This window comes from Kitasatospora aureofaciens, assembly GCF_019192735.1.
In the GTDB taxonomy this organism is placed as follows: Bacteria; Actinomycetota; Actinomycetes; order Streptomycetales; family Streptomycetaceae; genus Kitasatospora; species Kitasatospora aureofaciens_A.
Map to the genome: position 1 here is coordinate 1 of NZ_JAHTKP010000059.1, position 48,851 is coordinate 48,851.

46 protein-coding genes and 2 pseudogenes are annotated in these 48,851 nt (G+C 72.3%); 39 read left to right on the forward strand and 9 right to left on the reverse strand.

Annotated features, from left to right (window positions below):
• The first annotated feature begins 548 nt into the window (after positions 1 to 548).
• The 5 genes from KV557_RS33840 (at position 549) to KV557_RS33860 (ending at position 6,191) form a co-directional block, all read left to right on the forward strand.
• Complete coding sequence (locus KV557_RS33840) at positions 549 to 1,853, forward strand: aminotransferase class I/II-fold pyridoxal phosphate-dependent enzyme (protein ID WP_218205401.1); 1,305 nt, start codon at positions 549 to 551, stop codon at positions 1,851 to 1,853.
• A 230-nt stretch (positions 1,854 to 2,083) separates the two neighbouring features.
• Positions 2,084 to 2,749: a response regulator transcription factor gene (locus KV557_RS33845; RefSeq protein WP_218205402.1), complete on the forward strand. Its 666-nt coding sequence runs from the start codon at positions 2,084 to 2,086 to the stop codon at positions 2,747 to 2,749.
• The gene (locus tag KV557_RS33850; protein WP_256178361.1) at positions 2,746 to 4,161 is read left to right on the forward strand and encodes a sensor histidine kinase; all 1,416 of its coding nucleotides are present in this window, start codon (positions 2,746 to 2,748) and stop codon (positions 4,159 to 4,161) included. The genes KV557_RS33845 and KV557_RS33850 overlap by 4 nt, the downstream gene beginning before the upstream one ends.
• Positions 4,162 to 4,705: 544 nt before the next feature.
• Positions 4,706 to 5,047: a hypothetical protein gene (locus KV557_RS33855; RefSeq protein ID WP_218205403.1), complete on the forward strand. Its 342-nt coding sequence runs from the start codon at positions 4,706 to 4,708 to the stop codon at positions 5,045 to 5,047.
• A 235-nt stretch (positions 5,048 to 5,282) separates the two neighbouring features.
• Positions 5,283 to 6,191, forward strand: a complete 909-nt coding sequence (locus KV557_RS33860; protein WP_218205404.1) for an alpha/beta hydrolase — start codon at positions 5,283 to 5,285, stop codon at positions 6,189 to 6,191.
• Between the two features lie 189 nt (positions 6,192 to 6,380).
• Here the strand turns inward: KV557_RS33860 and KV557_RS33865 are convergent, their stop codons facing one another.
• Positions 6,381 to 7,424: an Lrp/AsnC family transcriptional regulator gene (locus tag KV557_RS33865; protein ID WP_218205405.1), complete on the reverse strand. Its 1,044-nt coding sequence runs from the start codon at positions 7,422 to 7,424 to the stop codon at positions 6,381 to 6,383.
• 113 nt (positions 7,425 to 7,537) lie between these two features.
• Between KV557_RS33865 and KV557_RS33870 the strand changes: the two genes are divergently transcribed.
• From KV557_RS33870 to KV557_RS33885, 5 genes and pseudogenes are all read left to right on the forward strand, one after another.
• Complete coding sequence (locus KV557_RS33870) at positions 7,538 to 8,704, forward strand: alpha-hydroxy-acid oxidizing protein (RefSeq protein ID WP_218205406.1); 1,167 nt, start codon at positions 7,538 to 7,540, stop codon at positions 8,702 to 8,704.
• A 133-nt stretch (positions 8,705 to 8,837) separates the two neighbouring features.
• Positions 8,838 to 8,960: a hypothetical protein gene (locus tag KV557_RS43440; protein ID WP_256178362.1), complete on the forward strand. Its 123-nt coding sequence runs from the start codon at positions 8,838 to 8,840 to the stop codon at positions 8,958 to 8,960.
• A 124-nt stretch (positions 8,961 to 9,084) separates the two neighbouring features.
• Positions 9,085 to 9,885 (forward strand): DUF72 domain-containing protein, encoded by an 801-nt coding sequence (locus KV557_RS33875; RefSeq protein WP_218205407.1) that lies wholly within the window; start codon positions 9,085 to 9,087, stop codon positions 9,883 to 9,885.
• Positions 9,882 to 10,160, forward strand: a complete 279-nt coding sequence (locus tag KV557_RS33880; RefSeq protein ID WP_218205408.1) for an acylphosphatase — start codon at positions 9,882 to 9,884, stop codon at positions 10,158 to 10,160. The genes KV557_RS33875 and KV557_RS33880 overlap by 4 nt, the downstream gene beginning before the upstream one ends.
• Before the next feature lie 81 nt (positions 10,161 to 10,241).
• A pseudogene (locus tag KV557_RS33885) lies at positions 10,242 to 10,823 on the forward strand (M4 family metallopeptidase); the annotation flags it as partial.
• Positions 10,824 to 10,870: 47 nt separating this feature from the next.
• On the opposite strand, the gene KV557_RS44630 reads toward KV557_RS33885, so the two are convergent.
• Complete coding sequence (locus tag KV557_RS44630) at positions 10,871 to 11,824, reverse strand: LuxR C-terminal-related transcriptional regulator (protein WP_308130204.1); 954 nt, start codon at positions 11,822 to 11,824, stop codon at positions 10,871 to 10,873.
• Positions 11,825 to 12,018: 194 nt separating this feature from the next.
• Between KV557_RS44630 and KV557_RS33895 the strand changes: the two genes are divergently transcribed.
• Positions 12,019 to 12,744 (forward strand): G1 family glutamic endopeptidase, encoded by a 726-nt coding sequence (locus KV557_RS33895; RefSeq protein ID WP_218205410.1) that lies wholly within the window; start codon positions 12,019 to 12,021, stop codon positions 12,742 to 12,744.
• 55 nt (positions 12,745 to 12,799) lie between these two features.
• Here the strand turns inward: KV557_RS33895 and KV557_RS33900 are convergent, their stop codons facing one another.
• Positions 12,800 to 13,729, reverse strand: coding sequence for an AraC family transcriptional regulator (locus tag KV557_RS33900; protein ID WP_218205411.1), 930 nt, complete (start codon positions 13,727 to 13,729; stop codon positions 12,800 to 12,802).
• Positions 13,730 to 14,181: 452 nt separating this feature from the next.
• Positions 14,182 to 14,838: a GyrI-like domain-containing protein gene (locus KV557_RS33905; RefSeq protein WP_218205412.1), complete on the reverse strand. Its 657-nt coding sequence runs from the start codon at positions 14,836 to 14,838 to the stop codon at positions 14,182 to 14,184.
• 429 nt (positions 14,839 to 15,267) lie between these two features.
• Here KV557_RS33905 and KV557_RS33910 point away from each other — a divergent pair, with 429 nt between their 5' ends.
• The 25 genes from KV557_RS33910 to KV557_RS34030 all read left to right on the forward strand — a co-directional run bounded on the left by KV557_RS33910 (position 15,268) and on the right by KV557_RS34030 (position 40,760).
• Positions 15,268 to 16,563 (forward strand): TrpB-like pyridoxal phosphate-dependent enzyme, encoded by a 1,296-nt coding sequence (locus tag KV557_RS33910; protein ID WP_308130205.1) that lies wholly within the window; start codon positions 15,268 to 15,270, stop codon positions 16,561 to 16,563.
• Between the two features lie 111 nt (positions 16,564 to 16,674).
• Positions 16,675 to 17,784: a 2-deoxy-scyllo-inosose synthase gene (locus KV557_RS33915; RefSeq protein WP_218205413.1), complete on the forward strand. Its 1,110-nt coding sequence runs from the start codon at positions 16,675 to 16,677 to the stop codon at positions 17,782 to 17,784.
• Positions 17,785 to 17,823: 39 nt separating this feature from the next.
• Entirely contained in the window at positions 17,824 to 18,528 is a 705-nt protein-coding gene (locus KV557_RS33920; RefSeq protein ID WP_308130208.1) for a class I SAM-dependent methyltransferase, read from the forward strand.
• Between the two features lie 71 nt (positions 18,529 to 18,599).
• Positions 18,600 to 19,439 (forward strand): sugar phosphate isomerase/epimerase family protein, encoded by an 840-nt coding sequence (locus KV557_RS33925; RefSeq protein WP_218205414.1) that lies wholly within the window; start codon positions 18,600 to 18,602, stop codon positions 19,437 to 19,439.
• 7 nt (positions 19,440 to 19,446) lie between these two features.
• Positions 19,447 to 20,370, forward strand: coding sequence for a deoxyribonuclease (locus KV557_RS33930; protein WP_218205415.1), 924 nt, complete (start codon positions 19,447 to 19,449; stop codon positions 20,368 to 20,370).
• The gene (gene mfnA / locus KV557_RS33935; protein ID WP_218205416.1) at positions 20,318 to 21,598 is read left to right on the forward strand and encodes a tyrosine decarboxylase MfnA; all 1,281 of its coding nucleotides are present in this window, start codon (positions 20,318 to 20,320) and stop codon (positions 21,596 to 21,598) included. Before KV557_RS33930 ends, mfnA begins: the two co-directional genes overlap by 53 nt.
• Positions 21,595 to 23,076 carry a B12-binding domain-containing radical SAM protein gene (locus tag KV557_RS33940; protein WP_308130206.1) on the forward strand — a complete coding sequence of 494 codons (1,482 nt, stop codon included), beginning with the start codon at positions 21,595 to 21,597 and terminating at the stop codon, positions 23,074 to 23,076. Before mfnA ends, KV557_RS33940 begins: the two co-directional genes overlap by 4 nt.
• On the forward strand, positions 23,073 to 24,125 hold the full coding sequence (locus tag KV557_RS33945) for a zinc-dependent alcohol dehydrogenase (protein WP_218205417.1): 1,053 nt from the start codon (positions 23,073 to 23,075) through the stop codon (positions 24,123 to 24,125). The genes KV557_RS33940 and KV557_RS33945 overlap by 4 nt, the downstream gene beginning before the upstream one ends.
• Positions 24,122 to 25,456 (forward strand): phenylacetate--CoA ligase family protein, encoded by a 1,335-nt coding sequence (locus tag KV557_RS33950; RefSeq protein WP_218205418.1) that lies wholly within the window; start codon positions 24,122 to 24,124, stop codon positions 25,454 to 25,456. Before KV557_RS33945 ends, KV557_RS33950 begins: the two co-directional genes overlap by 4 nt.
• Positions 25,453 to 26,235, forward strand: a complete 783-nt coding sequence (locus KV557_RS33955) for an NAD(P)-binding domain-containing protein (protein WP_218205419.1) — start codon at positions 25,453 to 25,455, stop codon at positions 26,233 to 26,235. The genes KV557_RS33950 and KV557_RS33955 overlap by 4 nt, the downstream gene beginning before the upstream one ends.
• Positions 26,232 to 27,401 carry a BtrH N-terminal domain-containing protein gene (locus KV557_RS33960; protein WP_218205420.1) on the forward strand — a complete coding sequence of 390 codons (1,170 nt, stop codon included), beginning with the start codon at positions 26,232 to 26,234 and terminating at the stop codon, positions 27,399 to 27,401. Before KV557_RS33955 ends, KV557_RS33960 begins: the two co-directional genes overlap by 4 nt.
• On the forward strand, positions 27,398 to 28,108 hold the full coding sequence (locus KV557_RS33965; RefSeq protein WP_218205421.1) for a methyltransferase domain-containing protein: 711 nt from the start codon (positions 27,398 to 27,400) through the stop codon (positions 28,106 to 28,108). Before KV557_RS33960 ends, KV557_RS33965 begins: the two co-directional genes overlap by 4 nt.
• Positions 28,108 to 29,607: a coproporphyrinogen-III oxidase family protein gene (locus KV557_RS33970; RefSeq protein WP_218205422.1), complete on the forward strand. Its 1,500-nt coding sequence runs from the start codon at positions 28,108 to 28,110 to the stop codon at positions 29,605 to 29,607. Before KV557_RS33965 ends, KV557_RS33970 begins: the two co-directional genes overlap by 1 nt.
• A complete protein-coding gene (locus tag KV557_RS33975; protein ID WP_218205423.1) occupies positions 29,594 to 30,361 on the forward strand; it encodes a class I SAM-dependent methyltransferase in 768 nt (255 codons plus the stop codon). The genes KV557_RS33970 and KV557_RS33975 overlap by 14 nt, the downstream gene beginning before the upstream one ends.
• A gap of 115 nt (positions 30,362 to 30,476) precedes the next feature.
• A complete protein-coding gene (locus KV557_RS33980) occupies positions 30,477 to 31,400 on the forward strand; it encodes a carbon-nitrogen hydrolase family protein (RefSeq protein WP_218205424.1) in 924 nt (307 codons plus the stop codon).
• Positions 31,390 to 32,334: a carbon-nitrogen hydrolase family protein gene (locus KV557_RS33985; protein ID WP_218205425.1), complete on the forward strand. Its 945-nt coding sequence runs from the start codon at positions 31,390 to 31,392 to the stop codon at positions 32,332 to 32,334. The genes KV557_RS33980 and KV557_RS33985 overlap by 11 nt, the downstream gene beginning before the upstream one ends.
• Positions 32,335 to 32,340: 6 nt before the next feature.
• Positions 32,341 to 32,964: a hypothetical protein gene (locus KV557_RS33990; RefSeq protein ID WP_256178364.1), complete on the forward strand. Its 624-nt coding sequence runs from the start codon at positions 32,341 to 32,343 to the stop codon at positions 32,962 to 32,964.
• Positions 32,961 to 33,197, forward strand: coding sequence for a ferredoxin (locus tag KV557_RS33995; RefSeq protein WP_218205426.1), 237 nt, complete (start codon positions 32,961 to 32,963; stop codon positions 33,195 to 33,197). Before KV557_RS33990 ends, KV557_RS33995 begins: the two co-directional genes overlap by 4 nt.
• On the forward strand, positions 33,194 to 33,760 hold the full coding sequence (locus KV557_RS34000; protein ID WP_218205427.1) for an NADPH-dependent FMN reductase: 567 nt from the start codon (positions 33,194 to 33,196) through the stop codon (positions 33,758 to 33,760). The genes KV557_RS33995 and KV557_RS34000 overlap by 4 nt, the downstream gene beginning before the upstream one ends.
• Before the next feature lie 155 nt (positions 33,761 to 33,915).
• Positions 33,916 to 34,491 carry a GyrI-like domain-containing protein gene (locus tag KV557_RS34005; RefSeq protein ID WP_218205428.1) on the forward strand — a complete coding sequence of 192 codons (576 nt, stop codon included), beginning with the start codon at positions 33,916 to 33,918 and terminating at the stop codon, positions 34,489 to 34,491.
• Positions 34,488 to 35,087, forward strand: a complete 600-nt coding sequence (locus tag KV557_RS34010) for a class I SAM-dependent methyltransferase (protein ID WP_218205429.1) — start codon at positions 34,488 to 34,490, stop codon at positions 35,085 to 35,087. The genes KV557_RS34005 and KV557_RS34010 overlap by 4 nt, the downstream gene beginning before the upstream one ends.
• A gap of 209 nt (positions 35,088 to 35,296) precedes the next feature.
• Positions 35,297 to 36,937, forward strand: a complete 1,641-nt coding sequence (locus tag KV557_RS34015; protein WP_218205430.1) for an MFS transporter — start codon at positions 35,297 to 35,299, stop codon at positions 36,935 to 36,937.
• 75 nt (positions 36,938 to 37,012) lie between these two features.
• Positions 37,013 to 37,714 carry a hypothetical protein gene (locus KV557_RS34020; protein ID WP_218205431.1) on the forward strand — a complete coding sequence of 234 codons (702 nt, stop codon included), beginning with the start codon at positions 37,013 to 37,015 and terminating at the stop codon, positions 37,712 to 37,714.
• 91 nt (positions 37,715 to 37,805) lie between these two features.
• Entirely contained in the window at positions 37,806 to 38,591 is a 786-nt protein-coding gene (locus KV557_RS34025) for a DNA alkylation repair protein (protein WP_308130207.1), read from the forward strand.
• A gap of 51 nt (positions 38,592 to 38,642) precedes the next feature.
• Positions 38,643 to 40,760, forward strand: coding sequence for a molybdopterin-containing oxidoreductase family protein (locus tag KV557_RS34030; RefSeq protein ID WP_218205432.1), 2,118 nt, complete (start codon positions 38,643 to 38,645; stop codon positions 40,758 to 40,760).
• A 182-nt stretch (positions 40,761 to 40,942) separates the two neighbouring features.
• Here the strand turns inward: KV557_RS34030 and KV557_RS34035 are convergent, their stop codons facing one another.
• On the reverse strand, positions 40,943 to 41,887 hold the full coding sequence (locus tag KV557_RS34035) for an alpha/beta fold hydrolase (RefSeq protein WP_218205433.1): 945 nt from the start codon (positions 41,885 to 41,887) through the stop codon (positions 40,943 to 40,945).
• A gap of 392 nt (positions 41,888 to 42,279) precedes the next feature.
• Positions 42,280 to 43,239 carry an alpha/beta hydrolase family protein gene (locus KV557_RS34040; protein WP_218205434.1) on the reverse strand — a complete coding sequence of 320 codons (960 nt, stop codon included), beginning with the start codon at positions 43,237 to 43,239 and terminating at the stop codon, positions 42,280 to 42,282.
• A 172-nt stretch (positions 43,240 to 43,411) separates the two neighbouring features.
• Here KV557_RS34040 and KV557_RS34045 point away from each other — a divergent pair, with 172 nt between their 5' ends.
• A complete protein-coding gene (locus KV557_RS34045; protein WP_218205435.1) occupies positions 43,412 to 44,008 on the forward strand; it encodes a TetR/AcrR family transcriptional regulator in 597 nt (198 codons plus the stop codon).
• A gap of 103 nt (positions 44,009 to 44,111) precedes the next feature.
• Here KV557_RS34045 and KV557_RS34050 read toward each other — a convergent pair whose 3' ends face one another.
• Positions 44,112 to 44,855, reverse strand: coding sequence for a TetR/AcrR family transcriptional regulator (locus KV557_RS34050; protein ID WP_218205436.1), 744 nt, complete (start codon positions 44,853 to 44,855; stop codon positions 44,112 to 44,114).
• Positions 44,856 to 44,945: 90 nt separating this feature from the next.
• Here KV557_RS34050 and KV557_RS34055 point away from each other — a divergent pair, with 90 nt between their 5' ends.
• A complete protein-coding gene (locus tag KV557_RS34055; protein ID WP_218205437.1) occupies positions 44,946 to 45,818 on the forward strand; it encodes an NmrA family NAD(P)-binding protein in 873 nt (290 codons plus the stop codon).
• Between the two features lie 33 nt (positions 45,819 to 45,851).
• On the opposite strand, the gene KV557_RS34060 is transcribed toward KV557_RS34055, so the two are convergent.
• Positions 45,852 to 46,436, reverse strand: a complete 585-nt coding sequence (locus KV557_RS34060; protein WP_218205446.1) for a TetR/AcrR family transcriptional regulator — start codon at positions 46,434 to 46,436, stop codon at positions 45,852 to 45,854.
• 226 nt (positions 46,437 to 46,662) lie between these two features.
• On the opposite strand from KV557_RS34060, the gene KV557_RS34065 reads away from it, so the two are divergent.
• Positions 46,663 to 47,826: an FAD-dependent oxidoreductase gene (locus KV557_RS34065; RefSeq protein ID WP_218205438.1), complete on the forward strand. Its 1,164-nt coding sequence runs from the start codon at positions 46,663 to 46,665 to the stop codon at positions 47,824 to 47,826.
• A gap of 302 nt (positions 47,827 to 48,128) precedes the next feature.
• Here KV557_RS34065 and KV557_RS34070 read toward each other — a convergent pair.
• A pseudogene (locus KV557_RS34070) lies at positions 48,129 to 48,434 on the reverse strand (urease subunit alpha); the annotation flags it as partial.
• Positions 48,435 to 48,851 lie beyond the last annotated feature (417 nt).

Genomic DNA, 48,851 nt, shown 5'->3' on the forward strand with positions numbered 1-48,851 from the left:
CGCCCGACGGATGACCCGGCGCAAGTCGAGCACCGAACTGGTGCTCGCCCGACAGGCCGCCTGCTGATCACCCACCAGCCGACCCACCAGGCCAGCACACCCCGACGTCAATTTCTCCCAACGCCGTTAGCCCTACCCGGGGGCTGGGGGGGGGTAGCGGGATCGCCCCGGACGGCCGGCTCCGGGCACGCCGGGTCCAGCACATACCGCTGGATTCCCAACGATTCCACAGGAGTTGGCTCGTGCGTGAACAGGCACGGCAGAGGCTGCGTTCGTCCGGACGGCGACGGGATGGTCGGCGCAGGGCCCTGGCGGCCGCGGCCGCGGTGGCCGTCGGGGTCATGACGGCGGGTGCCCTGGCGCCGCCCGCGGCGTTCGCCTCCGCCAGGCCGGATTCCGTTCAGCAGAGCCTGGACGTGCTGGTGCGTGACGACGGCGTGCCCGCCGCGCCGGCGAGCGTCACGGGCCGCGACGGCCGGCGTAACCTCCGCGGACGTACGGCGTTTGTCCCATAGTCCGACCGACTTATGGTCTGAGGGGAAGCCGCTATGGCCACTGTGCCGTACCAGAGTTCTGCCGACACCGCCGAGAGGCTGATCGCCGAGGCGATGAGGCAGGGCACCAGCCATCTGGCGACCGGGCTCGACGCGCCTCCGGGGACGTACCTGCGGATCGGGGGCAGGGATCTGGTCAACTTCGGTACCTGCGGCTATCTCTCCCTCGAACAGGACGAGCGGATCCGGCGTGGAGCCGTCGACGCGACCGAGCGCTTCGGCGTTCAGTTCTCGATCTCCCGGTCGTACGTGGCTTCCGGACTGAACCTCGAACTCGAAGCGCTGCTGAGGGAGATGTACGCAGATCACCCCGTGCTGGTGTACTCCTCGACGTCGCTGTGCCACATCTCCGTGCTGCCGACGCTGATGGCGGCCGGCGACACGGCCGTGCTGGACCAGCAGGTCCACTTCAGTGTCCAGACGGCCGCCCAACTCGTCCGGCAGCAGGGGGTCGAGCTCGCGATGGTGCGGCACAACGACCTGGACGCGCTCGAGCGGCGACTCCGGCGTTCGCCGTCCACCGGCCGGAAGGTCTGGTACCTGATCGACGGCGTGTACTCGATGTTCGGTGACGTCGCACCGATCGAGGACCTCGCCCGGCTGCTGGAGACGTACCCTGCGCTGCACCTCTACGTCGACGATGCGCACGGCATGAGCTGGTTCGGGCGACACGGCGCGGGCTACGTCTTCGAGAAGCTCGGGCGACGTCTGAGCGAGCGCGTGGTACTCATCTCGACACTCGCCAAGGGCTTCGGGACCATCGGCGGCGTCGCCGTGTTTCCCACCGAGGAGCTGTGCGGCCGGGTCCGGATCAACGGGGGGCCACTGATGTACTCCCACCCGCTGCCACCTCCGATGCTGGGGGCGGCGATCGCCTCGGCGCGGATCCATCTCTCCGACCGCATCGAAGCCCTGCAGGCCGAACTGGCGGAGCGCCGGGAGTACTGCAACGAGCTCCTCACCGCATCCGGCCTGCCCGTCGTCTCCGACCCCGGGACACCGATCTACTTCATCGCACTCGGCGAGCCCGAGGTGAGTTACAGCATGGTGCGGCGCATGCTCGACGAGGGGTTCTACGTGAACCAGTCGTCCTTCCCCGTCGTTCCCCTCAAGAAGTCGGGCCTGCGCTTCACACTCACCCGGCACGTCGACCGCCACCACATCCGGGGCCTGATCGAGGCCGTGGCACGCCATTTCCCGCAGGCTCTCCAGGAAGCCGGCCGCACGATGACCGACGTCCGGGCCGCCTTCGGACGCATGCTGCCCGAGGCCGGTGCGAAACCGGCCCGGACGGGTTGACCGGCTAGATCGGCTGTCAGGGGGAGCCGGACGGATCGACGTCCGTGCAGTGCCGGGCGGCCGTCGGCGGGCCGTCCGGCAGGCGGGTCAGAGACCGGCAGGCGGTCAGAGACCGGCCGGCGCCGTGGTGGCGTCTGCCGCCTCGGCCTGTGTTCCGGTGTCCTCCGGCGGGAGCTCGTCCCGGCGGGTGATGGGGCGGACCCGGGTGGCGCGGTGGCGATACTGGAGCGGTGACTGTGTACCGGATCCTCGTGGTGGAGGACGATCCAGGGCTCCGCGGGGTCCTTGTGCGGGGCCTGCAGGAGGAAGCCTTCGACGTGCTGGTGGCTGCCGACGGCGCTGGGGCGCTGCGCGGCGCCGACCCGTCCGTGGACGCCGTCGTGCTCGACATCGGCCTGCCGGACTCCGACGGGCGTGATGTCTGCCAGGCCCTCAGGGCCCGGGGCGTCGATGCGCCTGTGATCTTCCTCACCGCCTACGACGGGCTGGTGGACCGCCTGTCCGGCTTCTCCGCCGGCGGGGACGACTACCTCTCCAAGCCCTTCCACGTCGCCGAGCTGGCCGCCCGGCTGCGGGCCGCGCTGCGGCGGGCGGGCAAGAACCCCACCGTCCAAGCGGCCGGGCTGCGCCTCGATCCCGCCCGGTTCGTGCTGGAAGGACCGGGCGGTGAGGTGGCCCTGACCCCGACGGAGTTCCGCCTGCTCGGCTGCCTGATGGCCGCGCCCGGCACCGTCGTGCGCCGCCGCGCCCTGCTGCGGGCCGGCTGGCCGGAGGGCGCGATCGTCACCGACAACACGCTCGACCAGTACCTGGCACGGCTGCGCCGCAAGCTCCGGGACGCCGGCGGGACGGCCGGTATCGGCACCGTCCGCGGCGTGGGATACCGGTACGCATGAGGATGTTCCGCCAGCTCACGGGGCTCCGGCCAACCACGCTGCGGCCCACGATCCTCCGGCCCACGATCCTCCGGCCCACGACTCTGCGCGGGCGGCTCGCGCTCGCCGCCCTGGCGACCAGCGTGCTGTGGGTCTCGGTGGCCACGGCCGCCTTCAACGCGCTGCTCGGCTCGCAGCTGCGCGCCCAGGCCGACGACGTGCTGCGCACCCGGGCCGACGCGGTCGTCGCCACCGTCGAACCCGGGGCCGGCGGCTTCGTGGTCAGGGATCCCACCGACGACACCGCCCTGGACGCCGGCGTGTGGATCTTCGAAGGTGCCAGGCCGATCGAGCAGCCGACGGCATCCCCCGCCCTGGACGCCGCAGCGCGCAAGCTTGCCGGCCGGGCGACGGCCGCAGTGGTCGAGGACCACGGCTCCTACCGACTGTGCGCCGTCCCCGTCCTCGACGCCGGCCGGAAGGTCGGGACCGTCGTGACCGCCCTGTCGGCCAGCCCCTACCGGGCGACCGCCCGTACCGCCCTGATCGGCTCCATCGCCCTGGCAGTGCTCCTGGTGGCGGGGATCTACCTGCTGTCGCGGCGCATGGTCGCCCGGGCACTGCGCCCCGTCACGGCGATGAGCGAGCAGGCGGCGGAATGGAGCGGGACGGACATCTCCCAACGCTTCGGATCCGCTCCCCGCCCCGTGGAACTCGCGGCACTGGCCAACCGCCTGGACGAGCTCCTCGACCGGCTGGCTGCCGTCGTCCGCCACGAGCAGCAGCTGTCCAACGAGCTGTCCCACGAACTGCGCACGCCGCTGGCCCGAGTCGTTGCCGAGGCGGAATGGCTGCTGCGCCGCAGCCGGGGCGCCGAGGACCGCGAGCGGTCGCAGCGCGCGATCGCGGCCGACGCGGCGGCCATGCAGGAGATCTGCCGGACGCTGCTGACCGAGGCGCGGGCCGGCTCGCCGCGGGCCTCGGGCCGGAGCGAGCTGCTGCCCATCGTCGAAGCCGTGGCCGAGGCCGCCGGACAGGGCCGACCCGCTCCGGTGATCACGGTCACCGCCGATGCGTCCCTTCCGGTCGTGGCGGTCGGCGTGCCGGCCGGCATCGTCGAACGCATCCTGGCCCCCTTGGTCGACAACGCCCGGCGCCACGGCCGCCACCGGATCGGCATCGCGGTGAGCGGCGGGCCGGCCAACGCGCGGGTGGTCGTGACCGACGACGGCGAGGGCGTGCCGGGGGAGGTCGCGGGCATCGGTGAGGCGGTCTTCGCCCCGGGCTTCCGCGGCGACCCCGAGGACGGGCACGACGGGGCAGGCCTCGGCCTGGCCCTGGCGCGGCGACTGGCCAGGCAGGTCGGCGGCGACGTGATCTGCGTCCCCGGCCCGGGCGGCGGGCGGTTCGAGGTCACCCTCCCGATGGGGTGAGCACACCCACCGGACCGGCGGGCCGGCCTCGGGTCGCGGCCGTCTCCCGTGCCCTGGCCATGCGCCCAGGGCGCGGGCGGCAGTATCCGATACTGACTGTCAGTGGGGGATGACAGAGTGTGTGTCGGGGCGCGGTCACCCTTAGGCCCCGCCTGACGCCGACGAGGCTGCGATGGCCAGTTCCAGGAAGAAGTCCCCCCGCATCACGGTCACTTGTGCGCAGGAGGGGTGCGGAAAGACCCAGGCGCTGCGCCCGTCGCGGCTCGCGCGCTGCGATGGGTACGTCTGCGGCCCGGCACACGGACCTGAGGTCCCTCCCGGCCCGGGGCTTGTGCGAGAACTCGTCATGGGCGCCGCGGGTGGCTTCTGGGGCTGGCGCGACGTCCCGGCGGACGGCGAGCTGCGGACCACTGCGCAACGGGCGCATCGACTGGGTCTTTTCGCCCTGGCCCAGGCCGTGCCCGCGGGCCAGGTGGAGGAGCTGGTCCACGGTCTTGTCGGGCCGTGCGGGCCCGGCAGCCGGAGCATTCTGACGGTCAATGAGATGAGTACCGGGGTCGGGGTGGACGAGACCGGCTGTCTGGAGATCGAGCTGCCGAACGTGGCTGCCGCCTTGCGCTTCATGCTGGACCAGGGCCACACCGCCGGAGTCCTGCTGCGCACCTTCACCGACCGCACCGCCTACACCACCGAGACGGGGTACCCGATTCCCGTGAAGGAGCTCCGAGGCTGGGCCCTGCGCGGAGGCCGGCTGCTCCCCCTCACCGCGGCCGAGGTCGTCGACGCGCACTGCACGGAGGCCGAAACCGGCGAGCCCCTGCCACCCGAGCGCGGCGTCACCTACCGGGACGCCTGGGAGGTGACCTGCCCGGCTCCGCCGACCTGAGGGATCGCATCAGGGGTCTGGCTGCGGGGTCAGGTCGGCGAGAGGGTGGTCCAGGACCAGTAGGACGGAGTAGCACGCGGTGAGACCGGCCCGCTTGGTGTGATCCTGCTTCTCCACCCGTCTGGCTGCGGGATTCCTGCAAATTCGCGCCCTGTCGTGAGCGACATCGGAGTGTGGTCGTAAGCGCCGGGTGTTCAGGTGCCCGGGTATCGCCGCCAAGGGAGTGTGCACAGACATGCCGATCGACCCGATCATCCAGAAGATGCTTGAAGGTGTGCCGGAGATCGACTTCGACACGGTCTCGCCGCAGGAGCTGCGCAAGTCCAATATCGCGAGCGCGGCGGCGCTGCCGCGTACCGTCGAGCTGCCGCGCATCGAGGACCGGATCGTGAACGGGGTGGACGTGCGGGTGTACTGGCCGCAGGCCGAGGCGGGCGGGCTGCCCGTGGTCGTCTACTACCACGGCGGCGGCTTCTTCATGGGCAACCTCGACACCCAGGACAACCTCGCGCGGTCCATCGCGGCCCAGGTCGGCGCCATCGTGGTCTCGGTGGACTACCGGCTCGCACCCGAGCACCCGTATCCCGCCGCAGTCGAGGACGCCTTCGCGGCGCTGAGCTGGGTCGGGCAGCACGCCGCCGAACTCGGCGGCGACCCGGCGCGGATCGCGGTCGCCGGGGACTCCGCCGGCGGCAACCTCGCCGCCATGGTGGCGATCCGCGCCCGCGACACCGGCGGCCCGGCGCTGCGGTTCCAACTGCTCTGGTACCCGGCGACCGCGCTCGACCTGTCGCTGCCGTCGGAGACGGAGAACGCCGACGCGCCCGTGCTGCCCAGGCGGGCAGCGGAGTTGAGCATGCAGTGGTACCTCGCGGGCCTGGATGCGAAGGCTCTGGGTGCTGCGCCGGTGGACGCCGCCAGTCTCGCGGGGCTGCCGCCCGCATACATCGCCACCGTGCAGGGCGACGCACTGCGCGACGAGGGCCTGCGCTACGTCGAGCTGCTGCGGGCGGCCGGCGTCCCGGTCGAACACCGCAACCACGACGACCTGGTCCACGCCTTCACCGGGCTCGCTCCGGTGGTCCCCTCCGCGGCCAAGGCGGTTGAGGTGTCGCTGGTCAGCCTCACGGCCGCGCTGCAGTAGCGGCCGAGCCCGAGGCGGGCTGATCCACGGCCGGGTGACGTTCAGGCCGAATCGTGAAGCTCCAGGTGGGTGTGGCGACTTGAAGTCGCTTGCCTCACCTGGAGCTTCGACGTGCTGCCGGCTGCTGGGAGTTGGCCGGATTGATCACCGACGTGCCATCCAGACCGCAGCACTGCTGTTGATGACCAGTCAGCCAGGGGTGCCTGTGGGCTCGCACCAGACGTCAGGGGCGACGACACCGAGGGAGCGGCCGTGCGGGTCGAGGGTGTGGCCGAGCAGCTTGTCGTGGCGCAGGGTGATCTCGCGCTGGACGACGTCGAGGGTGGGGTGGGCGGCGGCGAGGTGTGCCTCGAAGCGGACAACGTCGGCCACGGAGTGGAGGCTGGCCTGCAGGATGAGGTTGTGGGGGCCGCTGATGGCGGCGCAGTTGCGGGTCTCGGGGAGCCGGACGAGGGCGTGGCCGATGTCGGGCAGGTCGGCAGGTGGGACCTTGGCGCGGAAGGTGACGGCGACGGGCCAGCCGCCGAGGGGGCGGGCGAAGTCGCAGCGGAAGCGCAGCAGGCCGAGTCGGGTGAGCTGGTCGATGCGCCGCTTCACCGTGGAGGTGCTGGTGCCCACGGCGGCGGCCAGGGACTGGTAGGAGGCCCGGCCGTCGTGGGCGAGATGGCCCAGGAGTGTGCGGTCGAACGCGGTGATCTCCTGGGGTCCTTGTCCGGCGCTCAGGGGGCGGGCTGGCGTGGCGAGTTGGGCGCTCTGGGTGGGTGCGAGGGCGTCGATGCGCCAGTGGCCGCCCTCGGTGAACATGTGCGTGATGATCCGGGCGTGGACGGCGGTGACGCCGGGGATGGCCTGCAGGACGTCGAGGGTGTAGCGGGACAGGGCGCGCAGGTCGGCTGCGGCCACCGTGGCGAGGAGGGAGTGGTCGCCGGCCGAGCGCTCGATGGTGAGCATGTGCGGGTGAGCGCAGAGCGTGCGGACGACGCCGTCGGTGCTGCCCGAAAGACAGTCGATCTCGACGAAGGCGGCGCAGACCTGGTCGCAGATCCTCGGGCCGGGCGAGAGTCCGATCCATGCCTGGCCACGCTCGGCCAGGCGGCTCCAGCGCCTGGCCACCGTGACCGGATCCACGTCGAGAGCGCGGCCGAGATCGGTCCAGGAGCCACGCGGTTGCAGCTGCAAGGCGTGGATGAGCGCCAACTCGTCCTCGCTCAGCAGCCTGGCGTCATCCTGCATCTGGCCCCCGCATGTGCGAGATTCCTGCGTTTCCACAGCGTTCGCTGACCAGTCTTGCACGCTGAATCTCAGAGCACCGGTTCAGCCGGGCGCAGAGACGAAAGGACTGCAGTATGAGCGCGACGTTCGGTTCCTACCAGGACGAGATCTACTTCGACGGACTGCGGGGCATCGTGCCGCGGTTCCCGATCGGCTACGACGAACTGGAGGCCAAGGCCCAGGCGGCGCTGCCGGCCTCGGTGCGGTCCTATGTCGCCGGTGGCGCGGGGGACGAGCGCACCCAGCGGGCCAACGTAAGCGCGTTCGAGCGGTGGGGGCTGTATCCGAGGATGTTCGTCGGGGCCGCGCAGCGTGACCTCTCGGTCGAGCTGTTCGGGATGCGGCTGGCCTCGCCGCTGTTCATGGCGCCGATCGGCGTCATCGGCCTGTGCTCCCAGGACGGGCACGGGGATCTGGCCACGGCGCGGGCCGCCGCCCGCACCGGGGTGCCGATGATCGCCTCCACGCTCACGGTCGACCCGATGGAGGACGTCGCCGCCGAACTCGGTGACACCGCGGGCTTCTTCCAGCTCTACACCCCCACCGACCGGGCCCTGGCCGAGAGCCTGGTGCACCGCGCCGAGGCGGCCGGGTTCAAGGGCATCGTCGTCACCCTGGACACCTGGGTGACCGGCTGGCGGCCCCGTGACCTGAGTACCGGCAACTTCCCGCAGCTGCGCGGCCACTGCCTGGCCAACTACACCTCCGACCCGGTGTTCCGCTCCCAGCTGGACCCGGCGGCGCTGAACGACCCGCGCGCCGCCGCCGGGCACTGGGCGAGGATCTTCGGCAACCCGCTCACCTGGGACGACCTGCCCTGGCTGCGCTCGCTCACCAGCCTGCCACTGATCGTGAAGGGCATCTGCCACTCCGAGGACGTCCGCCGCGCGAAGGATGGCGGCGTGGACGCGATCTACTGCTCCAACCACGGCGGTCGCCAGGCCAACGGCGGGCTGCCGGCGCTGGACGCGCTGCCCGGCGTGGTGGAGGCCGCCGACGGGCTGCCCGTCCTGTTCGACTCCGGCATCCGCAGCGGCGCGGACGTGATCAAGGCCCTCGCCCTGGGCGCCACCGCCGTCGGCATCGGCCGCCCCTACGCCTACGGCCTGGCCCTGGGCGGCACCGACGGCATCGTCCACGTCCTCCGCTCGCTCCTGGCGGAAGCCGACCTGATCATGGCTGTGGACGGCTACCCCACGCTCGCGCACCTGACGCCCGACGCTCTCCGCAGCCTCGCCTGACACCACACGACGCAGCCAGCCCCCTCACGCCCAGCCCTCCCACGCGGCTGCCGACCCGAACAATCCACCCGATCCCGAACAATTCCACCCGATCGAAAGGCGCCACCCATGGAAGGCCGGGGTCGAGGTGTTCGTGCGCAACTACGACGGCCTGATCCACGGCTTCCTGAACATGTTCCCCGTCTCGCCCACCGCCGACGCCGCCCTCGGCGAGCTGTACACCCAGCTCAAGCACCGGCTCAACGCCACGACCTGAGGGGTGGGACCTCGCCGACCCTGTGCGACCACGTCCACCCACTGCGGCGTCCTACGATCGAAGGAGGGGCCGCGCCGGCGGCGACCCGCCGGGCGGCCCGGGCACCGCGAGAGCGGACGGAGCGATGGTCCTGTTCGTCGGCACGTCGGGCTGGCAGTACGACGACTGGCGCGGCGTCCTCTATGAACCGGGGACGCCGCGCCATGAGTGGCTTGCGCGGTATGCCGACCGCTTCAGCACCGTGGAGAACAACAACGCGTTCTACCGCCTGCCGTCGTCCGACGCCTTCGCGGGCTGGCGCGACCGCACGCCGCCCGGCTTCCTGATGGCGGTCAAGGCGAGCCGCTACCTCACCCACATCAAGCGGCTGCACGATCCGGAGGAGCCGGTGCGGCGGCTCTGCACCGCCGCGGCGGGCCTGGGGGACCGCCTCGGCCCGGTGCTGCTCCAACTGCCGCCCACCCTGCGGGCCGACCTTGGGCTGCTCGACGCCTGCCTGGGCTGCTTCCCGCCCGGCGTCCGGGTGGCTGTCGAGCCGCGGCACGACTCCTGGTGGACCTCGCAGGTCCGCGCAGTGCTGGCCCGGCACAATGCGGCGCTGTGCTGGGCCGACCGTCGGTCCCGCCCGGTCACCCCGCTGTGGCGTACCGCCGACTGGGGCTACCTGCGCTTCCACGCCGGTCTGGCGCACCCGTTCCCCCGGTACGGTAAGCAAGCGCTCGGACACTGGGCGGCGCGGCTCTCCGAGACCTGGCCCGACACCGCCGATGTCCACGTCTACTTCAACAACGACCTCGGCGGCGCCGCCGTCCTCGACGCCATCGCCTTCGGCGCGGTCGCCGCACGCGCCGGCCGCAGCGTCGCCCATCCCCAGGCCGTTCCCGAAGCCACAGCCGCCCCCGCTACCCCGGTGAGGTACCCGTGATCCGCAACCGAGTGATCGTCTCCGGCCTGGTGCAGGGGGTGTTCTTCCGCGACAGCTGCCGCCTGGTCGCCGAGCAGCACGGCGTGAACGGCTGGGTGCGCAACCTGCCCGACGGCACCGTGGAGGCCGTCTTCGAGGGGGCGCCCGCCGCCGTCGCCCAGCTGCTCCGCTGGAGCCACCACGGTCCGGGGTCCGCGGTCGTGGAGCACGTCAGCCGGCACGAGGAGACGCCCGAGGGGCTGACCGGCTTCGAGGTCCGGCCGACCCCGCGCTGACGGTGCCGAGAGCGCGGCGCTCTGGCGAGGATGCTCGGAGCAGGACCTGTTCGGGCAGGGCTCGACGGCTGTGCGGACGAACTGGACGTGGCCGGCCACGAGATGGCCCACGGCGTCACCTTCGCGACGGCCGGACTGAAGTATGCGGGCGAGTCCGGCGGCCTCAACGAGGCCACCAGCGACATCTTCGGCACCGGTGTCGCGTTCTACGCCAACAACGCCAACGACGTGCCCAGCTATCTGATGGGCAAGCGCCTCGACCTGAACGGCAACGGCACCCCGCTGCGCTACCTGGACCGGCCTTCGAGGGACGGGCACTCGCGGGACTACTGGTACGACGGGATCGCCGGTATCGACGTCCACTACTCCTCCGGCCCCGCCAACCACTTCTTCTATCTGCTCGCCGAGGGCAGCGGGCCCAAGACGATCAACGGCATCGCGTACAACAGTCCCACCGTGGACGGCAGGGCCGTGCCGGGCATCGGCCGCGTGAACGCCGAGCGGATCTGGTACCGGGCGCTCACCACCTACATGACCACCACCACCGACTACTCCGGCGTCCGCGCGGCCACCCTCCAGGCGGCCGCCGACCTCTTCGGCCGCAACAGCAGCACGGTCGCCACCGTCGCCGCCACCTGGTCCGCCGTGAACGTCACCGGCTGACGCCGGCCGCCGGGCGCACTCCGCGCCCGGCGGCACCCAGGAATGGCTCAGAGGAGCTCCGCCCGGGCGGCCTGGATGCCGGCCTGGAATCTGGTCCTGGCGCCGAAGCGGTCCATCAGTTCCCGGACCCAGCGCTGGACGGTCCGGGTGGACACGCCCAGCTGGCGGCCGATGGACTCGTCGGTGAGTCCGGCCGCGAGCAGGGTGAGCAGCTGGCGGTGCCGGTCCTCGGGGGTCTCCTCGGGGTCGGCGGGCAGCCGCATCGCGTGTGACCAGTAGAGCTCGAACAGGCCGGCCAGCGCGTCCAGGAGGGTGGAGGGGCGGATCAGCAGGACGCTCTGCAGCTCGGTGCCGGCGCTGACCGGGAGCAGTGCCCAGCGGTCGTCCAACAGGGCCAGCTTCAGGGGGAGTTCGGTGTGCACCCGGGCCTGTTCGCCCGCCGCCGTGAAGGTGCGGATCTCGGCGAGCCGCTCGGGGTCGCGCAGCACCCGGCTGTGGTACACCACCCGGGTCGTCACCCCCCGTCCCAGCAGGGCGAGTTCGGTCTGCGGATCGGCCCGTCGGATGTAGGGGGGTTTGTCCAGGACCCGCAGCCGCTCGCGCACCCCCAGCTGCAGGGTGCGCCAGAGTTCGGCGATGGACCCGCGGCCGCTGATCACCTCGACCGGGTCGCCCGCTTCGGTGCCGGGTCTGCCCTGGCGGTAGGTGCGCATGAGTTCGCCGATCCGGCCTCTGACCCGCCGCAGTTCGACCTCGCGCCGCAGCAGCAGTTCTTCGAGGGCGACGTCCGGCGGGACGGCCGCCCAGGTGCCGGTGACGGAGCTTTCGACCAGCCCCTGATCGGCCAGCGAGGTCAGCGCGGCGGTGACGCTGGCCACCCGGAGGTTCAGCCGGGTGGCAAGCCACTGGGGGTCGGCTGCCGGAATGCCGAGGAGCCGGAGGTAGAGCTCCTCCTCGACCGCACCGAGGCCGAGTCCGGCGAACCTGCCCGCACCCGGCACGGCATCCTCCTCGCATCCTCCTCCACCAGCGGACGAGTCCCGACTGTGCGCCACTCGTCGCCGGAAAACAAGGGATTGATTGAATGGCATGTTTCCGCCATGTCGGGTTCCTGTCCCATCGGCTCCCTTCCCGGCCGTCCTGACGGCCCCCAAGCTGGGCGACACCCCACAACCCCCAGCGAAGGAGCCCCCCCATGGCCCTTTCCCGCACCGGCCGGCTCGTGCTCGCGGCCGTCCTGGCCCTTCCGGCCGCGGCGGTCGCCGCCCCCGCGGCCACCGCCGCGCCCCCCGCCCAAGGCACTGTGCACGGATACGGCACTGCACACGGCTACGGTCACGGCCACCGTGACGCCCACCGCTACGACGGCGGCGTCTGGGGCGGCTACGTCGCGCAGGGCAGCGGATTCCAGAGCATCTCCGGCTCCTGGACCATGCCCACCGTGCAGTGCAACACCTCCAACGACCTCTTCGCGCCCTGGGTCGGCATCGACGGCTACGGCTCGCAGACCGTCGAGCAGACCGGCGTCCAGGTCGACTGCTCCAGCGGCTCCCCGGTCTACTCCGCCTGGTACGAGATGTACCCGGCGCCGCCCCAGTACTTCAGCGACCCGGTGGACGCGGGCGACAGCTTCACCGCCTCGGTCGTCAACGACGGCGGCTCCGGCTACACCCTGCAGATCACCGACACCACCAAGGGCTGGACGGAGAGCACCCGCCAGCAGCTCAACGGCCAGAACGTCAGCGCCGAGGCCGTGATCGAATCCCCGACGCAGAGCTACCCGTCCTTCAGCCGCCTGGACTTCTCCGGTGTCACGGTGAACGGCCAGGTCTTCGACGCCTATGCCCCGCAGGCCATCAACAGCGGGCAATACACCGAGACCGCGCTCGGCAACGGCTCCTTCGCCATCGTCCCCGCGTAGGACCGGCCCGCCGCCCCGGCCCGTGCCCGCACTCGGGCGGGCCGGGGCGCACCGGTCAGACGCGTTCCTGGGCGCGGGCGGCGCGCCAACTGCCCCAGGCGGACTCGGAGGAGGCGGTCGTCCGTCGGGCGTTCGGCATCAGGTAGACGTCCACCGCGACCTGGCGCTCGGGGTGTACGGAGGGGAAGGACGAGAACTCCAGGTAGTACGGCAGCGGCGGGCGCTCGGTGCGCTCCATGCCCTTGGCGGCCGCGCTGACCGCCAGGTGCATGTAGGTGAACGGGATCAGCTCCGGCGGGCCGACGTGGCGCATCGCGAGCCCGGTGGACGCCGGGACCAGCTGCACACCCATGCCGTCGCGCCCCTGCGCGTCGAAGCGGTCCGGCACCGGCACGCAGATGTCGTGCCGGGTCCGGGCGCCGATGAAGAAGTCGGGGTCGTCGTAGGAGACGCCGAGCGCCTTGGAGCGGGCCGGGCAGTGGCCGTGCGTGGTGAGCCAGCCGCGCAGGCGCTCCCACGCGGTGTCGGCGCTGTCGATCGGGCCGAGGTGCGAGCAGAACGCGACCCGCCGCTGCGGGATCGCGGCCGGGCGCACGTCGGTGCCGGCCGGGCCGACCGTGGGCCAGTCGGTGTTCTGCGGGTTGGTCCGCAGGTCGGTGGGACAGACGCCGTACGCGGAACGGAAGGCGCGGGTGAACGCCGCGTGCGAGTTGTAGCCGGCGCTCACCGCGATGTCGATGATGGTGCGGTCGCCGTACACCAGCCGGTAGGCGGCCAGGGACAGTCTGAGCCTGCGCACGTAGCGGTGGATCGGCTCGCCGACGTGGTGGCGGAACACCCGCCGCAGGTAGTCGGGCGACGTGTTGGTCGCCATGGCGAGCTCCTCCAGGGAGACGGCGGCCTCGCCGTCCCTGACCTGGGCGACGATGCGCGGGATGGCGCGCCGCAGGCGCTCGTCGTGGCTGCTGAGCGTGTCGATCTTCATGGAAGCTGAAGTCCCCCTCCGGTTCTCGGGTGCGTCGAGCGGCCCGGCCGCCGGAATGCGTCGTCCGACACGCTGAACCGCCCTGCTCTGATGACGGATCGATCGATGGCACGTCAGTTGCTAACCTGCGCGGTCACCCCCATGCGCGCCAGGGCCGGACGTCCCGGTTCTCGATGCCAAGGGCGGACGGTTGCGCCCCGACAGCCCGGCCCCGTGAGAACAGGCGGGGACGGGTCCCCGGACCGGGCACATGCCCGGCGGGGACCTTAGATGCTATGAGGGGCGTCCGGACCTGTCCAGCGGGCCGGGGGCGGCCGGGGCCGGGTGGCGCGCCACGGCGGGCGATCCGGCGCGCACCGGCGCCACCAGCGTTGCATGACGCTCCGTCAGGCGCCGACGGGTGCACGAGCGCGCACCCGTACCCGGCCGCCCCGTACCCGAACCCGACTGCTTCAGGACACCGGCTGGCGCAGGATGGTGCGACGGCGTTCCGGGGCGGTCCTGGTCGGGTCCGACAGGTAGATCTCGTGGTGCCGGCCCGCCTCCTTGAGGCCCTCGGCTTCCAGGTAGTCGTGCAGCAGCTTCACCGAGCGCGGCTCGGTCTCGTACGGGCCCTTGTGCAGCACCTGGACACACGGGCCCTCGGTGAAGACCTCCCGGCGGATCCGCCCGGCCTCCTCCGCGCCCGCCTTGGCCGCGGCCTTGGCGAGGGCGGCGGCCAACTGGGCGTCGGTGTACGGGACGGGCTGGCGGATCAGCAGGGTCCACTCCCAGCCGGCCCGGTCGCCCGGGCCGTAGGTGTCCAGCGCGGCGGCGTCGAAGTCCGGGTCGGTGCTGTGCCAGAGCCCCTCCAGCGGCATGACCGCGTAGTCCAGGCCGGTGTCGGCGCGGACGGCGAACTTGAGGGCGTACGAGGCGGCGTACAGCGCCGCGATGGCGGAGCCGAACTCGGGGCTCTGGCCCGGGTCGCCGGAGCCGTCGACGGCGAGGAAGGCGAACTCGGGCACGTCGAGGGTGTGCGGCACGGCCTTCGCGCCGTACAGCGCTCCGCCGAGCTTCCGATGGTCGGTCTTCCCTTGTGCGGGGCCGGACTTGGGGGTGGTGCTCACGGTGGGTGACTCCTCTGTGGTGCTGCGGATCTGCGGTGCTGTGGGTCTGCGGTGCTGTGGGTCTGTGGTGCTGTGGTGCTGTGGATCTGTCCTGCTGTGGGTCTGTGCTCGTGCGGGTCGAGACGCCCGGCGGAGGTCGCGGTCGGCGGCCCCCGACGGGCGAACGAGGCGGCGCGGCGGCGGTCACGGCGCCCGCAGGCGCGGACGTCGGCCGCCCGACCGGGCCGCAAAAGGGGGTCCGGGGCCGCTTTCTCCACCGTTCCGGTCAAGTGATCGGGGGGCAACCGATCGAAGGTTTGACCGATGCGGTCAACAACGCTCGACCCGCTTCTCACTCGGTCGTTCGGCTGCCGACACTGACGCTCACGGTTCCCCCATTCGGATGACGAGAGGGATTGCATCGTGACGCCAGCCGCCCCTTGGACCCCCGTGTCAGTACCGGCCGCAGCGGACCCCCGTTCGGTCCCCTCGCACTGGTTCAACCTCGTCCCGAGCCTGCCCGGCCCGGTGCCCCCGCCGCGTGAGCCCGACGGCGCGCAGCAGGACGCCTGGGGCTCCCGGACCGCCCTGCAGCAGCGGATCCGGCTGGACGCCGTCCGCGCCCAGGACGCCGCGACCGAGCCCTTCCTGGCGATCCCCGAGCGCGTCCGCGAGGAGCTGGCCGAGATCGGGCGGCCCACCCCGCTGCTGCGAGCGCGGGCCCTGGAGCGCTACCTGGACACCCCGGCCCGGATCTACCTCAAGCGCGAGGACGTGCTGCCGACCGGCAGCTTCAAGCTCAACTCCGCGATCGCCCAGGCGTACTTCGCCGCCGAGCAGGGCGTCGGCACGCTGGTCACCGAGACCGGCGCCGGCCAGTGGGGCCACGCGGTCGCCTGGGCCACGCGCCGCTTCGGCCTCGGCGCGGTCATCTACTGGGCCGGGGTGTCCGCCCGCCAGAAGCCGGGCCGGCACGCCGTGATCGAGATGCTCGGCGCCCAGGTGCACCCGTCCCCGAGCGAGCGCACGCCGGTGGGCAAGGCTCTGCTGCGCGACGGCCGGCACCTGCTCGGCTCGCTCGGCACCGCGATCGGCGAGGCGATCAACCACGCCGCGCTGCACCCGGAGACCCGCTACATCTCGGGCAGCAACCTGCCGCACGTGCTGATCCACCAGACCGTCATCGGCCAGGAGACCAAGGCCCAGCTGGCCGCCCTCGGGGAGCGGCCGGACGCGCTGATCGCCTGCGTCGGCGGCGGCAGCAACCTCGGCGGGTTCATGGGCCCCTACCTGGCCGAGAAGGCGGAGCGCGGCGACGGCCTGCTGCTGCTCGGCGCGGAGTCCGCCAGCGCCCCCCGCCTCACCCAGGGCACGCTCCGTTACGACCACGCCGACCCGGAGGGCATCACCCCGCTCAGCAAGTCCTACACCCTGGGCCGGGACTACGAGCTGCCCGAGACCCACGTCGGCGGACTGCGCCAGCACAGCGGCTCGCCGGTGATCGGCGTGCTGCGCGGCACCGGGCTGCTGGACGCGGTGGCGTACGAGGAGGCGGGCGTCTTCGAGAGCGGCCGGCTGCTGCTGTCCACCGAGGGGATGCTGGTCGCCCCCGAGTCCTGCCACGCCGTGCGCGCCGCGGTGGAACGGGCCGTGCTGGCCCGCGAGACCGGGCGGCCGGAGGTGATCGTGGCCTGCATCAGCGGAAACGGGCTGCTCGACCTGGACGGCTACCTCGCCAACCGCTGACCCCGGCCGCACCCGACCAAGTCCACGCGACGTACTCCGCACGGCCTTTCGGCCCCCGCGCGACTCCCCGGCCGCTGCCCGACCTCCCGACACCTGTGCGAAAGGACCGACGTGTCCGACGGAAGCATCATCGAACTGTCCAGCGGGACCAGCCCCGCTTGCCCGTTCTACCTGGGCGACTCGATCGGCGACCGGCTGCCCGAGTACCTGGGCCGGTACGACTTCGACGAGTTCTACCTGGTCACCAGCGAGTCGCTGTACGAGATGTTCGGGCGCGACCTGGCGAGCCGGCTCTGCCGGGCCGGCATCGCCGTGAACCTGATCACCGTGGCCGAGGGCGAGGCCGCCAAGGGCTGGCCCCAGCTGACCGCGCTGTGCGAACGGCTGGTCGCTTCCGGCGCCACCAAGGACTCGATCGTCGGCGCGCTCGGCGGCGGCATGATCAGCAATCTGGCCGGGCTGGCCGCCGCCATGGTCTACCGGGGGCTGCGGTTCGTCGAGATCCCGACCACCATGCTGAACCTCACCGACGGCACGCTCAGCAACAAGCAGGCGATCAACGGAGCGCTCGGCAAGAACCAGTTCGGCGTCTACCACGCGCCGCTGTTCATATGGGCGGACGTCGCGATGCTGCGCGGCGAACCGGTCCGCCAGCACCGCAGCGCCCTCGTGGAGGCGCTGAAGAACGGTCTGGTCAACGATGCCGCCTGGGTCGACCGGCTGGAGTTCCTGCTGGCCGACGGCGTGGCCCGGATCCGCGACAACCTGCTCGGCCTCTGCCACGAGGTGGTGCGGAGCAAGCTGGAGATCCTCGCGCTGGACCCGGGGGAGCGGCAGGCCGGGATCATCCTTGAGTACGGGCACACCGTGGGCCACGCCGTGGAGTTCCTGTCCGGCGGTGCGCTGCTGCACGGCGAGGCGGTCGGCATCGGGATGTGCGCGGCCGCGCGGGTCGGCGTCCGGCTCGGGATCACCGCCCCGGAGGTGCTGGAGCGGCAGGAGCACGTGCTCGGCACGCTGATGGGCGGGCCGACCACGGTGCCGGCGGAGTTCTCGCCGGAGCGGATCGTCGAGGTCATCCTGAGCGACAACAAGCGCCGCTCGGGCAGTGCGGTGCGGTTCGTCCTGGTGCCCGAGATCGGCCGCGTGCACCTGGTGGACGGCGACCACGAGACGCCGGTGCCCGAGCCGCTGCTGAAAAGCGTCCTGGCCGACGCGTAGCCCGTCCATCCTCCCGAACGGAGTCACGCCTTGAACACCGTGCACCCGAACACCATGCACTCGGAGACCGGGCACCAGACCACAATGCAGCAGAGCACCGTGCAGCAGAGCACCGGGCATTCGCCGGAGATCGCCGAGACGGTCTACCGCCTCGACGGGCCGCTGCGCTGGGCGCTCGGCGAGGTGCAGGACCTGCTGCGCGCCGTCGGCGCCGGCCCCGGCCAGCAGGTGGTCGACGTGGGCGCGGGCACCGGCTACGCCGCTGTGCCGGCCGCCCGGGCCGTCGGACCGCAGGGCTCGGTGCACTGCGTGGACGGCAGCCCGGAACTGCTGGACGTCCTCGCCGCCCGGGCCGCCCGCGAGGGCGTCGCCGACCGGCTGACCCGGACGGTCGGCCCGGTGGTGCCGCTGCCCGTCGACGACGGCCGCGCCGACCTGGTGATCTCCACCTACGTGCTGCACGAGCTGGCCGACGACGCGCCGGCCGCGATCGCCGAGATGCACCGGGTGCTGCGCCCGGGCGGCCGGGTCGCCCTGGCCGACTACCGCAAGACCTCGGACCGCGAGCGGAACCGGGAGATCGAGGCCTGGTACGCCCGCCAGCCCGACGGGGCCGGTCCGGATGAGGTCCATCTGCGCTTCTCGCTGGGGGAGTTGGAGGAGATGCTGCGCGCCGCCGGCTTCCAGCGGATCGAGCTGCGCACCTGGCACGACTTCCACGTGCACGCCACTGCGGAGAAGTGACGATTCGTCAGATTCGTCGTCAGGTTCGTTCGTCTGGTTCGTCATCTGTCTTTATCGGAAGGAGAATTGCCGTGGTCAAGCTCGCCTACAACGCCAACGGCCTGCGGACGCTCTCGCTGGAGCGGGCGATCGAGGTGGTCGCCGACGCCGGGTACGAGGGTATCGAACTCTCGCTGCACCCCTCGCACTTGGACCCGTTCGCGTTCGGCCCGGCCGAGGCGGAGCAGGCGCGAAAGGCGCTGGAGCGCTCCGGGCTGACGGCCTGCTGCCTGGCCGCCGGGGCCGACAACCTGCTCGGGCCGGAGCGGTTCGAGCCCTCGCTGATCCACCCCACCGCCGAGGGCCGGGCCCGGCGCGTCGACCTGGTGCTGCGCTCGGTCCGGATCGCCGACGAACTCGGCATCCCCTACGTCAACTTCGCCACCGGCAAGCGCAAGCCGGAGGTCCCCGCGGAGCAGGCCCGCCAGTGGCTGGTGGAGGGCATCCGGCAGGTGCTGGACGGTCCGGGCAGCGCGGTGCTGGCGATGGAGCCGGAGCCGGAGTTCTTCCTGGAGACCAACGACGGGGTCGCGCGCCTGGCCGACGAGCTGGCCTCGGACCGGTTCGCCCTCGCCCAGGACCTCGGCCACTGCCGGGTGGTGGAGGAGGACTACCTCGGCTCGGTCGAGCGCAACCTGCCGTACACCAGGATCATCCAGGTCGAGGACATCAAGGGCCGGGTGCACCACCACGAGATCCCGGGGGACGGCGACATCGACTTCGCCGGGTTCTTCTCGGTCCTGCGGCGCGGCGGCTACGACGGGTACGTCAGCGTGGAGCTGTACAACCACGCGGACGGCTACGAGCACGCGCTGCGCCGCAGCCGCGAGGTGCTCACCGCCGCGCTGGCCGCCGCCGAGCAGCGGGGCTGAGGCCGCCGTGGCCGCCGGCCGGCCCGTGCCAGGGCCACCGCCCCCACCGCCGCCGCTCGCGCCCCGGGCCCAGCACGGGACCGGCCTGACGCCGCTGTTCGACCACCACATCCACACCGATCTGCGCAACGCCGACGACTACGAGCTGATGGCGGTCAGCGGGGTGCTCACCGCGCTGGCCCCGTGCTCGGCCTCGCTGGAGACCCGGGCGTCGGGCGACGCGTTCGCCGCCCGGTTCGAGAGGCTGGCGGTCGCCGAGACCGGGCGGGCCGCCGCGTACGGGATCGACCTGCACGTGGCGCTCGCGGTGCACGCGGCCGACATGGCCGGGCTGCCGGGCGCGCTGGCCGGGATCGAGGCGCTGGAGGGCTTCCTGGACCACCCGAAGGTCCGGGCGCTCGGCGAGCTCTCGCTGCGCGGCGGCGGCCCGGACGAAGTCGAGGTGCTGGAACGGCAGTTGAAGCTGGCGTCGGCGCGCGGCCTGCCGGTGCTGGTGGAGTCGCCGCCCGCACTGCCCGCCTTCCGGGAGCTGCTGGCGCCGCTGGCGGGCGCGGTCGAGCGGGCCGGCATCGACCCGGCCTCGATCGCCCTGCTGGACCTCGACGAGGCGCGGATCGACCTGCTGGCCGAGCATCCGGCCCTGCGCGGCCTCGGCCGCTACGGGATCGCGGTGGCGCCCCGGCAGGACGCGCTGTTCCAGATCCGGGAGAAGCAGTCGCACCGCGAGGTGCTGCGCCTGCTGGAGCGGTTCGGCCCGCAGCGGCTGATGCTCAACACCGGTCTGCACTTCGGTTCGGCGGACCCGCTGGGTCTGGCCCGGACGGTGCACCGGCTCCGACTCCATGGTGTCCCCGAGCAGATCGTGAGGGCTCTCGCTCATGACAACGCGGCCGAGTTCTTCGCCGTACCGCACCGGCTCCCCGCCCACTGAGAACACGCTGCCGACCGAGCACGCACTGTCCCCTCAGAACACGCTGCCCACCGGGAACGCGCTGCCCGAGGAGGGCCTGCCCACCGACCGGGTGCTGGCCGACCTGGCCGGCCTGTGCGCCGCGGACCACGACTACCGGGACGGCACGGTCTTCAACTCGATCTGCTCGACGCCGCTGCCGATCGCCGAGCGGGTCTTCGCCGCCCACCAGCAGGCCAACCTGGGCGACAACCGGATCTTCCCGTCGCTGCCCCGGGCCGAGGCGGAGGTCACGGCGATGCTGGCCGGTCTGATGGACGGGCCCGGCGCGGCGGGCGTGGCCACCTCGGGCGGCACCGAGGCGAACCTCCTGGCGGTGCTGGCCGCCGTCCGCCGTCACCAGCGGCGCTTCGGCGACGGCGTGCCCGCGCGGGTCCTGCTGGGCGACAGCGCGCACTTCTCCTTCGACAAGATCGCCGCGCTGCTGCCGGTGGAGGTGGTCCGCGTCCCCTCCGACCAGCGGCTGCGGGTGGACACCGCCCGGCTGCTGCCCCTGATCACCCCGGACACCGCGCTGGTGGTGGCCACGGCCGGCAGCTCCGAGTCCGGCGCCGTGGACGACGTCCCGGCCATCGCCGCGCACGCCTCGGCGCTCGGCGTCCCGCTGCACGTGGACGCCGCCACCGGCGGCTTCCTGGTGCCGTTCGCCCGCGAGCTGGGCGAACCTCTGCCGCCCATCGGGCTGTCCGTACCCGGGGTCACGTCCGTCACGCTGGACCCGCACAAGTACGGCGGCGCGCCGATCCCCGCCGGGCACGTCCTGTTCCGCGACCCGGAGGACCTGGCCGCGCTGCGCACCGCCTCGCACTACCGGGGCACCTTCGACCACCACGCCCTGCTGGGCACCCGGCCCGGCGGCGCGCTGCTGGCCACCTGGGCGGCGCTGCGGGCCCAGGGCCGCAGCGGCTACCGGGAGGCGGTGGCGGGGCTCTGGGAGCGCCGGGAGCTGCTGGTGCGGCTGCTGGCCGACGCCGGGTTCGAGGTCGCCCCGCGCCCCGAGCTGACCGTGGTGACGGTCCGCCACCCGAGCCCGGAGAAGCTGGTCGACGCGCTGGAGCGGCGGGGCCTGATCGCCTCGGTCGCCCGCCGGCTCGGCCTGCTGCGGCTGGTCGTGCACTGGCACCAGAGCGAGCAGCAGCTGCGCTGCCTGGTCGCGGTGCTGGCCGAGGTGAACGGAGGCGGGCCGTGAAGGTGCTGTTCGTCTCGATCAACAAGCTGAAGTCGTTCCGGCCGGTGCTGCCGATCGGCATGGTCACCATCGCCACCCAGGCCCGCGCGGCCGGACACCAGGTCCGGACGCTGGACCTGATGTGGGAGGAGGACGACGAGCCGGTCGTACGGGCGGCGGTGCGCGACTTCCGGCCGGACGTGGTCGGCATCTCGATCCGCAACGTGGACTCGCAGAACATGCTGGAGCCGGTGGTCTACACGCCGCTCGCCCGCGAGGTCGCGGACTGGTCCAGGGACGAACTGCCGGGCGTCACCGTCCTGTTGGGCGGCCCCGGGTTCTCCACCGTGCCGGAGGACCTGATGGACTTCGTCCGGGCGGACTACGGCGTCACCGGCTTCGCCGAGGAGTCGGTGCAGCCCCTGCTGGAGCAACTGGCCCGGGGCCGGCGGCCGCAGGACGTCCCCGGGGTCATCTACCCGGACGGGCAGGGCGGTTACCACCGGCGCGAGGCGGTCTTCCGGATCGACTACCGCAAGGCGGCCCGCCCCGACCCGGCGCTCTACGACCAGCGGTACTTCGACTACTCGTACGAGACGCACGACCGGAGCCTGAAGGTCCCCGCGACCATCCAGACCAAGAAGGGCTGCGTGCTGGAGTGCGTCTTCTGCAGCAACTTCCTGGTGGACGGCACCGGGGTGAAGTTCGACGAGGTCTCGCGGGTGGCCGACGAGGTGGAGCGGCTGCGCGACGAGGGCCTCGAAGTCCTGGAGATCGTCGACGGGGTGTTCAACCTGCCGCTCAACTACGCGCTGGAGGTGCTGCGGGAGTTCGTCCGCCGGGGCATCCGGATGCCGTGGTCGTGCATGGTCAACCCGGGCAACGTCACCGCCGAGCTGGTCGACCTGATGGCCCGGACCGGCTGCTACTACGTCGAGTTCGGCACCGACTCGGCCTGCGACCGGATCCTGCGCGGGCTGAAGAAGAACTTCCGCCAGCGCCAGATCGTCGAGTCGCACCGCCGGTTCGTCGAGGCCGGCATCCGCGTCGAGCACTGCCTGTTCATCGGCAGCCCCGGCGACGACCGGGACTCCGTGCGCGAGACCTTCGAGGTGATGGGGCAGCTCGTCCCGCCGGCCGCGCCCGACGTGCACGCCTTCTGGACGCTCGGCCTGCGGGTCTGCCGGGGCACCGCCCTGCACGCCACCGCCGTCGCCGAGGGAATGATCACCGGAACGGAGCGATTCATCGTGCCCAAGTACTACGCGTCGCGGGCCGTCATGACGGACGACGCCCTGCTCGACGAGATCCAGGCCCGCGTCCTCGCCAACGACAACTGGTACCTGTGGTGGGGCCTGTCCTCGATCGGCCTGCGCGAGCGCATTGCCATGGCCCGCGCCGAGAGCGAGCGGATCGAGGCCGAGCTGAACGACCACCTGCCGCCGCGCCGCCCGCTCCCGCTCGCCGGGGGCCCGCGACCCGCCGGAGGCACCCGATGACCGCCGGGGTGGACCTGCGACTGACCGGCCCCGGGAAGCTGGACGTCGGCGAGGCCCACCTCCCGACGGCCCCGCTCGGCCCGGACGAGGTGCTGGTCGAGGTCGACCGGGTCACCCTGTGCGGCAGCGACCACGCCCTGTACGACGGGAGCTACGGCGGCCCGAGCAGCTACCCGCTGCGGTTCGGCCACGAGTGGTCCGGACGGGTGGTCGACACCGGCGCCAACGGCCGTTCGCTGCTTGGCCGTTGGGTGACCGGCGACTGCTCCCGCTGGTGCGGCGACTGCCCGCGGTGCGCCACCGACCGCAACGTCTGCGCCCGGATCCAGAAGTTCGGCCTCACCGTCGACGGCTTCTCCACCCGCCTGCGCACGGTGGACCGCCGCTACCTCTACCCCGACACCCACGACCTCGGCCCCGGCCTGCTGGCGCTCTCCGAGTTCTTCGCGGTCGCCGCCCACGGCCTGCACCGGGTGGACCCGCGGCCCGACGAGCGGGTGCTGGTGATCGGCGCCGGCGCCCTGGGCCTCGCCTCCTACCTGCTGCTCACCGGCGCCTACGGGGTCGGCCGGGTGGAGCTGCTGGAGGCGGACCCGGCCAAGGCGGCCGCCGTCGCCGAACTGCTCCCGAGCGCCCCCGTCCACACCGCCGAACCCGAGCCGGACACCGCCGCGCAAGCGGCCGGCGGCTACGCCGCGCTCACCGCCCAGGCCCGCTACGCGCTCACCGTCGACTGCTCCAGCGGCGCGGGCGGGCTCGCCACCGCACTGGCGGCGGCCAGCCCGCGCGGGCGGGTGCTCTGCTTCGGCCTGCGCCGCAGCGCGGCCCTGCGCACCGACCTGCTGGTGGCCAACGCGCTCACTCTGGTCGGCTCGATCGGAGGCACCGGCGGCTTCGCCCGGGCCCAGGAGTTCCTCGCCGGCCACCGGGAGGAGGCCGCCCGGCTGGTCACCCACCACCTGCCCGCCGAGCGGGCCGCCGAGGCCTTCACGCTCGACCCCCGCACCCGGATCAAGACCCAGCTGCTGTTTGGAGAGGAGCCCCGGTGACCACCGACCACCGACCGCCGCACCTGCGCTATCCGGAGATCCGGGAGGCCGCGCTCGCCGACCTGGCGGCCTTCGAGAAGCTCAGCCCCGACCAGGTCCCCGACCACCAGTTCGCGTTGCTGCGCCGCCAGTTGGACCACGCCTTCGCCAACTCGCCGTTCTACCGCGACACCTGGGCCGCCCGGTACGGCTCGCTGCGCCCGGCCGACGCCGACGCGCTGCGCGCCCTGCCCTTCACCACCAAGAAGGACATGCGCGCGGCCTACCCCTTCGGTCTGCTCGCGGTCGGCCGCGAGGAGCTGATCCGCTACGGCGAGTCCACCGGGACCACCGGCAGCCCCACCTCCTCGGTGATCACCTACGAGGACTGGATCCGCGGCAACGTCGCCGTCGAGCGGTCCGTCGCCCACGTCCTCGGCCCCGGCGACCTCACCTTCATCGCCATCCCCTACGAACTGGCCTTCGCCTCCTACGACCTGGACCGCGCGCTGGAACAGGTCGGCGCGGCGGTCGTCCCGGTCGGCACGCTCAGCCTGGTCTGCCCGTTCGAGCGGATGGTCGAGATGATGTGGACGGTCCACCCGTCCGCCCTGGTCTGCACCCCGAGCCGGGCCCTGCGGCTGTACGACATGCTCAAGGACGCCGGACGCGACCCGGCCGAGGTCGGGCTGCGCACCTTCCTCTACGTCGGCGAGACCTGCTCGGAGGCCAAGCTCGCCAAGATCGCCGCGCTCTGGAACGTCCGCCTGTCCAACGCGTACGGCTCGACCGAGACCAACTCGCTCGGCCTGGTGTGCGAGCGCGGCAGCCTGCACCTCACCGAGGACCGGCACCTGTTCGAGGTGATCGACCCGGAGACCACCGAGCCGGTGCCCGACGGCAGCGCCGGCGAGCTGGTCATCACCTCGCTCAGCAGCCGGGCCATGCCGCTGCTGCGCTACCGCAGCGGGGACTTCGTGACCGTCTCCGCCGAGCCGTGCGCCTGCGGCAGTCCGCGCCGGATGCTCTCCCACCACGGGCGGGTCAGCGAGCAGCTGATCGTCGGCGGACGGCGGATCAACAAGCTCGCCCTGGAGCAGACCGTGCTCGCCACCGACGGCGCCGGCCTGTACTGGGCGGCGGGCGTCCGCGGGGACAGCCTCGACATCCGGGTGGAGGCCGAGGGCGACGACCCGGCCGCGCTGTGCGCCGCCGTCGCCGACCGGGTGACCGCCGAGTTCGGGGTGGGCGCGACGGTCGCCCCGATCGACCGGGCGCAGGTCCGCCGGGCGATGGACCGGATGCTCAAGCCCGGCAGCCTGACCGTCGAGGACCTGGAGGCGGTCTCATGACCACGCCCCTGCACCCGGGCCACCCCGGGACCGTCGCCGTCGTCGGCCTCGGCCGGCTCGGCTCGGTGCTCGCCGACCGGCTGGCCGAGCGGTTCACGGTGCTGCTCCACGACGCCGATCCGAAGGTGGCCCGGCAGGTCGCCGCCGACCTCTCGCTGCCCGACATGGAGCCGCGCGAACTCCTCGCGGCCGCCGACACCGTGCTGCTCTGCGTCCCCCCGCAGGACACCGCCCGCGCCCTGCGCCGGCTCGCCGCGCTCGCCGGACAGCTCGGTCGCCGCCCGCTCTTCGTCAACCTGGCCACCAGCGTGCCCACCCACGAGCTGCCGGAGGTGGGACTGGAGGTCGTCGGGCTCAAACCGGTCTGCCAGTTCACCGCGGTGGCGCTCGGCCTCAAGACCGTCCTCGTCACTTCTGCGCCCCGCCGGATCACCCTGCTGCGCACCCTGGCCGCCGACCTCGGCGAGGTGGTGCTCGGACCGGAGGAGGTGGTCGGACCGGCCAACCGGGCCGCCACCAAGGCCGCCCTGCGCGCCTGTGCCGACCTGGCCACCGAGCTGACTGGGCGCGGCCTGCCCGCCGAGATGGTGCAGGCCGCGATCCGCAACGTGCTCGTCGGCACCGCGCTGGACTACCCGCCCGCGGACACCAACCCCTACACCCGCTCGGTGCTGGACGAACTGGCCGCCGAGGCCGCCGCCCCGGAGCCACAGCCCGCGGCCGCGCTCGGCTGGGCCGCCTGGGCCGAGCGCCCCGCCACCCCCGGAGGCCCCGCATGACCCAGGAGCCGGACGACCGCGCGACCCCCACCGCCCTCCACACCAGCGCGCACAGTATCGGCGCGCACTGCGAGACCGCCGCGCTGCGCACCCAGCTGGCGGCGCACGGCCTCGACCTGAGCGAGGCGATGCTGTTCGGCCTGGCCGGCGGCATCAACTTCATGCACATGCCGGCCCCGCCCGGCGGGCGCGGCTTCACCGGCGGGCGCAACGGCCCGTTCCCGGACTTCACCCGGCGGATGGCGGCCGGGGTCGGCCTGGACCTGGACGTGGCCGTCACCGACGACCCCGACCGGGCCTGGCGGGAGCTGCGCACCGAACTCGACCAGGGCCGCCCGGCGGTGGTCTACGTGGACCTGTTCCACCTGCCGTACTTCCACGCCACCCGGCACTTCGGCGCCCACGCCGTCGTGATCCTCGACCACGACCCCCGGGCCGGCACGGTCACCGTCTCCGACCGGCCCGCCCTGCCGCAGACCATCGGCACGGCCGAGCTCGCCACCGCCCGCGCCTCCGGCCACCAGCCGTTCCCGCCCCGGCACGCCCTGCTGCACGCCGACTGGAAGGCCGCCCGGCCGCCGGCCGAGGCCGACATCCGCCAGGGCATCCGGCTGTCCTGCCGGGCCATGCTCCACCCGCCCGTGCCCACCTTCGGCCTGCGCGGCCTGGACTCCTTCGGCGCCGGGCTGCGCCACCTCCTGCGCAGCGACACCCCGCCGCTCGCCGTGGTCGAACAAGTTGCGGGCAACTACGTGGACTTCGAGCTGGCCGGCACCGGCGGGAACGCCTTCCGCAACCTGTTCCAGGCGTTCCTGACCGAGGCCGCCACCCTCACCGGCGACAACCGGCTGGCCGACGCCGCTCTACTTTGCGCCGACAGCGCCGGGCGCTGGGAGCAGCTGCTGGCCGTGCTGCTGCCGGACTGGACCCCGGCCTTCGCCGAACTCGGCGAGACGTACCGGGCGAAGGAGGTCAACTTCCTGGCCGGCACCGCGGATTCACTCGCGGAGGCGGCCCGGCTCGGCGAGCGGCTGCCCGCGCTGCGCGCAGCGGCCGCCGACGAGCTCGGCCCGGTGCGCTCGCGGCTGGCCGAGGAGGTGGCGGAGGCGGTGCGGACCATCGCCGAGACCGAGCGGGAGCTGTTCGCCCTGCTGGGGGACGTGTGAGTGAGCTGACCGGCCTGACCGGGCTGTTGCCGGCCGTCCGTACCCCGCCGCACCACCCGCTCGCCACCGAACCGGACCGCCGCGCGTACGACCAGTACCTGGCCGCCCGCAACCAGTACAAGGAGGAGTTTCTGGACCGGCTAGAGGCCCTCTGTGACAGCGGTCCGGTGCTGGAGGCCGGCCCCGGCTACGGCGGGTTCGCCGGCCTGCTGCTCGCCCGCCGGCCGGTCGACCTGCGGGTCCTGTGTACCGACCCGGGCGCGACCGGCCTGCTGGGGGAGCGGCTGGACGGTGCGGTGCCGATCGGGTACTGGGACACCGGCCGGCCGCTGCCCGCCCACCTCGCCGGGCGCCACACGCTGGTCTACGGCGTGCACGCGCTCGGCGGCTGCACCGACCCGACCGGCCTGCTGACCGCGCTGGCGGCCGCGCTGGCCCCCGGCGGCCGGCTGCTGGTCAACGACCTGCGCCGGGACCCGGACCCGTTCATCCTCGAATACACCCTGCGCGAGATGGCGGCCGACGACTCCCCCGAGGGCGGTTACCGACTGCGCACCTACCTGGACTCCCTGCGCGGCGCCTGGACCTGCGCGGAACTGCGCGCCCGGCTCGACGCCGCCGGGATGGACGACTGGGCCGTCGAACCGGACGGCCCGATGGCACTCACCGTCGAGCACCACCGTTCCTCTGACGACCGGAGAGGCTGATGAGCCAAGAAGCGATCACCCGGAACTTCCTCGACACCCCGAGTTTCTGGCGCGACTACCCCGAGCGGGACATCGAGTTCGTCCGCTGGTACCCGTGCGACGTCAAGCCGCTGACCGCCGAGCAGATCTACGCCCGGCGCGAGAAGTTCCCCAAGACCACGTCCTTCTACGTGCACATCCCGTTCTGCAACCAGGTGTGCACCAGCTGCCCGTACAACAAGTTCTCCACCCGCAACACCCTGGTCCGGCGCTACATCCAGGCGCTCAAGCGGGAGATCGAGCTGTACTCGCAGCTGCCGCACATCAAGGACACCGTCTTCACCTCCGGCTACTTCGGCGGCGGCACGCCCACCACGCTGCGCGCCGAGGAGCTGGACGACCTGCTCGGCTTCATGAAGCAGCGGCTCAACTTCAGCCCGGACTGCTCGGTCACCATCGAGTCCACCCCGGTCGACGTCGACCAGCAGAAGCTCGACGTGCTGCTCAAGCACGGCGTCAACCGGATGAGCCTGGGGGTGCAGACCTTCCACGACCCGCTGCTGCGCTACCTGGGCCGGGCCCGCGCGCACACCGGGGAGTCGGCCACCCGCACCATCGAGCTGATCGACCGCAGCGGCCTGGAGAACCTCTGCATCGACTACATGATCGGCATCCCGGGGCAGACCGGCGAGCTGTGGGAGCAGGACATCCGCACCCTGATGGACCTGCCGGTCACGTCGTTCTCGGTCTACAACTACGCGGTCATGCCGGGCTCCGAGGTGTTCTTCGCGCTGCAGAGCGGCGCCACCCCGCCGTGCCCGAGCACCCGCGAGGCCGACGAGATGTACCAGTACCTGCACACCACGCTGATGGACGCGGGCTACCTGGCGCTCACGTACAACGACTTCCTGGAGCCGATGCGCCCCGAGTGGGAGGCGGCCGGGGTGAAGACCTACCCGGTGCTCAGGGACGGCAGCAAGCCGTACCGCGGCCTGGAGACCGACACGTTCTACCTCACCGACCACCTGTCCCAGATCTGGGGCCGCTGCGGCGACATGGTGGCCATCGGCTCGGGCGCGTACGGGTACCTCAACAACCACATGTACCTCAACGAGCCGGACATCGAGGGCTACATCAGCCGCTGCAACGAGGGCCGGCTGCCCGTGGTCATGGGCGCCTACACCGACGAGCACGAGCAGCGCTGCCGGAGCCTGGTGCTCGGCCTGAAGCTGCTGCGGGTCAAGCGCGCGGTCTACCGCGAGCGGCACGGCGTCGACCCGTACGAGTACTTCAAGGACAAGATGGACGACCTGGTCGCCAAGGGGCTGATCGAGGTCGACGCCGAGGCCATCCAGGTCACCTACCCCAAGGGGTGGTACTACATCGACAACATCTCCAAGACGTTCTACTCGGACGCCAACCACCGGCTCCCGCAGCCCACTTCGGCGAGCACCGAGATCCTCAAGTGGCAGCTCGACCGCACCGACGGCCGAAAGGGGCTCCCCGTTGTCCAGCTCTGACACCAGCGCCCGCCGCACCCGCCGGGGCGGCCGGATCTTCGACCTCGCCGAGCGGACGCCGCAGGGCGACCCGTTCGAGGACGCCGAGGAGTGCCGCGCGTACGACCGCAGCGTGCGCACCTCGATGATCATCCCGATGCAGCACATGATGAAGCTGATCGGGCCCGACTGCGGCCCCGAGAAGGAGGTGCTGGAGATCGGCTGCGCGAGCGGGCTGCTCTCGCTGCGCCTGGCGGCGCTGCACCCCGACTCCACCTTCACCGGGCTGGACAGCAACGACGCCTTCCTGGAGGTCGCCCGGGAGAACACCATCTTCGCCAACCTGGTCTCCTACGGCGGCGACTTCGCCTGCGACTGGGCCCGCTACACCCGGCTGCCGTTCCCCGACGACAGCTTCGACGTGGTGTTCAGCTTCTGCGCGATCAACCGGTGGGACAAGCCGGAGCGGATCCTGCCCGAGCTGGCCCGGGTCTGCCGCCCCGAGGGCACCGTGCTGCTGTACGACCTGGCCCGGGACGCCGACGAGGGCATGGTCTCCTTCGTGCTGCAGTACGCCGGCGGCGACGCGAACGCGTTCATGCGCTCGCTGCGGGCCTCGTACTCCACCGACGAGATGCGCGAGCTGCTGGACAAGGTGGGCCTCGGCCACTGGAGCATCGCCAAGGAGGGCATCAACCTGGTCGTCTCCTCCCGCGCCCGGGAGACCGGCTACACCGTCGGCGAGCCCGGCATCTACGAGCGGATCTTCGACTGACGATCCGTGGGCTCCCTTCAGGTGCTGACGATTCGTCAGTTCACCTGCGGGCGCGGCGCACCCGGAACCCGGTGGCGCCGCGCCCGACCCGCCGCAACGGAAAGGAACACCGCCCATGCCCACCGCCGATCGGCGCCGGTACCGGGTCGGCGTCGTCCAGCTGTCCGTCGCCACCAACCGCCGTGCGGAGAACCTGGCCCGGGCCGAGAAGCTGGTGCGCGCCGCCGCCGACGAGGGCTGCGAACTCGTCGTCCTGCCCGAGGTGTTCGCCACCGCACTGAACCTGCCGAAGAGCCACGAGATCGCCGAACCCGTGCCCGGGCCGACCACCGAGTGGCTGGCCGGCCTCGCCCGCGAGCTGGGCGTGTCGCTCGCCGCCGGCGTCCTCGAACGCGCCGGGGAGCACGTGCACAGCACCGCCGTCCTGCTGGACGACACCGGCCGGCTCGCCGGCAGCGCCCGGCGCACCATGGTGTACGACCTGGAGGCGCACTTCCTCACCGGCGTCACCGGCGCCCGGGTGATCCCCACCCCGCTCGGCCGGATCGGCCTCGCGCTCGGCTACGACGTGCAGTTCCCCGAGGTGCTGCGCGGACTGTTCGCGAACGAGGCCGAGGTCATCCTCGCCCCCTCGGTGCTGCTGCGCCCCTTCGCCGAACCGGTCCGGCAGATGCTGCTCGCCCGGGCCGCGGAGAACTGCGCCTACGTGCTGTTCGCGAGCGCGACCGGCGAGAACACCCTCGCCGGGCTCACCTACATGGGGCGCAGCGCGATCCTGCGCAGCCCGCTGGCGATCGGCGCCTACTCGCGGGACTTCCGCAAGCAGCAGCCGGTGCTGGCCGAGGCGGACCGCGAGGAGGTGCTGCTGACCGCCGACCTGGACCTGCACGAGCTGCGCCGGATGCGGGCGGCCGCACCGTTCCTCGCTGACTTCCGCCGCTCGTCGCTGGGCCGGGCCGTGACCGCGGCGACCCGTCCCGACGACCCGACGACCGCTCCCACCCCCTCGCAGGACGGAGGTCCCGCCGATGAGCGCTGACCGCACCCTCGAAACCAGCCGGCCCAGGGTGGCCCTGATCCAGACCTTCTGGGACCCGGACCCGGAGGTCAACCTGGCCCGGACGCTCGCCCTGCTGGACAGCGTCCAGGACGTCGAGCTGATCATCCTGCCGGAGTTCTTCCTCGGCCCGCCGTTCTACTTCCCCGGCCGCGCCCACCTGAAGGGCGTCATCGACCAGCCGGTGCCCGGCCCGGTCTTCGACCGGCTCGCGGAGGTCGCCCGCGCCAAGCGCTGCTACCTGCTGTGTGGCACGGTCGTCGAGCGCGAGGGCGAGGGCGACGACACCCGGTACTACAACACCGCCGTCCTGCTGGACGACCAGGGCCGGATCGCCGCCAAGGCCCGCAAGACCCACCGCTTCGCCGCCGAGATGGTCACCGTCTCGCCGAGCGACGAACTGGTGCTGGTGGACACGCCGTTCGGGCGGCTGGGGATCTGCGTCTGCTCGGACTTCTGGATCCCCGAGGTGCCCCGGATGCTCGCCATGCGTGGTGCCGAGATCATCGCGGTGCCGGGTGCGGCGCTGCGCGGCAACATCGGGATCACCCGGCCGTGCATCCAGGCCAACTCCTCCTTCAACGTCTGCTACACCCTGCTGGCCAGCGCGGTGGGCGAGGTGACGGGGGAGCGGGCCGGGCGGCAGGTGTCCATCTCGGTGGCCGGGCACAGCACCGTCGCCGCGCCGGAGCGGCTGGTCGGCTCGCTGGACGAGGAGGAGGGCGTGCTGTACGCCGAACTCGACCTCGACCGGGTGCGCGAGCTGCGGGAGGTCGACCTGTCGTTCCGCAAGAGCCTGTACTTCTGCCTGCACGGCCGCCGCCCGGAGCTCTACCAGGAGTTGCTGAAGCCCTACGCCGGCCACCAGGACCTGGCCGCCCTGATCACGGACTACCTGACCAGCAACGGGAGTTGACGCACCATGGCCGCGAACCTGCTGTTCCCCGCCACCGACCGGCTGCCCACCGGCGCCGACCGCGCGCCGTACCTGGACTCCCTGCTGGACTGGGCCGACCGGACCGCCGAGCTGAGCGCCTCCGACGTCCTGCTCGCCTTCTTCGGCCAACCGCTGGACGCCCGCACCCTGCGGCTGACCGGCCTGCACCACGTCGCCGCCTACCTCGGCGACTACCGGCACGAGGAGGAGTTCGAGGCCTGGCTGGAGAGCGTCCGGGTGCACCCCGGGGTCAGCCACGTGTCCACCGGCCCCTCGCACATCGCGCCCCGGGTGCACGGCACCCCCGGGCACTGGATCAACCTGCGGACCGCGCGCGGCACCGAGGTGGAGTTCTTCACCTGCCGCAGCTACGGGGACTGGGCGGACCAGCCGGCCGAGCGCAAGCGCGCCCTGATGTCGCACGTCGGCCTCAGCGTCGACACCCCCGACCACGTCCGCCGGGTGGTGGACTACCTGGCCGGCTTCGAGAGCGTCGAGGTGCTGGCGTACGCGCCGGAGGACGAACTCGGTCACACCTACGGGCACTTGCTGCGCACCGACACCGACCGGGTGCTGGAGCTGGTGCACGCCGGACGGAGTCAGCCGTGAGCGGATTCCCGAAGCCGGCCCGGCTGCCCGACAACTCGCCCGGCCGGTTCTACGTCAACGAGGAGTGCACCGACTGCGACACCTGCCGGTGCATCGCGCCCGACGCCTTCGTCCGCAACGACGCGGCCGGCTACACCTACGTCGCCCGCCAGCCGGCGGACGACGACGAGGAGGACCTGGTGTACGAGGCGATGGACTGCTGCCCGGCCGACGCCATCTGCGAGGAGGAGTGAGCCCCAGGCGGCCGCCGAGGATCCTCGGCCTCGGCGGCTCGATGCGCCCGGACTCGACCAGCCAGCTCCTGCTGCGGCGGGCGATCACCGTCCTGGAGGGGGACGGCTGCCCCACCGCGCTGCTGGACCTGCGCGAGCTGGACCTGCCGTTCTGCAACGGTGACAAGCGGGAGCCCTGGCCCAGCCGCCCGGACGTCAAGCTGCTGCGCGAGGAGGTCCGGGCGGCGGACGGCGTGATCCTGGCCGGCCCCGAGTACCACGGCACGATCGGCGGGGCGTTGAAGAACGCGCTCGACCTGCTGGACTTCGAGCACGTCGAGGGCAAGGTGTTCGGCGCCATCTGCGCGCTCGGCGGGCGCAGCAACTCCAACGCGCTCAACCACCTCCGGCTGGTGGTCCGCTGGTACCGGGCCTGGATGGTGCCGGAGCAGGTCGCCGTGCCGCAGGCCAGGACGGCGATGCCGGGCGGGGTGCCGGCGGATCCCGAACTCGGCGCGCGGGTGGACGAACTGGCCCGCAGCGTCGCCCGCGCGGCGGCGCTGCTGCGCGCCGGGAGCGACTGAGCGGGCGGCCGGGACGACCGGGGCGCCCGCGCAGATCCGTCCAGAACGTGTCCAGGACAGTCAAACGCGGGCGCCGAGGCGTTGATAGCGTCCTCCCTGTGAATAAGCCGCACACAATGGGTGCGCAAATCCGGGGGGCCGAAGAATGGTTCCCGGTGCTGCCCAGACCAGTACTCGCGATCAGTCTTCGCCACCCGTCGAACGGAACTCCGCGGGAGGCCACCTGGCTTCGGCTCACCGCGTTTCTGTTCAATCGCGGGATTTCGGACGACCGTACCGTCGGCATCGAAATCCTGTATGACGACCCGGAGTCCACGGCGCCCGAGCGCCGGCGTTTCGACGCCTGCCTGTCGGTGCCGCGCGACCGGATCGCCGGGCTGTCCCTGCTCGACCGGCGCCGGGACAGCCTGGGCATCCGGGTGCTGCCCGTCCTGGACGAGCGGCTGCTGCTGTGGTGGGGCGGCTCGGCGCACGTCGGTCCGCCGGTCCGCCACCGGCACGTCAGCGTGGCCGCCGGGCCGCCGCTGCGGGCCTCCTGGCCCCGCTACCGGATCTACCGCGGTTCGCCCGTCCTGGCGCCCGGGAACCCCGAGACGGTCGGCTGGTACGCGACCGCGGCGCCGGCCGTCCCCCAGGAGGGCGGCCACCTCCCCCCGTGCACGCAGTCCGGCGTGCCCCGCCGGCCGTACCGTGCGGCCCGGCGCGTCTCCGGAAGGGGCTTACGGTCATGACCACGACGACCACCATGGACTGGGACCGGGCCTACAAGGCCGGTGACCACCACCAGTACTGGGAGCTCAGCGCTCCCTCGCCCGACCTGGTCGGCTTCCTCGCCGCCACCCCGCCCGCCCCCGGCGCCCGCGCGCTGGACCTCGGCTGCGGCACCGGCTGGGACACCGTCGCGCTGGCCCGGGCGGGCTACCGGGCGACCGGGGTCGACATCAGCCCGGAGGCCATCGGCCTGGCCGTGGCGCGCGCCGCCGAACTGGACCTGGAGATCGACCTCCTGGTCGGCGATGTCCGTGAACTCGACCTTCCCGACGAGGAGTTCGAGCTGCTGGTGGACCGCGGCTGCTTCCACCACCTGGGCCCGGAGGACCGCGACCGCTACGTCACCGAGGTGGCACGGTTGCTGCGGCCCGGCGGTCTGCTCTACCTGCGCGGCAGCCGCGGCGGGACGTTCCCGTTCAAGCCGGTGGACGCCCCCTCGCTGGCCCGGCACTTCCCGCCCGACCAGTTCAGCACCGGCCCGCTGATGCCGTTCCAGCTGCACACCGACGTCCTCAAGCTGGACGCCAACGCGGTGCTGCTCCGGCGCGCCGACTGACCTGGCGCGCCGACTGACCTGGCGCTGCGACTGCTCCGGCGCGCCGCTTCCCGGCCGCGCGCCCTCACCGTTCGCGCCGACCCGGCCATGGCCCGCCCGGCGGATTCCGCCGGGCAAAGGCCCGATCCGGCGCGGCATTCCGACGCTCATCGCTTCCCGATGCCCGCCCTCGAATTCCGGCTACCGGCGCCCCAAGAAATGAGCCACCTATGCCCACCACGGAAAGCCAGGACCGCAAGAGTCCCTGGCTGATTCTCGGCGTGCTCAGCATGGGCTTCTTCATGACGCTGCTCGATATGACGATCGTCAATATCGCGCTGCCGCATGTGATGTCCGGCGTGCACGCCTCCCTCGACGAGGGTCTGTGGGTGTTCAGCGCCTACATCCTCGGCTACGCCACCCTGCTCATCGTCGCCGGACGACTCGGCGACCTGTTCGGACCACGCCGGGTCTACCTGTACGGTCTCGCCATCTTCGTCGGTGCCTCCTGCCTGTGCGGGATCGCACCCAACGCCGGCGTGCTGATCGCGGCCCGGACCGTCCAGGGGATCGGCGGCGCGATGCTCGCCCCGCAGATCCTGCCGATCGTCACCATGGTCTTCCCGCCGTCCAAGTGGGGCGCCGCCTTCGGCTTCACCGGCGCGCTGTCCGGCCTCGCGGTCCTGACCGGGCCGACGCTGGGCGGGGTCATCGTCAGCTACCTGGACTGGCGGTGGATCTTCTACCTCAACCTGCCGATCGGGCTGGCCTCCGCCTACCTGGTGCTCCGGCACGTCGACGACTACCGGCCCGGCAAACGCCAGCCACTCGCCCTCGTCCCCACCGCCCTGCTGATCCTCGGCCTGACCGGACTCGCCTTCGGCCTGATCGAGGGCGAGCGCCTGGACTGGGGCCTCGCCGCCTGGGCGGCGATCGCGGCCGGTGTGCTGGTGCTCACCTGGTTCGCCGTCGACCAGCGCCGGCACCAGCGCTCGGGCCCGCTGCTCCCGTTCGACCTGCTCCGGCTGCGCAACTTCGCCTCGGCCAACATCATCGCCTCGATCATGGGCTTCTCCATGCTGGGCGCCTTCCTGCCGATCTCGCTGTACCTCCAGATCGTGCTGGACATGTCCCCGCTGCGGGCCGGGTTCACCATCGCCGCCATGCCGCTCACCTCGGCCCTGGTGGCCGGCGTCGGCGGCAAGCTCTCCGACCGCGGCTCGGGCAAGGCCGTCATCCTCACCGGGCTGGCCTGCTTCACCGCCGGGCTGGGCTCGTTCATCCTGGTCACCGGGACCGACACCAGCACCCTCCAGCTGCTCGGGCCGTTCGTGCTGACCGGCCTGGGGATGGGCCTGGTCTTCTCGCCGCTGTTCAGCGTCGGCCTGCGCCAGGTGCCGCCGCCGCAGGCCGGGGTGGCGTCCGGACTGGTCAACACCGCCCAGGAGGTGGGCGGGCTGCTGGCCAGCGCGGCGATCGGCGCGGTGCTGTCGCTGCGGCTCTCCAGCGGGCTGCGGCACTGGGTGGACCAGCAGGCGCAGGCCCTTCCCGTCGAGGCCCGGGCGGGGTTCAAGCAGGCCTTCGCCCCGCTCACCGACGGCGCGCTGAAGATCGGCAGCGCCGGCCCGCCGCCCGCCGCGACCGGCGCCGGTGACCCCTCCCAGGTCGCCAAGGTCCAGGAAGCCTTCGCCGACGCCTTCACCAGCGCCATGCACAGCGGACTCGTGCTGCCGGTGGCCCTGCTGGCGGTCGGCTGGGTGGCCGCCTTCCTGCTCATCCGCGACGTGCCCGCGCCGTCCTTCGGCGCTCCCAAGCCGCCTCCCGCCAGGACCACCACCAGTGGCGCCACGGCCGCCACCGAGACGGCCTGAGGCCGGCCGCCACCACACACCGCCCGAAGCCCGAACCATCGCAAGCCCGAACCATCGGAAGCAAGGAGTCCTCACATGTCCGAGTCCCCCAAGATCCTGTCCACGCACATGATGGCCACGTACATGGTCAGGCCGGGCTGCGCCGAGCAGGCCCGTGACATCATCGCCCGCCACTGGCCCGCCCTGAAGGCGCACGGCCTGGTCACCGACGAGCCCGCGACCGTCTACCACAGCGAGAGCGAGCACGGCCCGGTCTTCTTCGAGATCGTCACGTGGGTCGACGAGAACGCCGTCAGCCGGGCCTTCAACACCCCCGAGGTGAACGCGATCTGGCAGGAGATGGCGGCCATCACCGAGGCCCGCGAGGGCCGGCCGCCGGTGGACTACCCGATCGTCCACCGGATGGGCTACTTCACCGACGAGCCGGACGTCCACGAGGAGGAGGCCTTCACCGGGCTCGCCCACTACCTCGTCCGCCCCGACAAGGTCGCCGAGTTCCACGGTCTGATGGCCCGCGACTGGCCGACCCTGCGCGACGAGAAGCTGACCACCGGGGACCGCGCCGTGGTCTACCACGGTGAGGACGCCTCCGGTCCGTTCTTCCTGGAGATCGTCCGCTGGTACGACCAGCAGGGCCCGAGCATCGCGTACCGCAACGACAAGGTGAGCGCGATCTGGCAGGACGTGTTCCGCTACACCGAGGGCCGCGGCGGGCGGCAGGCCGCCGAGTACCTGTGGGGCGCCGAGCTGAAGTTCCCGTACCACGACGCGTCCTGACGTAACGTCGACCGCGTCAGAGCCACCGCGCCGGACGGGCCGGGCCCCTCGTGCCCGGCCCGTCCGGTCCCGTCCGCCTGGAGAATCCCCGGTGACCCGCAAGACCCCCCGGCCCCTCGCCACCCTGCCCGCCCCCGTCCTCGCCGACCAGCTCAGGGCCGCGCTGGAGGACAGCGCCGTACCAGGCAGGGCGGAGGGCGAGAAGGCCTACCTGAAGAGCCCGCTGGAGCACATCGGCGTGCCCCTGCCCGCCATGCGCACCGTGGTGCGGAACTTCCTGCGCCGTCACCCCGGGCTCGACCGGGACACCCTGCTGGAACTCACCGAGGAGCTGTGGGCCCCGCCTGTCCACGAGTCCCGCTCCTGCGCGGCACTGCTCCTGGAGGGCCGCGCCGACCTGCTCGAACGCCAGGACACCGGCTTCCTGGAACAGTTGCTGCGCGAGTGCGAGACCTGGGCGCACGTCGACCTGATCGCCCCCAAGGGGGCCGGCGCGATGCTGCTGCGGCTGCCCGAGACCGCCGAGGACTTCCTGCGCTGGAGCCGCGACGAGGACCAGTGGGTGCGCCGCGGCGGCATCCTCTCCTACCTGCTGGCGCTCCGCGACCGGGGCGAATTCCCGCACTACTTCCCGGAGTTCTCCCACCTCGCCGACCCGCTGCTCACCGACTCCCGGTTCTTCGTCCGCAAGGCGATCGGCTGGGCGCTGCGCGAGGGCGCCAAGCACCATCCCGAGGAGATCGCCGACTGGCTGCGCAAGCGGCTGGCCCGGGTCTCCGGTCTGACCCTGCGCGAGGCGATCCGGCCGGTCGACGACGATATCTGCCGTGAACTGCTGCTTGCCCACGCTGAGTTGAACCCCCGCCGTCGTTCCTGACCGCTTTTGTGGTCCCCCCAGACGCACCTGACGCACCGATACGGAGGCCCGATGTCCCCGCAGCGCCCCGCCGACCCGACCCACCGGCCGCTGCCGCTGGTCCAGGTGCTCGCCGAGGACGGCCGGCACCGGACCATCTGCCGGATGTGCCACGGCGGTTGCGGCGCCATCGTCACCGTCGACGACGGCCGGCTCACCGCGATCGAGGGCGACGCGGAGAACCCGAACAACCGCGGCTTCCTCTGCGCCAAGGGCCGGGCCTCGCTGGAACAACTCCACCACCCCGACCGGCTGACCACCCCGCTGCTGCGCACCGGCCCGCGCGGCAGCGGCGAGTTCCGCCCGATCGGCTGGGCGGAGGCCCTCGACCGGGTCGCCGCCGCCCTCGACCAGGCGCGCCGGACCCACGGCCCGGAGTCGGTGGTCTTCGCCCAGGGCACCGACCGCAACTACCAGGAGTGGCTCTTCCGCTTCGCCAACAGCTTCGGCAGCCCCAACGTGCTCGGCCCGGCCCACGTCTGCTTCTACCCGCGGGTGATGGCCGGGATCCTCACCCTGGGCGGTTTCACCTTCTGCGACTACGAGGGGAGCCCCGACCTGGTCCTGATCTGGGGCTCGAACAAGGCGCTCACCCACGGCGACGGCGTGATCGGCACCCGCCTGCTGTCCGCCGTCCGGGACGGCACCCGGATGATCGTCGTCGACCCGCGCCGGACCTCACTGGCCGCCCGCGCCGAGCGGTTCCTGCAGGTCCGCCCGGGCGAGGACACGGCGCTGGCGCTCGCGATGATCCACACCGTGATCGAGGCCGACGCGTACGACCACGAGTTCGTCGCCGCGCACACCGTCGGCTTCGAGGACCTCGCCGCCCACGTCGCCGACTACCCGCCGGAGGCCGTCGCCGAGCGGACCGGCATACCCGCCGAACAGATCCGGGCCGCCGCCCTCGCGTACGCGGCCGCGCCGAGCGCCGCCATCGAACTCGGCACCGGTCCGCAGCAGCACCGCGACTCCTTCCACACCTGCCGGGCCCTGCTGCTGCTCTCCGCGATCTGCGGCAACCTCGACCGGCCCGGCGGCGACGTCCTGTGGGACCCGCCCGGCATCGACGGCCGGCGCTCCTTCCCGCGCGCCGAACTGCTCCCGCCGGAGCAGGCCGCCAAACGCCTCGGCGGGGACCGGCACCGCATCCTCGCCATGTCCGGCTGGGCCCACCCCGGATCGGTCTGGGACGCCGTCCTCGAACCGGACGCGCCCCACCCCGTCACCACCATGCTGGTGCACGGCAGCAACCTGCTGCTCAACTACGCCGACTCCGACCGCGTCCAACGCGCCCTGGAACGGCTGGACTTCCTCGCCGTCGTCGACCTGCGTCTCACCCCCACGGCCGCCATGGCCGACCTGGTCCTCCCGGTCGGCGGCTGGCTGGAGCGCGACCAGATCGTCGAGCACGCGCACTACGTCGCGGCCCGCCACGCCTTCGCCCGGGTCGGCGACAGCCGCTCCGACGAGTGGATCCTCACCGAACTCGCCCACCGGCTCGGCCTCTCCGCCGACTTCTGGCCCGACGCCCGGGACGCGCTGGACACCCGGCTCGAACCGATCGGCATGGACTGGCGGCAGCTGGCCGAACTCCATTACCGGGCCACGCCGTTGGCGTACCACAAGTACCGCACGCGCGGCTTCGGCACCCGCAGCGGCAAGGTGGGCCTGCGCTGCGATGCCCTGCGCGCCTTCGGCTACCCGCCGCTGCCCGTCCCCGGCCCGCCGGTCGGCACTCCCGAGGACGGCCGCTACCTGCTGACCTCCGCCCACTCGCCGTTCTACTTCAACTCCGAGTTCCGCGACCTGCCCTCGCTGCGCTCCAAGGAGCCCGAGCCCCTCCTGGACATCCACCCCGATGCCGCCGCCCGGGAGGGCCTCGCCGACGGCGACTGGGCCGAGATCGCCACCCGCACCGGCCGCATCCGCCTGCGCGTGCGCCTCACCGACCGGATCGCTCCCGACGTCGTGGTCGCCCCCGCAGCCTGGTGGTACCCGGAGCGCGGCCCCGGCGGGGGCTGGCGGGACAGCAACGTCAACCTCCTCACCAGCAACGACGACGAGAACCCCGAGATGGGCTCCTCCACCTTCCGGGGCCTGCGCTGCCACGTCACCCGGGTCGCCTGATCCGGCATCAACTGAGGTGAATCCGACGTCGGCGTGGGTGGCCAGCAGCACCGCGTCGTGGCCGCTCGGCAGCCGGACCTGACCGAAGGGACAGCCGGCGCGCCGCTCGGCGTATTCGAGTGGGGGCCGGACAGCGGCCCCGGCGGACAGGGGAATGCGGCCTGCTTCTCGTGAGCCTCGGTTCAGCCGGTTTTGGCGAGCATGTCGTGGATGGACCTGATCACGATGTCGGGGCGGTCGAGCGGGATGTCGTGGGAGCTGTTGTCGGCCACGACCAGGCGGCGGTCGGGGGCGGCGTGGGCGAACGCGGCCTGCGCGTCACGCCACAGTTGGGCGTCCTGCTCGGAGGTCTCGAACGGCGTTTTTGCCGATGCGATGACGATCGCCGGAAGGTCCTGGGGCCAGGACACCTGGTGGTAGGCGTGGTGCATGGCCGCGTAGTCCTGTGCCACGGCGAGCAGTTGGCGGGTCTGGGGGGTGGAGGGCCGGGATGCCAGGGCGGCGATCTGGTCCTTGTTGGCGGCCACGACTCGGTCGATCTCGCCGTCGGTGTAGAAGTCGGGCAGGCTGGCGTCGATCAGAACCGCGCCCGCGACCCAGCCGGGGTGGCTGCGCACGAAGTAGGTGGCGATCTCGCCGGCTTCCGAGTGCGAGGCCAGGACCACGTTGTGGGTGGCGCCCGCTGCCGTCAGCACGGCCGCCAGGTCCGAGACGGCGTTGTCGACCCGCCACGGTCCGGCCACCTCCGCACTGGCGCCCAGGCCGGAGCGGTCGTAGGTGATGATCTCCGATCCGGTCTCCTTGGCCAGGGCGGGCACCAGGTCCTTCCAGTAGGACGAGTCCTGCCCGCCGCCGGCGTCCAGCACGATCGCGGGCAGGTGTCCGGGCGTCACATGGAAGGCCAGCCGGTGTCCGTTGTTGGAGACGGTCCGCGCGTCGGAGCCTGCCGTTGGAGCCTGGCCGGCCGTGGACGACGATGCCGCCGACGGCGCGGCCGCGCCGGGGGAGCCGGCGGCGCTCGGGGCGTGGGACGCTTCGCACGCGGTGGCGGTCCCGAGCGCGAGAGTGGTGGCGGCGAGCAGGAGTGCTGAGCGCCGGCTGCGGCGCGGCAGTGGGCGTGGAGTCATGGGTTCGTCCTTGAGGGAGTTGTGACGCGACAGGGGAGATCGCGCTTCGCCGATGCGTGACCTGCCGGCTCTGCGAGACGAACACCAGTCTTCGCGTCACACCGCCGCCGGTCGATGCGACCAGCCCCCGAGAGCCCCGGGGGGCTCAGCCCACCGAACGCGGTAGGGCTACCTCCCCCCGAACCGAGCCGGGCCCACGGCCTGGGCCCGCCACCGGTCCGTCCAGCCCGGCGCACGGGCCGGGCTTTTGTACACACGCGCAGCCACCCTCGGCGCAGAGGCCGCTGCCGGGGACCGACGGTGAGGGGGATTGTCGGGCGGGTCGGCGGCGACGCCCCCGACCCGCCCGCTCCGCACCGGCGAGGGGTGAGCCGGCGCGGAGCGCCCCGGCGTTACTTGGACTCGACCCGCCCGAGCGGGTCGGGTCCGGCCGTCAGCGCGTCACACGCTGCCTGCCAGGCGGAATCCCCGGGGTAGAGCTCGGTGCGGAGGTAGGCCCAGGTGAGCCGCTGGATCACGGCGACTCGCTCGGGGTTCTCGTCCGTGGTCTCGGCGACGTCGTACCCGGAGACTCCGCCGAGCCCGTGCTCTGCGTCGAACAGGGTGAGCAGGGACTTGCGGCCGGGGGAGAGGACGTACGGATCGGTGTGCCAGGCCGGGCCCCGGACCGTCAGGTGGGTGGAGGTGTCCTTGTCGCCGGCGACCACGAGCGCGGGCGTCGTCATCCGGGAGAAGTCCGTGGTCGAGAGGAAGGGATAGTTCTCGGTCACGGCCTCGGTGACGGCATCGCCGCCCCTGCCGGGAGCGGCAAGCAGGACGCCCGCCTTGATCCGGGGCTCGGCCAGGCTCACTTCCGTCCCGTCGTCCGGATCGGTGAGCCGGGCGCCCAGCAGCAGGCTTGCGGTGTGCCCGCCCATCGAGTGCCCGGCTACGGCGACCCTGCTGTGGTCCAGGCGCCCGAGGAGCTGCGGTACGGCGGCCTCGATCAGGTCGAGCCGGTCGAGGATGTGCTTCATGTCCTCGGCCCGCGATCGCCAGTACAGCGGTGCCCCGGGGGTGTTGGGGTCCAGGCGCAGCGTCGTCGAGCTGAGATGGGTGGGCTGGATCACGACGAAGCCTTGCGCCGCCCAGAAGCTGGCGAGGGGGGCGTAGCCGTTCAGCGAGGAGAGGTTGTTCGAGTAGCCCTGACCGTGCGAGAGGAGGATGACCGGCAGGTCGGTCCCGGTCACGGGCGCGGAGACCCGTACCTGCAGGTCCACGGCTCGGCCGGGTGCCGGCAGCACGACCGGACTGATCGAGAGGACCGGGGTGGGCGAGCTGAAGGTCTTGGCTGTGTGAGTCGATGCACTCATGATGCGCGTGTCCCTTCAATGGCCTCTCCTGCCGGGCTCGTTCGGCCGGCGGCGGGGGAGGCGAGCAGGAGCGTCCGGCTTCGGCTACGCTGAAATCGGAACGTTGTTCCACTTACGATACGGAACGCTGTTCCGTTTCGTCAACGGTCATCGGTCATCGGAGGAGTGTGTGGTGCCCAGTGCGAGCCAGTCCGGAGACGTGCCGGCCCGGAGCAAGCGGGCCGACGCGATGCGCAACCAGCAGACGCTGCTGGCGGCCGCCGCCGAGGTCTTCGTCACCTCCGGCGTCGACGCGCCGATCCGTGCGATCGCGGCCCGAGCGGGCGTCGGGCTGGGGACGATCTACCGCCACTTCCCGACCCGGGCGGATCTCGTCGTCGCCGTCTACCGCCACCAGGTCGAGGCGTGCGCCGAGGCCGGCCCGAGCCTGCTGGCCGGTGCCGGCTCCCCGTTCGCGGCACTGCGGCAGTGGGTCGACCTCTTCGTCGACTTCCTGGTGACGAAGCACGGACTCGCCAACGCGCTGCAGTCGGACAGCAGTGGCTTCGACGCGCTGCACGCCTACTTCCTCGACCGCTTGGTGCCCGTCTGCACGCAGTTGCTCGACGCCGCAGTCGATGCCGGCGAAATCGGGCCCGGTACGCACGCTTATGAACTGATGCGCGGCATCGGCAACCTCTGCATCGGACGTGACAGCGACCCGCGCTACGACCCTCGCCGATTGGTCGCACTGCTCCTCAAGGGGCTGCAGCGACCCCAGTCGTCCTGACGTCGACGACACTCGGTGACTCCGCCTGTCCGCGGGCTGCGGCGGTAGCTGGGCACGGCCGGCCTCGCCGCACCGGACTCGGAGCATCCTGTGGGGACGCGCCTCAGCCGTCGGCGGCGAGGCGGTCCAGCCATTCCCTCAGCAGATGCTGCTCGGCGCTGCTGAGGGTGGTCTGCTCGGGCAGTGCGGCGCGCAGGGCGCGGGCGGCGCCGGCCGGGCCCGCGTCCCGTACGGCCGGCTGCTGGTTGGTCACGGCGGTGACCATGGCCGTCCGCAGCGCGGTCAGCAGGGCCGGGTTGCGCTCGTCCTCGGGCAGGGACAGCCAAGTGAGCACCGCGCCACGGGCGGTGGCGTGGATGAGCGTGGCCGCGAGCTGTTCGTCGACGCGGAGCCAGCCGCCGGCGGCGAGGCGGCGGATCCGGCCCATCAGGATCTCCATGCCGGCCGTGAAGGCGGCCGAGGTGGCATTCCCCGGCTCGCTGTACATCAGCGTGTAGAGCGCGGGATTGGCCAGGCCGAACTCGACCGCCAGGTCCCAGCCCGCCTTCAGGTCCTCGACGGGGTCCTGCGGGTCGGGGTCGACGTGCTTGGCCGCGAGGAACGCGGCGAAGCCGTACTCGGCCACCGCTTCGAGCAGCCCGTTCTTGTCGCCGAACAGCCGGTAGATGGCCGGCGCCTGCACGCCCGCGGCGACCGCGACCGCGCGCGTGGTGACGGCGTCGCGGCCCTCCCGCTCCAGCAGGCCGATGGCGGCCTCGATGACGCGTTGCCGGGTCTGCTCACGGCCTGCGGCCGCGGTGTCGGAGTCGGCGGCGGCGCGGTCCTCGGCGGGTGAACGTGGTGGCATGTATCGACGATACCGCAAGGCTGTTGCCGCCGTTATTATCGGTGCTAACGTGAAGTTGTTTCCATTGGAACCAGGGTCCTGGAGTGCAACATGATCATCGTGACCGGAGCCACCGGGCAGCTCGGACGCCAGATCGTCGAACGGCTGCTCACTCACGTGCCGGCGGAGCGGGTCGGCGTCAGCGTCCGAAACCCGCGGAAGGCGCAGGCGTTCGCCGATCAGGGCGTGCGCGTGCGACGGGGCAACTTCACCGAGGCCGACAGCCTCTCCCACGCCTTCGAGGGCGCCGCCCAGGTGCTGATCGTCTCCGTCGACAAGATGGGCGAGGAAGCCGTGCGGGACCACCGTGCCGCGATCGACGCGGCCGTCGCGTCCGGCGCCCGCCGCATCCTCTACACCAGCCACATGGGTGCCGGCGCCTCCTCGCGGTTCCAGCCCTGCCGCGACCACGCCGCCACCGAGGACGCGCTGCGCGCCTCCGGCGTGCCGTTCACCTCGCTGCGCAACGGCTTCTACGCCGCCAGCGCGGTGCAGTTCCTGGGCCACGCCGTGAGCTCCGGCCAGGTCGTGCTCCCCGCGGACGGGCCGGTCGGCTGGACCGCCCACGCCGACCTCGCCGACGCGGCCGCCGTCATCCTGGCCGACGAAGGCCGCTTCGACGGGCCCACGCCCCCGCTCACCGCGGCGCAGGCGCTGACGTTCGACGACATCGCACGCCTGGCCACCGACGTCATCGGCCGCACCATCACGCGAATCACCGCCCCCGATGACGAGTTCCGGCACCAGCTGGTGGGCCGTGGGGTTCCCGCCGAGGCGGCGGACCAGCTGCTCGGCATCTTCGCAGCCGCCCGGGCCGGCGAGTTCGCCGCCGTCGACCCGACGCTGGCCACCCTGCTCGGCCGCGAACCCATCGCCATGAGCACGGTTCTGCGCGAGCAGCCGCCCGACCACGACGCTCGCTGACCGGCCCGACCCCGGTCCGGGTGCCGGTCCTCGTCAGCCGGCGTGGGTGCGGTCGGTGGCGGCTGCCGGCCAGCCGCGCTCCAGCAGGTCGAAGGCGTGCTGGACGGCCCGACGCGGATCGGCCTGGCCGCGGGCGAGGTTGACAGTCTCCAGGGCGAAGTGGGCCAGGGCTGCGCAGGTGGGGTCGGACTCGGGGGCGCCGATGTCCTCGGCGATGGCGTGTGCCAGGGCGGTCTCGTGCCGCATCCAGATGCGGTGCGCGTGCTCGCGCAGTGCCGGGGTGCCGTTGACGAGCGCGAGGAACGAGGCGAACCGGGGATCGGCGGCGGCGTCGATCCGCACGCGCAGGACGTAGTCGCGCAGGGCTGCCGGGATCGGCAGGCCGGCCGGGCGCTCGCGCACCGCGGCGACCAGGCCCGCTTCCACCTCGGCGTCCTCGTCGAAGACCAGCGCCTCCTTGCCGGAGAAGTGCTTGAACAGGGTCGTGGTGGAGACGTCGGCGGCCTCGGCCACGTCCTTGATGCTCACCTGGTCGTAGCCGCGTTCGAGGAACAGTTCCAATGCCGCGTCGGCCAGCGCCTTGCGGGTGGCGGCCTTCTTGCGCTCCCGGCGCCCCATCGTCTCGGGCCTCATCGTCTGGCTCACGGGGACCACCCTAGCCTTCGACTGACTCAATTCAAAAGTTGATTCATTGCACTTTTGAACCGAGTGTGCTCTTCTGGAGCCGGTCGGGCCTCGCTGATGCCGCCGCCGTGCCCCCGCAGGCCGGTCGGCCCCCTCGACCCCGAGGCCCAGCAGCCCACTTCAAGCACCAGCAGTCCACTTCGAGCAAAGGAACCTCGCCATGAGCAGCACCCCCTCTCTGCCCCGCATCGCCGTCATCGGCGCCGGCCCCGGCGGCCTGACCTGCGCACGGATACTCCAGCGGCACGGCATCGCCGTCACCGTCCACGACCTCGACGCCTCCGGCGACGCCCGCTCCCAGGGCGGCACCCTCGACATGCAGGCCGACTCCGGCCAGCGGGCGCTGCGCGCGGCCGGGCTGCTGGACCGCTTCCACGCGCTCGCGCGCCCCGAAGGCCAGCAGGTACGCCTGCTGGACCGGGACGCCACCGTCCTGTTCGACGCCGCCCCCGGCATCGAGGAGGGCTACAAGCCGGAGATCGACCGGGGTCAACTGCGCGGCCTGCTGCTGGACTCCCTCGCGCCCGGCACCGTTCGATGGGGCCACAGGCTCACCGCCGCCACGCCCCTGGGCGACGGCACCCACCGCCTCGACTTCGCCGACGGCACCAGCACCGTCGTCGACCTCGTCATCGGCGCCGACGGAGCCTGGTCGCGGGTCCGCCGGCTCCTCAGCGACGCCGCTCCCCGCTACACCGGGGTGACCTTCGTCGAGACCGGACTCGACGACGCCGACACCCGCCACCCCGACCTCGCCGCCCTGGTGGGCAACGGCAGCATGATGGCCCTGGCCGACAGCAAGGGCCTGCTCGCCCAGCGCAACAGCGACCACCGCATCCGCGTCTACGCCGGCCTGCGGATCGACCTCGCCTGGTGCGAGAGCCTCGACCTGGACGACCCCGAAGCCGTGCGCGAGGCGCTGCGCCGGCACTTCACCGGCTGGTCTCCCACCCTCCTGCGCCTGATCACCGAAAGCGACGGCGACTTCGTCGGCCGGCCGCTGTTCGCCCTCCCCGTCCCGCACACCTGGACCTCCACCCCCGGCGTGACCCTCCTCGGGGACGCGGCGCACCTGATGTCCCCGTTCTCCGGGATGGGCGCCAACCTGGCCATGCTGGACGCCGCCGAACTCGCCGAGCGCATCGCCACCGAGGCGAGCCTCGACGCTGCGGTCCGGGCCTACGAGGCCGTCATGCTGCCCCGCGCCGCCGAGGCCGCCGAAGGCGCGGCCGAAGGGCTCGACAGTGCCTTCTCGCCGGACTCCACCGCGCACGCCCTCCAGCACATGACCGCCTTCGCCCACGAGCACCAGGGCGCGCAGTAACCACCCGGCCGGCGGCAACTCCCGGATCCGCTCTTCGAGTCGAGGCATGAACCGGATCTTCAGGCGATCGCCGCCGCCCGCGCCCGCCGCGCCGCCGCTGCCTCCGGGGGCAGTCACGACGGTGGGGGTGTGGGCGGCGTGTGCGGCGGCTGCGGAGGCGGATGCGGGGGAGGCTGCGGCGGCGGACTGTGAAGCCCGGAGCCGATGCCCTGACCTCGCGAAGGTCCGGTTCACGGATGCTGTGGGGCGGCGTGGCCGAAAAGCCGCCGGGATCGGACCGGGACAGGTCGGGTGGCTTCCGTTCAGAGGAAGTACAGGCGGCTCAGTGGCACGTCCTGGGCGGGTTCGGAGCGGAGCGGAGTGCCGTCGAGGGTCACCAGGCCGTTGCGGGGGTCGACGAGGACCTCGCCGAGCCGGGTGTTGCGCACCATGTCGGCGGGGCCGATGCCGCGGGTGCCGTGGACGGCGACGCGGCGGCGCCGGGTGGTCATCGCGTCGTACGGGCGGCCGTGTGTGCCGGCCTCGGCGGCGGCGCGGCTGACGAAGGCGACCGAGAGATCGGCGGGGGTGGCGCCGTGGGCGCCGAACAGCGGTCCAAGGACGAGGGGTCGTCAACTGCCTGCTTTCATGGGTGTTTGAGTGAGCGTGACCATTGTCTGGTGAGTTCGTTGACCGTGGTGTGAGTCTGACGGAGCGGGCGACGGCGCAGGGTGTGCATCCGCAGACTGCGCATCGCTGGTTCCGTGAGGGGAGATTGCCGGTACCGGCGTGCGAAGCGAGGTGGGGGTGCCCCCGGACGGAGTCTGGGGGGCGGGCGGCGCATGACTCTGGTGAGTGTCGAGGCGTATTCGTCGCGCGCTGTGACGGGTGGTTTGGGTTTTGCCGCAGATGAGTGAGTCGAAGAAGCTGCTGCGGCAGATCGCCCGGCCGATTGTTGCCGACGGGCCGTCCGGTGTGTCGATACGTGACCGTCTCAAGGGCCTGACGCCCGAGGATGTAAAGGTGTTGCGGCTGGTCGGCGAACA

Coding starts and splice junctions, on each gene's coding strand:
- KV557_RS33945 (WP_218205417.1), top strand. CDS start 23,073: ATGACCGCCGGGGTGGACCTGCGACTGACCGGCCCCGGGAAGCTGGAC.
- KV557_RS33990 (WP_256178364.1), top strand. CDS start 32,341: ATGGCCGCGAACCTGCTGTTCCCCGCCACCGACCGGCTGCCCACCGGC.
- KV557_RS33875 (WP_218205407.1), top strand. CDS start 9,085: ATGGTCCTGTTCGTCGGCACGTCGGGCTGGCAGTACGACGACTGGCGC.
- KV557_RS33980 (WP_218205424.1), top strand. CDS start 30,477: ATGCCCACCGCCGATCGGCGCCGGTACCGGGTCGGCGTCGTCCAGCTG.
- KV557_RS33850 (WP_256178361.1), top strand. CDS start 2,746: ATGAGGATGTTCCGCCAGCTCACGGGGCTCCGGCCAACCACGCTGCGG.
- KV557_RS34015 (WP_218205430.1), top strand. CDS start 35,297: ATGCCCACCACGGAAAGCCAGGACCGCAAGAGTCCCTGGCTGATTCTC.
- KV557_RS34010 (WP_218205429.1), top strand. CDS start 34,488: ATGACCACGACGACCACCATGGACTGGGACCGGGCCTACAAGGCCGGT.
- KV557_RS33870 (WP_218205406.1), top strand. CDS start 7,538: ATGAGCGCGACGTTCGGTTCCTACCAGGACGAGATCTACTTCGACGGA.
- KV557_RS33955 (WP_218205419.1), top strand. CDS start 25,453: ATGACCACGCCCCTGCACCCGGGCCACCCCGGGACCGTCGCCGTCGTC.
- KV557_RS34065 (WP_218205438.1), top strand. CDS start 46,663: ATGAGCAGCACCCCCTCTCTGCCCCGCATCGCCGTCATCGGCGCCGGC.
- KV557_RS34020 (WP_218205431.1), top strand. CDS start 37,013: ATGTCCGAGTCCCCCAAGATCCTGTCCACGCACATGATGGCCACGTAC.
- KV557_RS33860 (WP_218205404.1), top strand. CDS start 5,283: ATGCCGATCGACCCGATCATCCAGAAGATGCTTGAAGGTGTGCCGGAG.
- KV557_RS33970 (WP_218205422.1), top strand. CDS start 28,108: ATGAGCCAAGAAGCGATCACCCGGAACTTCCTCGACACCCCGAGTTTC.
- KV557_RS34035 (WP_218205433.1), bottom strand. CDS start 41,887: ATGACTCCACGCCCACTGCCGCGCCGCAGCCGGCGCTCAGCACTCCTG.
- KV557_RS33900 (WP_218205411.1), bottom strand. CDS start 13,729: ATGAAGATCGACACGCTCAGCAGCCACGACGAGCGCCTGCGGCGCGCC.
- KV557_RS34040 (WP_218205434.1), bottom strand. CDS start 43,239: ATGAGTGCATCGACTCACACAGCCAAGACCTTCAGCTCGCCCACCCCG.
- KV557_RS34050 (WP_218205436.1), bottom strand. CDS start 44,855: ATGCCACCACGTTCACCCGCCGAGGACCGCGCCGCCGCCGACTCCGAC.
- KV557_RS34030 (WP_218205432.1), top strand. CDS start 38,643: ATGTCCCCGCAGCGCCCCGCCGACCCGACCCACCGGCCGCTGCCGCTG.
- KV557_RS33895 (WP_218205410.1), top strand. CDS start 12,019: ATGGCCCTTTCCCGCACCGGCCGGCTCGTGCTCGCGGCCGTCCTGGCC.
- KV557_RS33840 (WP_218205401.1), top strand. CDS start 549: ATGGCCACTGTGCCGTACCAGAGTTCTGCCGACACCGCCGAGAGGCTG.
- KV557_RS34055 (WP_218205437.1), top strand. CDS start 44,946: ATGATCATCGTGACCGGAGCCACCGGGCAGCTCGGACGCCAGATCGTC.
- KV557_RS33960 (WP_218205420.1), top strand. CDS start 26,232: ATGACCCAGGAGCCGGACGACCGCGCGACCCCCACCGCCCTCCACACC.
- KV557_RS33985 (WP_218205425.1), top strand. CDS start 31,390: ATGAGCGCTGACCGCACCCTCGAAACCAGCCGGCCCAGGGTGGCCCTG.
- mfnA (WP_218205416.1), top strand. CDS start 20,318: ATGACAACGCGGCCGAGTTCTTCGCCGTACCGCACCGGCTCCCCGCCC.
- KV557_RS33855 (WP_218205403.1), top strand. CDS start 4,706: ATGAGTACCGGGGTCGGGGTGGACGAGACCGGCTGTCTGGAGATCGAG.
- KV557_RS34060 (WP_218205446.1), bottom strand. CDS start 46,436: ATGGGGCGCCGGGAGCGCAAGAAGGCCGCCACCCGCAAGGCGCTGGCC.
- KV557_RS33865 (WP_218205405.1), bottom strand. CDS start 7,424: ATGCAGGATGACGCCAGGCTGCTGAGCGAGGACGAGTTGGCGCTCATC.